We start from the raw sequence: 57,671 nt of genomic DNA, 5'->3' as shown, positions 1-57,671 counted from the left end.
TCCGGCGGCAAGTACACCGGTGTGGCACCGAAGGCGCAGCTGCTCAGCGGAAAGGTGTGCGTCCAGGAGGGCTGCCCGTTCTCGGCGATCATGCTCGGGATGGAGTGGGCCGCCACCCAGGGGGCGGACGTGGTGAACATGAGCCTCGGCGGTGGCTTCAGCGACGGCTCCGACCCGCTCAGCCAGACGGTCAACGCCCTCACCGAGCAGCACGGCACCCTGTTCGTGATCGCCGCCGGCAACTCCGGACAATCCGGCGAGGGCTCGGTCGACGCGCCCGGCGCGGCCGACGCGGCGCTGACCGTGGGCGCGGTCGACAGGGCCGAAAAACTCGCCTACTTCTCAGGGCACGGGCCGCGGCTGGTCAACTATGGAATCAAGCCGGATCTCACCGCCCCCGGCGTCGGCATCGTCGCCGGCCGTGCCTCCGGGACCGCCATGGGCAGCCCGGTCGACGACCACTACACGGCCGCCTCGGGCACCTCCATGGCGACCCCGCACGTCGCCGGTGCGGCGGCGCTGTTCCTGCAGAAGCACCCGGGCACGTCTCCCGCCGCTGCCAAGGCGGCGTTGGCGAGCACGGCGGTGCCGAACGGCGACCTCGCGGTCTACCAGCAGGGCGGCGGGCGACTGGACGTGCGCAACGCCCTCAACTCGCCGGTGCTGCCCGACCGGTCACCGCTGGATCTCGGCTTCTTCACCTACCCGCAGGACAAGACCGCCCCGGTGAGCACCACGGTCAGCTACACCAACCGCAGCACGAAGACCGTCACCGTCGACCTGGCGCTCGACGTCGAGAACCGGGCCGGAACCGCCGCGGGCGCCGACATGCTCGCCGTCTCGCCGGCCTCGCTGACGATCGAGCCCGGTGCCACCGCCAAGGCCACGGTCACCGTGGACGTCCGGGTCGGCGAGCCCGGGATCTACGGCGGCTACCTGACGGCCAGCCAGAACGGCACGGCGGTCAACCGCATCCCGGTCGGGTACTACAAGGAGGAGATCCGTTACGAACTGCGGGTGAAGGGCATCGACCGCGCCGGCCGGCCCGCCAGCGCGCTCGGCATGATCGACGTACTGGACGTGGTAGACCCCGGCCGGTTCATGGAGATCAGCAACCGGTTCGACGACGGTGTGGTCACCCTGCGGGTGCCGGCGGGCGTCTACTCGGTGGCCGGCCTCATCTACACCCAGAGCGAGCAGCAGGGCTCGCGGCCGGAACAAACCTGGGTCGGCGACCCCGAGATCGAGATCAACGGCGACACGACGCTGGTGTTCGACGCGCGGCGGGCCGCGCCGGTCAGGATCGTGACCCCGGAGCCGGCCACACCGACCGGCATCGCGACCCTGGGGTGGTGGCGTCAGAGCACATCGGGCTGGCCGTTCGCCCACAACTTCCACGGATCCCCCTCGCCGCTGTCCGCGGTGCCGACCGAGTCGGTCACCCGCGGCGAGTTCGAGCTGTACACCCGGCAGCGGCTCGTGGCCGGGCCGCAGAACTCGATCCTGTACGACCTGGTCGTGCCGTTCCACGAGCGGGTGCCCGCCGACCCCACCTTCGTGGCCGATCCGGCCCGGCTGGCCAGGGTGAACAGCCGCTACCACAGTGACGTCGCCGCGCACACGATGCTCGAGCTGCGGCACTTCTACCGGCCGTGGTCGCTCTCGTCGAGCCAGGTGGTGGCACTGCATGCGGCGCCTCGGGAGCGCGTCGAATACCTGGTGGCCGAGGAGAACTGCTACGCGCAGTGGATGTACGGAGCGGTCGCGTACGTCGGGCAGTTGAGGGAGCCGACCACCTGTTACAAGCCGGGTGAGCGGCGCGACCAGAGCTGGTTCCGGCAGGTGGCCCGGCCCGGGTTCAATGGCGGCAACCAGCTCGATCCGGGCGTGCCGACGACCCGCGACGGCGACCTGGTCTCGCTGTCGATGGTCGAGTGGCTGGACTCCGACGGGCACCACGGCACGGCGGACACCACAGTCGACACCGCCGCCGTCCGCATCTACGAGAACGGCAGGCTGATCGGCGAAGGCCCGCGCCCCCGGGGCTCCATCACGGTCAGCCCGAAGGCGGCCGAGCACCGGATCGAGTTGGACGTGGCCCGCAAGGCGGCCTGGTGGACCACCTCCACCGAGACCCGCACCGCCTGGACCCTCCGGTCGAAGGGTTCCACCTCGGGCCCGGTGGTGCTGCCCCTGCTACAGGTCGACTACGACGTCCCGGTGGACCTGCTCAACACCACCGCACCGCCGAATGGTCGGCAGGGTCCGTCGACCGTCGGGCTCACCGTCGGCCACCAGGCCGGTGCCGACGGTCCGGCGATCGGCGGAGCCAAGGTGTCGATTTCGTACGACGACGGCGTGACCTGGCAGCAGCGCCCGGTCCGGGGCCAAGGCGACGGCCGGTTCGAGGTGGTCCTCGACAACCGCGACCCGGCGGAGACCAACGGCTTCGTGGCACTGCGGGTCGAGGCGTGGGACGCCGACGACAACCGGATCGAGCAGACGATCACCCGGGCCTGGCAGCTGCCACCCGCCCGCTGAGCCCATGAGGCTCCGGTAGGCGGGCCGAGCACAACCACCGAGGTTGGCCGGTTGACGACGGCGGTCGTCGACCGGCCAACCGCTCTGGAAGCGCCCGCCGGGCCGGCCCAGCCGTTTCGGCTCGGCGCGGTCAGCCGGCCGGCGGGATCTTCCAGACCTCGTTGAAGGCGATGCTGTCGAAAAACGCCGTCCCGTCGACCACCTTGCCGTCGCGGAAGGTCAGGAACCAGGCGACGGTGCTGTCGTGGGTGGTGCCGGTGACGGTGACGCCGGTGCCGTCGAACACCGCGATGACGGTGTCCGCGTCCGGGTCCTCGTAGATCGCCCGCACGCGCACCGGCCGGTACGGCTGTCCGGCCTGAATCGCGCGTTGAACGGCCGCAGCGCCCTGGTGACGAAGTCGTCGGCGCCGTGGTACGTACCCGCCACCACCGAGTTGCCGACGATCTCCCACCGCATGTCGGGTGCGAAGATGTCGGAGATGGCGCCGGTGCCGGCGGACCAGTTCGTGAGGGCGCGGGAGACGATGTCCCGGTTCGTCGCCATGAGCCGGACCGCCCTTCGCTGTCGTGCGGGCGCCGCGGCCGGACCGCACGGCGGCGCGATCGATCATGTCGTCAGGTGTTCAGGCCCACTCTATCGACGGTCGGGTCGACCGAGGTCAAGTCGGCGGATCGCGGAAGTCGTACAGCGGGTCGCGCGGGTCATTCCGGTCGGCGGACCGGGCGACCTGTCGCTCCGCTGCGCCGACTCGGGCCAACCCGCCGGGAGGGGCCACCGCCGTGGGTTGTCGGGCGGCTGCGGCGGCGAGATCCAGGTGACCAGCACGACCGAGATGATCATGAGGAGGAACCACGACGCGAGCTTCTCCGGCGAAACCGGGTGCCAACCGCTCACCTGGCTCGGGTAGAGCCAAGCCTGCGACCAGGTGGCGATGTTCTCCGCGAGCCAGATGAAGAGGGCGACGAGGAGGAAGGCCAGCAGGAGCGGCATGCGCAGGCGGAACCGGAACACGCGGAACTGCATGACGCAGCGCCCGAACACCAGCGCGACGACGGCGACGAGCACCCATCGCACGTCCCGGACGTAGTGGTTGCTGAAGAAGTTGCCATAGATCGCGGCGGCCACGAGAGCCGTCACCCAGCGTCTCGGGTAGCGCGCGAAACGCAGGTCGAACAGCCGGTTGACCCGGACCATGTAGGAGCCGACGGCGGCGTACATGAAGCCGCTGAAGAGGGGCACCCCGGCGAGTCGCAGGACCCCGTCCGGCGCGTAGGACCACGAGCCGATGTGGGTCTTGAACAGTTCCATGGCCGTGCCGACGAGGTGGAACAGGACCACCACCCGCAGTTCGCGCGGGGTTTCCAGGCGTCCGGCCACCATCGCGATCTGGATGGCGACCGCGGCGAGAGTCAGGAAGTCGTTGCGGGCGAGTGCCGCGTCCGTCGGATACCAGAGGTGCGCCGCGAGGATGACCGCCAGCATCGCCGCACCGAACACGCACGCCCAGGCCTGTTTGAGCCCGAAGACCGCGAACTCGGCCAGCCAGCAGATCGGCCCACGCTCGGGCAGCCGGGCCAGGACCGCGCGGAAGCGGGCATCGATCGCGCGTTCGGCCGTGGTCAGGGCGGCTGGTCCGGACGGGGTACGCATCACCGCGACGCTATCGGCCGGCGTCGGTGGATCGGACGAGGGTCCAGAGGTGTCCGTTGCCGTACGGCCCCGGCAGCCCCGGCCAGCAGCCGCCGGAGCCGCACCCAGTCGCTCAGCGGAATCCACCGCAGGTCACCCGTCTGCTCAGCCGGCCGGAAATCGGGCACCACCTCGTTCAGACCGACGAGGTGCCGGACTGGCCGCCCTCGGCCGGTCGGCGTGGCGGAGATCCGTCGACCGGGCTCGAACCGGCGTCCTGCCGGTCCCTAGCCGGCTGCTCTACCACTGAGCTACAACGGATCCCGCGCGTCCCGATCGGCTGGGCTCGAACCAGCGTCCACCCGGTTAAGAGCCGGGCGCTCTACCGCTGAGCTACGACGGGCCGCCGACGATGTTCTCCGATCACTGCGGGCCCTGTCCACCGCGTTCCGGCAACGTGCTGGTCACGACGGCGGCGGGTACCTGGCGCTGTGCCCGGCCGGCCTTGGCCGGCTTGCCGGAGAACGCGCCGTCGGAGCGCAGCACGGATGCCCAGACCGGGTCGGCGATCGACACGCCGTGCACCAGTTCCGGCGTCGGCCGGAACACGCCGATGTCGCCCACCGACCGTGGCCACACCCAGCCTGATCTGGCGGGGTCGACACCGGCGTCCGCGCATGCCGCTTCCACGTCCCGGCGGGTGCAGGGTGCCGCCCCGTCGAGGACGTCCCAGGGCAGCGGCAGCCGCGTCCACACGCCCACGTCGGGGTGCGGGCCGCCGCCGGTGGAGCGGTGCCACGCGGCGAGGTCGGCGGCGATCAGCATCATCGCCTTGCCGGGGCAGGACACCTCCAGCAAGCCGATGCTGTCCGACGCCGCCAGGGTGTTGATCCAGGCCGCTCGGGCGGTGTTGTAGGCGCCGCACAGCAGATTCCACGTGGACGAGTCGTTACCCCGCCGGACGATCATGGTGGCGCGGTCGAACTCGCTGGCCGCCCACACCCGCTTGAGCAGACCCGCGACCTGCCGCATCGTCGCCCACCACCGGCCCAGCAGCTCACCCCGCCGTGCCTCGGACAGCCGCGCGAGCACCTCCGGGCTCGGCCAGACCTGCGCGACCATCCACCAGTCGGTGCCCGGGTTGTCGACGCAGCGGCGGAACAGCAGGTCAGCGATCTCGTCGTAGGGGTTCTCCCGGCCGGACAGGGTGAACTCCCGCCGCAGCTTGCGCTTCGCCGCGAGATAGGCGACGAAGCATCCCGCCCACGGGTCGGCGACGAACGCGTCCCGGTCGATGTCCGCCGCGAACCCGGCCCGCGCGATCATCGTCAGCTGCCGCTTGCTCCGCTCCGTCTCCAGCCGCCCCGCCTTCGCCGCCACCCGCTGGGCCACCCGGAAACGCCGGTTGTACTGCCGCTTCGAGATCTCGATCCCCGCCGAGGCCCGCGCCTCCCGGTTCAACCGGTCCCGCAGGAAGTCCAACCGCCGCGCATCGACGGCGCCGAGGGACTCGCTGAGCTGGACGCTGAAGTCCAGCAGCGAGGCCGGATCGTGCGCGTCGACATCAGCACCAGGCAGCTCGAACAGCCGCAGCGCCGCGTCGACCTGTCGTCCGCCGCCGACGGGACGGGCGAAGTCGGCCGACATCGAACTCCAGCCGTTCCACCGGGACGCGGCCCGGGCCACCCGGCCCAACACCATCCGCTCGCGCAGTCCCAGCCGGCCGCCGACAGCCCGCCACACCAGGAGCGCGACCTCCTCCGGTCGGCGCCGCTCGTCCAGCGACGCGTGCAGCGCGGCCAGCGCTTCGGCAGCGGACACCTCGGCAACAGACATGACCGCGATCCTGACAGCGGCCGACACGTGCGGCAATCGCATTCGTACGACCGCCGAACCTGGCGGAATCGGGGTGTCCCCGAACCGGCCGGCCCGCTACGCTGCCGTGCATGACCAGCGCGACCGCTCAGTGCACCGGAACGTCGTATGACGTCCAGGTCGGTGCGGAGCGACGCCGGCGATCCGTCGCCCGCCCGCGCTGACCTGTTCCCGGCGACCGGCGGATCGAGCCGCCGGCCAGCGCCGATCGTCCTCGGTCTGCCCGCATCTCCCCGTCCAACGGCCCGCGTGACAGCGCGGGTCCGAGCGAGATCGGCGTACCCATGGATCTTGAAAGGCTGCTCTCCGACCGGCTGGCACCGGCGTTCGCGACCGTGGCCGGCACCCCGGTCGATCCGACGGTGCGGCGTTCGCCGCGCGCGGACTTCCAGTCCGACGCGGCGCTGGCGCTGGCCCGGCGGCTCGGCCGCTCGCCCCGCGACCTCGCCGCCGAGGTGCTGGAGCACGCGGCGCTCGACGACGTCTGCGCGTCGGCGGAGGTCTCCGGGCCGGGCTTCCTCAACCTGACCGTGGCCGACCGGACGCTGGCCGACCTGGTTTCCCGGCTGGCCGGCGACGACCGGCTCGGCGTGCCGCCGGCGGCGGCGCCGGAGACCGTGGTGGTCGACTACTCGGCGCCGAACGTGGCCAAGGAGATGCACGTCGGGCACCTGCGCTCCACCGTCATCGGCGACGCGGCGGTACGGCTGCTGGACTGGCTCGGGCACCGTGTGGTGCGGGTCAACCACCTGGGCGACTGGGGCACGCCGTTCGGGATGCTGATCGAGCACCTGACCGACCTCGGCGAGGCCGAGGCGGCGCACGGGTTGTCGGTGGGTGACCTGGACTCGTTCTACAAGGCGGCCCGGGCGAAGTTCGACGCCGACGAGGTGTTCCGCGAACGGTCCCGGCGGCGGGTGGTCGCGTTGCAGGGCGGTGACGAGTCGACCCGGCGCCTGTGGCGACTGCTGGTGGAGCAGTCGGAGCGGTACTTCCTGTCCGTGTACGACCTGCTCGACGTGACGCTGACCGGAGGCGACTTCCGGGGCGAGAGCGCGTACAACGATCTGCTCGCCGACGTCGTCGACGACCTGGACCGGCTGGGGCTGCTGGTGCCCAGTGGCGGGGCGGACTGCGCCTTCCCGGCCGGGTTCACCGGCCGGAGCGGTGAGCCACTGCCACTGATCGTGCGCAAGGGCGACGGCGGCTACGGCTACCCGGCCACCGACCTGGCCGCGCTGCGGCAGCGCACCGGGGAGCTGGCGGCGACCCGGTTGCTGTACGTGGTCGGGCTGCCCCAGCAGCAGCACTTCGCGATGGTCTTCGCCGTCGCCGGGGCGGCCGGTTGGCTGCGCCCGCCGGCCCGGGCCGAGCATCTCGGCTTCGGCTCGATCCTCGGCGCCGACGGGCGGATGCTGCGCAGCCGGACGGGCGGGTCGGTGAAGTTGGTCGGCCTGCTCGAAGAGGCGGTGGCCCGCGCCACCGACCTGGCCCGGGCCAAGAACCCCGACCTGGACGCCGCAACCGCCGCCGAGATCGGCCGGGCCGTCGGCATCGGCGCGATCAAGTACGCCGACCTGTCCACCGACCGCAGGCGGGACTACGTCCTGGACTGGGAGCGGATGCTGTCGCTCGACGGCAACACCGCGCCCTACCTCCAGTACGCGTACTCCCGCATCCGGTCGGTGTTCCGGCGGGCCGGGACGGCCCCACGGCCCGGCGCGCCGGTCGTGCTCGCCGAGCCGTCGGAGCGGGCGTTGGCGATCGAGCTGCTCGGCTTCGCCGGGGTCGTCGGCAAGGTGGAGCGGAGCCTGGAGTTCCACCATCTCGCCAGCCACCTGCACCGGCTCGCGACCACGTTCAGCGCGTTCTACGAACGCTGCCCGGTGTTGCGCGCCCCCGACGAGCTGCGGCAGAGCCGGCTGCTGTTGGCCGACCTGACCGCCCGGACACTGCGGCAGGGGCTGCACCTGCTCGGCATCCGAACCCTCGAACGGATGTGACCCCACGGCGTGGTCACGGACCAGCGGGGAGGTAGCGGGGGAGCGGGTGGCCACCGTAGGTTATGGGCTTCGGACAGTGAGGGGTGTGGATGCGGACCATCGACTGGCGGGACGGTCTGATCATCGCGATCGACCAGACCCGGCTGCCGCACGAGGTCAAGTTCCTGGAGATCGGGACCGTCGAGGAGCTGGTCGCGGCGATCCGGTCGTTGGCGATCCGGGGCGCACCCGCGATCGGTGTCGCCGGGGCGCTCGGCGTGGCCCTCGCCGCCCGGCTGTATCCGGACGACCCGGCGGAGCTGCGACGGGCCGTCGACGCGATCCGGGCCGCCCGCCCCACTGCCGTGAACCTCGCCTGGGGCGTCGACCGCGTACGCGTCCGGCTCGAGGCCGAGGGCGCGGAGGCCGCCCTCGCCGAGGCCCTGACGGTGCTGGAGGAGGACGTCCGCTGCTGTCGTGCGCTCAGCGAGCGGGGTGCCCGCTGGCTGGTCGAGACGGTGGGGCCGCAGGTGGCGGTGCAGACCCACTGCAACGCCGGGGCCCTGGCCACCGTCGAGTGGGGCACCGCGCTGGGCGTGGTCCGTTCCCTCCAGCAGCACGGGGCGCTGGCCCACGTGTACGCCTCGGAGACCCGCCCGCTGCTGCAGGGCGCGCGGCTGACCGTGTGGGAGCTGGCCCAGATCGGCGCGCCGCACACCCTGGTGGTGGACTCGGCCGCCGCGTCGGTGCTGGCCCAGGGCCTGGTCGACGCGGTCGTGGTCGGCGCGGACCGGATCACCGCCAACGGTGACGTGATCAACAAGGTGGGCACCTACCCGCTGGCCCTGGCGGCGGCCCGCGCCGGGGTGCCGATGGTGGTCGCCGCCCCGGAGTCGACCGTCGACCTGGCCACCCCGACCGGCCGGGACGTCCACATCGAGGTACGCGCCCCCGAAGAGATCACCGCTCTCGGTGCAGCGGACCTGGCCCCGAAGGGCACCGGTACCCTCAACTACGCCTTCGACGTGACCCCGGCGGACCTGGTCACCGCCATCGTCACCGAGCGTCGGGTCATCCTGCCGACCGCCGGCGGCCGCCCCGACGACCCCACCGACCGGGCCTGACCGACCCCGACCCCTCCCGCGAGGAGCCGCCCCCATGCTCGACCGCTGGTCCGCCGCCGACGCCCCGGACGCCTCCGACCCGATCGCGCGACTCGTGTACGCGTCCCGGCTGCTCGGCGCCGACACCGACCTGGTGCTGCACGGCGGGGGGAACACCTCGGTCAAGACGACGGTCACCGACCTCACCGGGGAGCCGGTGGAGGTGCTCCACGTCAAGGGCAGCGGCTCCGACCTGGCGACCATGGACGCGTCCGGCTTCACCGCGCTGCGGCTGGACCGGCTGCGGGCGCTGCTGCGGCTGGAGCGGCTCGCCGACAGCGACATGATGAACGAGCTGCGCTGCGCCCGCCTCGACGCCACCGCGCCGGACCCGAGCGTCGAGACGCTGCTGCACGCGCTGCTGCCGTACCCGGCCGTGCTGCACAGCCACGCCGACGCGCTGCTCGCCCTGACCAACCAGCCGAAGGGCGACCGGCTGGTCGAGGAGGTCTACGGCGACCGTGTCGTCGTGGTCCCGTACGTCATGCCCGGTTTCGACCTGGCCCGGCTCTGCGCGGAGCTGTACCCGGCGCGCGCCCACGCCGGCACGGTCGGCGTGGTCCTGCTCAACCACGGGCTGTTCACCTTCGGCGCGGACGCCGAGGAGGCGTACCGCCGGCACATCGAGTTGGTCACCCTGGCGGAGGAGAGGATGGCCCTGCCGCGCCCCCGGGTGGCGCCGGCCACGCCCCGTCCGGTCGACCGGCTGCGCCTGGCCCGGCTGCGTCACGAGGTCTCCGCCGCGGCGGGCGCCCCGATGCTGCTCAGCCGCTACGAGGACCCGGCCGTGCAGGCGTTCCTCGACCGGCCCGACCTGGCGGCGGTCGCCACCCGCGGCCCGGTCACCCCGGACCACGTGCTGCGCACCAAGCGGATCCCGCTGGTCGGCACCGACGTGGCCGGGTACGCCGACGACTACCGCCGGTACGTCGAGCAGAACCGCTCCCGGGCCCGGACGGCGCTGACCACGCTCGACCCCGCGCCCCGGGTGATCCTCGATCCGGAGCTGGGGATGCTCACCGCCGGCCGCCGGGCGGCCGAGGCCATGATGGCCCGGGACATCTACCGGCACACCGTCGACGTGATCGAGGCGGCCGAGTCGGTCGGCGGCTATCAGGCCCTGTCGGCGCAGGACATCTTCGACATCGAGTACTGGGAGCTGGAGCAGGCGAAGCTGCGGCGGGGCGGCCCGGTGCCGGAGTTCGCCGGCGAGGTGGCCGTGGTGACCGGGGCCGCCTCGGGCATCGGCCGGGCCTGCGCCGAGGCGCTCCAGGCCCGGGGGGCCTGCGTGGTGGCCCTGGACCGGGACCCGTCGGTCGCCGCGTCGGACGGCCCGGCCCGGCTCGGCCTGACCGTCGACGTCACCGACTCCGCGGCCGTCGACGCCGCCCTCGACACGGCGGTGGACCGGTTCGGCGGGGTCGACATCGTCGTCGCGGCCGCCGGGATCTTCCCGGCCAGCCGGGAGATCGCCGGGCTGGACCCGGCCGACTGGCAGCGCACGATGGCGGTGAACGCGGAGTCGGTCGCGTACCTGTTCTCCCGGACCCACCCGCTGCTGGCGCTCGCGCCCCGGGGCGGGCGGGTCGTCGTGGTCGCCTCGCGCAACGCCCTGGCCCCCGGGCCCGGCGCCGTCGCCTACTCCGCGTCGAAGGCGGCGGTGACGCAGGTGGCCCGGGTGGCGGCGCTGGAGTGGGCGACCGACGGCATCCGGGTGAACGTGCTGCACCCCGACGCGGTCTTCGACACCGGGCTGTGGAACGCGGAGTTGCTGGAGGCTCGGGCCCGGCGCTACGGGCTGACCGTGGCGGAGTACACGCGCCGGAACCTGCTCCGTACGGAGATCACCAGCGCCCGGGTCGGCGACCTGGCCGCCACGCTCTGCGGGGAGACGTTCGCGGCCACCACGGGCGCGCAGATCACCGTGGACGGGGGGAACGAGCGGGTGATCTGAGGGCGCCGGCGCCTGGGCTCGCGGCGGCATCAGGTCCGCCCGGTCGGGCCTCGACGTCGAGCTAGCCGGCGACCCCGATGTGTGATGGCCGTGGTTGCGGTGGGCGCGGCGGGTGCCCGCGATGTGCCTTGTCGCGGTGTCCGCGGCCACGGTGCGGGCGTTGGCGACCCGGGTGTCCAACGAGGTTCGACATCATCCGTTCGGATTACCGGGGATCAACTGTTCGGTGGCGGCGGGGCCATCCTTATGGCAGACTCCTGGCGGGTTGTTTGACACGTATGTGTCACGCGGCGAGGGGATTGAGAGGCGCGGGCGCCAGCCGGTGTAGGACGGCCGGAGCCCGCGCCTCTCTTCACCGGTTGGGCGTAGTCGGAGGGGTCGGGGCCCTGTTCGGGCTTGCCGTACCGCTGGTGGGCTTCGACGCCCGCAGTGGATTCGTCAACGCGGGCAGGCCCGCCTCGACCGGGCCGGGGATGTCGCCGTAGCCGGCGGGTGCCGTCCGTCCGCGTGTCGGAGCGTGTCGATGCGTTCACTCTTGGCACAATCTGCGTCGTCGGGAAGAGCAGTCCCCGGAGGTGCGTGTGGTGCGGGTTCGCGGCCGATTCGCCCGGACGATGCTGCGTGGGGCGCTGGTGGTCGGTGGCGTCCTCGGAGCCTGGAGCGTGGCCGAGGCGGCAGCGGAAGAGCCTGCCCACGCTGCCGGACCGCCTCGCCTGTGTACGTTGGGCGACCTGCTGGACAGCGCCGGGGCCGTCGTGGACGGCTCGCTGTCCTGCGCTGCTTCGTCGTCCGCCGACCGTGGATCCCCGGCCATCGCCGGTGTGGGCGTCGGCCCGGCGGTGCCGGGGAAGCCGCGATGGGCGAGCTGGATGCCGGGCACGACGTCGCAGACCGGCAGGATCGCGCCGCCGGCACACCCGGAGGTGGGGATCTCCGTACGGGCGCCCAGTGGTGTGCACCTCGCGAAGGTGCGGGCACCAATGCGCCGGGCGGTGGACGCGATCCCGTCCGACGGAGTGGACCCAGTCGCCGAGGTGGCCGAACCGGTGACGCGTCGGGTCGTGGGCGATGCCCCGCCCGTCGTGCGGGAGGCCGCCGAGGCCGGCCTGCTGGAGCCGGTCGGCGCGGTCGTTCGTCCGGTGGTCGAGCCGGTCGTCGAGGCCCTGGCACCCGCCCTGGCGCCGGTGCTCGAGCTGACCCGGCCGATCATCGGCCCACCCGCCGCGCCCCCGCCTCCGGCCGGCGATCCGGCGGACGTGGTGCCTGCGCCGGCCGAAGACGTGCCGGCCGCCACGGCGCCCACCACTGACGAGGCGGGCCCGATGCCCGTGCCGCCGATGAATCGCGGCGTCCTGCCACACACCCCGAGCAGCGTGGCAACCACGTCACCCGCGACGACGCGGGAGTCGACGTCCGCCGGTGCGCCGGGCGCCGGCGCAACCGAGGCGAACCACCCGGTGCGGCAGTCCTCGCCGGCCCACATTCCCGGTGTCACGCCGGCCGCGTCCGGCAACTCGGCCGGCACCAACTCCGCCGGCGGGTGGACCGGCGCCGCCGTCGACCCCTCGCTGGGTTCGTGGACCCCGGACCTGGAGTCCCAGGGCTGGTGCGCGACCCGCTGCGAGGAACTCGCGGACCGGCCGCGTCAGCCCGACACCCGACCCGCCTGAGCCCTCCCGCCCGGTTCCGGACGCATCGTCGCCGTCACCATCGGAAGTCATCGGAGGCGCAACAGACCCCAAGGGACGGCGTACGGGTAGCGGCTCGCCATGTCGGCAACCCCGCTTCGCGCAGTGGTGGTCGCTGCCGCGCTGACGATCCGTACCGCTGGCGGCGCCGGCATCACCACGATCGCCTGGACGGTCCGCTGACGGGTCGCCGCTGTGGCCACCGGACCCGGGGCGGGCGAACGACCAGATGCGTGCCCGCACGACGAGGGCCCTGGGCTCGCGTACGGGCCGCTGGCGCTGCCCTGCCTCGACGCGGCGCCTCCCGTCGTACTGATCGAGCCGCCTGGACTCCCGGCGCCGTTGTCGGCCTGATCGACCAAGTCCATCTGCCCCGCGGCTACTCCGTCTGTCGAGCAGCCGTACCTGCGAAGAGGAGAAGCTGTGACGGAAACCCTGCCGCTCGGACGTGCCCGGTGGTGCGACATCGGCGAGGTCGTCCACCTCGTCGCCGATGCCCTCGCCACCAGCGCCGTCGGGGCATGGCTCGTACCCGACGAGCGCCGTCGACACGACGTGCTCCGCGCCGTCACCCGGATCTGGACCGAGCACGCGCTCCTCTTCGGCGAGGCCTACCTCCTCGCCGACCACTCCGCCGCCGCGGTCTGGTTCCACCGGTACGGCCGGATCCCGCCACCGACCGGATACGGCGAACGGCTCGCCGTCGCGTGCGGCGATCACCTCGACCGTTTCCTCTGCCTCGACGGCGTCCTGGCCGCCCATCGGCCCACCGGCCCCCACAACCACCTGGCGTTCTTCGCTGCCACGCCGGACCGGCGAGGCGCCAACCGCGCCGGCGCCCTGCTCACCACGAGCCACGCCCGGATGGACCACGCCTCGCTGCCTGCCTACACCGAGGCGACCACCCTCAATGAGCGTGACCTCTACACCCGGCACGGCTATGTCGCCCATGAGCCATTCACGCTCCCCGACGGGAGCACCGCCTACCCGATGTGGCGCAGCCCAGGAGCGGACAGTATGCCGTCACCGCTCACCCGACGCGGATCTGTCGGCCGCTGACCCCTCCCCACGCACCGCCGTGCCTGTCCGCCTTCCGCTCGCCTGCCCCCCGGGAGGGATCAATCCGGTGTCGACACCAGCTACGACAGGATCGCTTGGAGCGGGGCGCTGAGGTGCCGGCAGACCGAATTTCTCGTACGCGCCGTCTGAACGGCCTCCCGATCCGGGTGATCCTCGACTCCTCGGCGATCCTCGCGTTCGCCGAGGAGTCGATCGACGTGGGCGAGGTGATCGCCGAGGTGGCCGACGAGGGGTGCATGTTCGGGCTGCCGGTGGCGTGCCTTGCCGAGGCGTTTCGGCTGGCCGACGCGGACCGTCTCGACATGGTCGTCAACCACCCGGCCGCCGCGGTGCTGACGGTCGACCCACTCAACTGGCGGGCGTGCGCCATCACCCACCTCATGCTGGGGCGCTTCGACGCCGCGAGCGCTCTGCTCGCCGCCGTCGACAACGAGTGCCACCTGCTCACCGGACAGCCCGGCCTGTACGCGGCTCTCGCCGACGGGGGGCCGATCATCCCGCTCCAGGTCGGAAGACGGCCAACTGGCTGGCAGCACGGCTCGCCCGACTGGAGCGAGTGCCAGGTGCCGTTTCTCGAAGGATCGTGACGCCCGACGACGTAGCCGAAGGCGCCCGTGCAACCAGCCCGCTGCTCAGCGCCGAGCCCATGGTCGACACCGTCGACGCCCGCGCGACGGGGTCGGTCGGACGCGGCACCCGGCTCGCGGCCTGCCACCCTCGCGTCGGCAGCGAACGGCTGACTGTCGCGGTGGTCACCGAAGCTCGCGGGCGTAGCAGACCGACAGCGGCTCACCCTCGTACGGGCCGAAGTTGTCGACGCGGTGGCACCCCGACCTCATCGGTCGGCGCCGGTCCGGCCCCGTGGCGCATCCAGGTGGCTCGAGCCACTGCTGCCAGGACGTGCGGGCCCGGGGCGGCGAGCTCGCCGCCCCGGGAATGGACGTGCCTGGGCACGATCTCGCCTCATCGGTCGCCGGCCAGCCGACGAGAGAACCGACCGGCCGGAGCCAGGCTCCAGCCGGTCGGTCCGGTCCACCGTCGTCACTGGACGATGGACGCCTCCAGGTGGAACGGGTTGCTGCCCAGTGGGCTGGTGCGCCGGGACTCGACCACGAACTCCCACACCCCGGGCTCGGGGTTGACGTAGGTGCGGCGCAGCGGGTCGCAGCCGTTGCCGTCGAGGTAGTTGGCGTAGCAGTAGATCGTGCCGGCGGCCGACTTCTCGCCGTTGACTCCCTGCGGGCTGAACGCCCACCAGCGGGTCTGGCTGCCCTCGGCGAGGCGGGACAGGTCGACCGTCATGGACTTGGTGCCGGCGGGAACCGCCACCGAGTAGTGGACGGTGCCGTTACGGGACACCGTTCCGTCGGCCGACCAGGTCGTACCGACCGTGAGCGGCGCGGCGGCCTCGATCACGAGCATGGCGTGCTGCTCGACGGCCTTGGTCCGGGCGCTGTCGACGACCAGCATGGCGCCGTGGGTGCCCTGGGTGCGCGGAGTAGCGGTCACCTGGATCGTGGCGGGGACGTCCTTCGTCAGGGCGACGGTCTTCGGCGTGGCGAAGGTGCCGTCGTCGCCGACGAGCCGCAGCTGGTACTCCACCGGGCCGGCAGCGCCACTGGTCCGGGTCAGGGTGACCGTGTAGTCGCGGGACTCGCCGACGCGCTGGCCGCCGCTGCCCGGCGCGCAGTCGTTGAACAGGCCGCTGCCGCGGTGTGGCGTCCGCAACTTGCCGGACAGCACGGTGCAGACCGGGGCGGAGACAGTCACGTCGTCGCTGGCGACACCCCTGTCGTCCTTCCGCAGGTACCTCCAGGCCTCCTTGACGTTCATCTGGCCGCGGCCCTGGGCGATGACGTCCACGTTCCGGTGGAAGTCGGCCGAGGAGTAGATCGCGTTGCGAAGCTCGGCCGAGGTCACGTCGACCCCCGACTGCCGGGCGGCGGAGAGCAGCAGCGCGGCGGCACCGGCGGCCTGCGGGGACGCCATCGAGGTGCCGTTCATCATCGAGTAGCCCGGTGGCAGGGTGTAGCCGGTCTCGGCGACCGACGCGCTGGGGATCCAGTCCGGTGTCGGAGCGACGGCGGAGCCGGGAGCGGTGATGTCGGGCTTGAAGCCGCCGTCCTCGCGCGGACCCCGTGAGGAGAACGGCATGATGTCGTGGTCGACCGTGACCTTCGAGCCGTAGTTGACCCACCAGGTGTCCCGCGAGACCGACGCGCCGACGCTGACCACCTTGTCGGCGCCGGTCGGGTCGCCGACGGTGTTGGCGCCCGCACCCGAGTTCCCGGCCGAGATGAACATCTGCACACCGGTCTCGTCGATCAGCCGGTTGTAGAGCAGGGCCTGCGCGCTCTGGCCGTCGTTGAGGGCCGGACTGGCGCCGATGGACATGTTGATGACATCCACGCCGTGGGTCGTGGCCAGCTCGATCATGCCGTCGGTGAGGGCGGCGCTGGAGCAGCCGAGGGAGTGGCACGCCCGCATGGACACCAAGGTGGCGCCGGGAGCCTGGCCGTCCATGGCGCCGCCGAACATGCCGTTGGCGGCGGCGATGCCGGCGACGTGGGTGCCGTGGCCCTCGTTGAGCGTGTTGATGTTCACCGCGTCGCCCCCGTTGGACGAGATGTCCAGCTCGATGTCGACGGTGAAGGGAACCCGCTCGTTGACCTTGGTAGCCGGGTCGTCGGTGCCCAGGTAGCCGACCTGGCGGTCGGCCTTGAACGGCCGCATCAGCTCCTCGTCGGTGAAGTCGCGGTCCTGGTCGGTGTCGACCCACACCGCCTGGTCGGACTCCCGGTAGAGCACGCCCAGGTAGCTGCCGGACAGACTGGAGATCGAGATCTTCTTGACCGAGATGTGCAGGTCGTCGTCGGCGGGACCGGTCCACGTCTGCCTGAGCACGCGATCGGTGAACGTCGGGCCGGAGACCTTGTTCGTCGGCAGCATGCTGTACCAGGTCTGGTCGAACAGCAGGTCGATGAAGTTGGTCTGGGAGGTGGCGACGACCGTGTCGACGAGCTTGCGTTCACCGGTCGTGGTGGTCGCGAGGGCCGGATGCGTCGGATCGATCCCGGTGTCCATGATCCCGATGGTCACGCCGCGACCGTCGTACGTGGGATGCGTGGCCTTGAAGTCGACCGACTTCGTCTCGTTGGTCGGCAGGTAGGCATTGTCGGCCGGGGTCGTCGCGGACGGCGCCGGTGGCTTGGCCCCGGGGCCGGCGGCGGCGACCGTCGCGTCGGTGACCCCCAGGTCCGGGCGGGTTTCGTCCAGCTTGAGCAGCTCGTCGACGTCCACCCTGACGACGTCGTCGAGGGCGACGACCTTCTCGACGTCGTCGAACGACACGTTGGCCTTGAGGTAGCCGACCCGGGACTCCGTCCTCGTGACGTCGGCGCCGAGCGCGACCAACGCCCGCTCGGTCTGTTCGGTCCGGCCATCCCGTACGGCGATCATCAGGGTGACGAAGTCGGGGGCCGGCCGGTCGGCGCCGGCCGGGGTGCTCCGCAGGAGGCGTTGGCGGGCGTACTGCGCGATGAGGGCCCGGTCGTGGCTGCCGAGCTTGTCGCCCGTACCGGTCGACGGCTGCGCCTGGGCCGGCGCGGCAAGGATCGACAGGCCGCCGGCCGCGACGATGGCGGCGAGGGCCGCCGCGGTCCGCCGGCGCCGGTACGGGTACGCGGTTGTGTGACGTGGCATTGGCATCCTTGTGCTGTGAGGGCAGTGGATGGAGGGGATCCTGCCACCGGCACGACTTGTCGATCAGCCCTCTGAACTGGCGGTTTTATGCATTGGCGGGAATGCGACGCGGAGCGGGCCGGCGGCCTGGGACGCCGCCGTCGGCAACCGCTCCGCGTCAGATCCAGCGACGGCGGGCCGCCTGCCAGCCGAGCTGGATCCGGGTCTGTACCCCGGCGAGTACCAGTAGCCGCTGAACCCGCCGCTGGATGGTTCGCATGCTCACGCCCACCTGGGTGGCGATCGCCTGGTCCGTGTATCCGGCCAGGAGCAACGAGAGCAGCCGCCGGTCGTCGGGAGCCAGCGGGCCGTCCGCGGGCGTGGCCAGCGCGGTGGGCACCGGCACGGCGGACTCCCAGACCCTGCGGAAGACCCAGCAGAGGGCATCGACCAGTGCGGGGGTATGGACGACCACTGCCTTCGCCGCCTCGCCGGGCGGGAGGTGGCGAAGGACGACCAGCACGATCCTTCCGTCGAAGATGCTTCCCTTGAACGGCACCTCGATCGCCACCCGCATCTCCTCACCCAGCGCCGCCCACTCTTCGAGCAGCAGCGGGGTTGGTTGACCGTCCCCCTCCAGCGTCGTCCGTTCGTAGACGACCCGGTAGCGCACACCGGCACGCAGCGCGTCCTGTTCGCCGGAGTTGGCGGTGGGCGGCACTGCGATGACGGGTGCCGCCACCAGGGACTGGATCTCCCGGCGGGCGTTCCGCTGCAACTGACCGTAGCGTTCGGCGATCGCCGTCGCGCCCTCGACCACCTCGATCGGTGCGGTCCAGCCACCCGGTACGCCGCTCTGCTGATACCGCTGCGACAGCTGTGCGATGGCCAGTTGCGCCTTGTGGAGGTCGTCCAGGCGTTGCAGCGCCATCAGCTTCAGGGTGATGTCGGGCGGCGCGGCGTGCAGGCGGTGCTGCTGCTCGGGATGCACCACCACCAGACCCCTGCGCTCCAACTGGGCGAGGGCCTGTTCGACATCCGGTTCGGGCAGCCCGGTCCGGTCGGCCAACTCGCGTTCGTCCGTGGCCGGCCCGGCGACGAGTTCCGCGTAGATCTGCTCCTCGTGAGGGCCGATCCCGATGCTCTCGAGCATGTCAGCGGAGGACCCGGACGGTAGGTGCGCGCACGGCAACCCCCTGTTGTTCCCCGGTGGCGGGTCGACCGACTCCCGTCGTGAGCTGTGGTTGGAGACTCGTACAGCGGGCGGGCGGTGTCAAGCAGTTGGCTGATCTTGGTCTCGCCGGGGGCGCCACGGTCGCCGAACCCCTATGCCGGAGCGGTGGCGTCGACCCGCAGGCGGGCGACGTGGTCGACCAGGGCGGCCCGTAGGCCGTCGTGGTCCCGAAGGTCAGCCCCGAAGATCTCCCGGACGTCCAGGAAGGAGTTGACCAGGCGGTGCGGATCGGTGCCGCCGGCCACCACCGCGGCGCACAGCCGGTCGGCCAACGGGTCCGCCAACGGCACCGCCCTGTCGCAGGCGTCGGCGACGTACGCCATCCACGCGGCGATCGCCAGCGCGGCATGGTGGGGCACCACACCGGCGGCGAGGCGGTCCCGAACGGTGTCCACCAGCCGGACCGGCAGCTTCTGGGATCCGTCCATGGCCACCTGGGCGGTGCGGTGCCGCAGCGCCGGGTTGGCGAAGCGGGTGAGGACCTCGCGTCGGTACCGGTCCAGATCCAGTCCCCGCGGGACGCACAGCGTGGGCGCGACATCCTCGGTCATCAGCGCGTCGGCGGCCACGGCGAGGTCGTCGTCGGCGAGCGCCTGCGCGATCGTCTCGTGTCCGCGCAGCGCGCCCAGGTAGGCGAGCAGGGAGTGGGTGCCGTTGAGCATGCGCAGCTTGACGGCCTCCCAGGCGGCGACGTCATCGGTGACCACCGCTCCGGCCAGTTCCCAGGCCGGTCGGTCGGCCGCGAAGTCGTCCTCGATCACCCACTGCCGGAAGGGCTCGGCGACCACGAGGCCCTCGTCGCGCAGGCCCAGGATCGCCGCGGCCTCGGCACGGTCCCGGGGGGTGGTGGCCGGGACGATCCGGTCGACCACGCAGGACGGAAAACGTGCCGCCCCGGCGATCCAGTCGGCGAGCACGTCGCCCTCTGCCGACGGCAGCGCGGCCAGGAAGTCGTGCACCAGGTGGCGCAGGACCCTGCCGTTGCCGACCAGGTTGTCGCAGGACAGGATCGTGACCGGACCGGCGTCGAGTGCCCGCCGTCGTCGCAGCCCGCGGACGAGTTGACCGACGGCGGTGCGGGGCGGGCGGCCCCGCAGGTCGGCGACGACCTCCGGATCCGTCAGGTCCAACCGGCCGTCGCCGCCTCGCCGGTAGCCCTTCTCGGTGACCGTGAGGGTGATCAGCCGGACGGCGGGATCGGCGAGCCGGTCGACGACCGCCGCCGGATCATGCGGCCCGGCGAGGATCTCCCGGACACTGCCGACCACCCGCAGGGGCGCGGCTGCCGGCCCGCGCTCCAGCACGGAGTAGAGGCCGTCCTGCGTCGTCAACTGGTCGCGTACGACCGCGGAGCGTTGCGTCACCGCGGTGATTCCCCAGTCGTCGCGGCCGGCGGCGGCCGCGGCCAGTTCGGTGAAGGTTGCCTGGTGCGCCCGGTGGAAGGCACCGATGCCGAGGTGCACCATGCCGACCCGCACCGCGCGCGGATCCACGGCCGGCCCGACCCAGCCACCGCGACCCCGCGGCGCAGCGGCGAGGCCGCCCAGCGACAGCCGTGGCCCCGACCCTGCCGTGGCGCTCACGACAGCCAGCGGTGGAGGTGCTCGGCGACGAAGTCGTCGTCGCGTAGCTGCGGGTACGCCCGCCACACCCGGTCGATCTCCGCGAGCTGACCCGGGCTGAGCGATTCGCGCTCGTCCAGGCACCACAGCCCGGCGAGCAGCCCCTGCCGGCGCAGCACCTCGTGGATGCCGGAGATGCAGCCGTGGAACCTGCCGGCGACGTCGAAGATGGCGGCGTTGGCGTCGGTGAGGGCGAGTTCGGTGGCGAACGCCTCGCGCAGCGCGTCCGGGTCGCCGGCCTTCGCCAGCCGGGCGGTCCGGTGCAGGTGCACCGCGCGCTGTGTCCACACCGACCACTGACCGAGCAGCCCACCGACGAACTCGAGTTCGCGGGAGCCGTCGACGGGGTAGCGCGAGAGCAGGTCGCCGACGATGTGGTCGTCGTTGCCGGTGTAGAGCGCGACGTCGGCGCTGCGCCCGGACGCGGCCACGCCGAGGATGACGTCGAGCGACGCGTACCGGTCGAACGGGGCGACCTTGATGCCGATGACCGACGGCAGGTCCGCCATGCTGGTCCAGAACGACCGGGACAGAACCCGGCCGCCGACGGCCGGTTGCAGGTAGAACCCGATCACCGGCAGCACCTCGCCCACCGCCGCCGCCCGCCGGACCAGCTCGTCCTCGGTGAGGTCGCCGGCACCGTACGGGGCGAGCAGGATCGCGTGGTAGCCGAGTTCGGCGGCCAGCTCCGCCTCGGCGACGGCGTGCCGGGTCGGCCCGCAGGCGCCGGCGACGAGGATGGTGTCGCGGGTCGGGTACTCGGCGGCGGTGGTGGCGGCCAGTTCGAGGACGGGCCGGAGCAGGCCGTGGCGGGGCTCGTGGATGGCGAACTGGGTGGTGTGTACGGCGACGGCGACGCCGCCGGCGCCGGCCTCCAGGTAGTAGCGGGTGAGGGCGCGTTGGCGGCGCTCGTCGAGTTTGAGGTGGGCGTCCAGCGCCAGCGGGTGCGCGGGAATCACCGTGCCGGTACGGAAGAGTGTCAGCGGGTCGGTCGTCCTGGCCTGAACCGTCGTGGTCATCGGCGCCTTCCATTCCGCGTCTGGAATCGATTGGGTCTGCCCGGCACGCTGCTTTTCCTTCCTCCGTGGGTCAGGGAATCGTGAGGCGGCCGGAGCGGCTCGTGGGATCCCAGGCCCCGAAGGCGCCGAGCAGGGTGCGGGCCATGGCCCGGTGACCGTGCTGGCCGGGGTGGCACCCCATGGCGTACCAGTGCTCGGGCGCCGGCCGGTCGGTGTCGGTCCACACGGCGTAGTGGTCGACCAGGGGCGCCGCGGTGTCGGTGGCGACGGCCCGGACCGCGTCGACGTAGCGGGGGAGGTGCTCGACGACGTGCTCGGGAGCCGTCGACAGCGTGTCGTTCGGGGTCTGGACCACGACCAGGCTGTCCGCCCCGGTGCGGAGCCGCTCGACGACCGACCGGTAGGTGGACGAGAACTTGGCCAGGCCGGCCTCGCCGTGCTTCGTGTCGTTCAGCCCGATGCCCACCACCACGACGTCCGGCCGGAAGCGCAGGGCGAGCCGCTCGAGACGCTCGTCGAGGTCGGTCACGGTGTAGCCGCTCACGGCGGTGTTGACGAACGCGTCCGCGGTCCGACCCAGCTCGCGCAGGCGTTCGGTGAACAGCTCCGGGTACGACCGGGCGCCGTAGGTGTGCCAGGTCCCAGCGGTCACGCTGTCGCCGATGAACGCCCAGGTCAGCGGCGTCTGTCGGGCGATGACGGCGGTCAGTGCGGGGTGCGGGTCCACGTTTCGCTCCTTCTGTCAGTGGATGCGTACCGGTTTCCCGGCCCGACCCGACTGGTAGACCGCCTCGATGAAGGCCACGGCCGCCCGCGCCTGGGCGGCGGTGACCAGGGGCGGGCGACCGGTGCGGGCCGCGGTGACGAAATCGGTGAGCTGGGCCAGCTGCTGGTCGGTCGGTACGCCGTCCGGCCTGGGTGGTTGCCCGCCGTGCCTCGAGGTGTAGTGGGTGAGCTGTTCCGCCTCCACCACCACCGAGCCGCCGTCACCGAAGACCGTGTACCGGATCGGGACGCTGTCGTAGGCGGCGGTGGTCGCCAGGAAGGTCAGCAGCGCGCCGCTGCGCAGCCGGGCGGTGATGGTGACGGTGTCCTCGACCTCGATGCGTTCGTGGGCGAGCAGGTCGGTGTACGCGAACACCTCGTCGACCTCGCCCAGCAGCCACAGCGCCAGGTCCACCAGGTGCACACCCTGGTTCATCAGGGCGCCGCCGCCGTCGAGGGCCCAGGTGCCACGCCAGTCGCCGGCGTCGTAGTACTCCTGGCTGCGCCAGAGCGCGACCTCGAAGGTGGCGGCCGTGATCCGCCCCAGGTGACCGTCGCGGACGGCGCGGAACACGAACTGGTTCGCCTCGGCGAACCGGCGTTGGCTCACGACGCTCAGGGTCCGGCCCGACCGCTTCTCCGCGTCGAGGATCTGATCCGCGGCCTCGACCGTCACGTCGATCGGCTTCTCCAGCAGCACGTGCTTGCCGGCCTCGAGCGCGGCGACCGTGACGGCCGCGTGCAGACCGCTCGGGATCGCCACGACCACGGCGTCGACGTCCGGGCGGGCGAGTAGTTCCGGCACCGACCGGGTGGCGTCGACTCCGAACTCGGCCGCGACGGCGTCGGCGTGTCCGGTGTTCTCGTCGGCGACCGCGACCAGCGTCGCGTCGGCGGCGCCGCTGACCAGGCGCTGGACGTGGGCCCTGCCGATGACGCCGACCCCGATGACGCCGACGCGGAGCGGACTGTGGGGTGGGGGCATGTTCCGTCCCTTCCTAGGACCGGCTGGTCAGCGCGTCGGTGATCGCCGCCATGACCACGATCGGGGAGAGCAGGGTGCGCGGGTCGACCGGTGACCGCCCTTGGTCGCAGGCGTCGACGAACCGGGCGAGCGCGGGGGCGTTGTAGTCGGGGCCGATCGTCGGTGACTCGGTCAGTACGCCGCGCGTCCCGGTGGCCACCACCTGGAACGGGACGCGGTCGTCGGCGGGCGTTACGAAGGTGAAGGTCACCACGACGTCGCCGATCCGGGTGAGGGCCACCGTGGTGTCGCCTTCGCGGACCAGGTCGACCGATGCCGACTCCGGCTCGACGTGCGGGTCGCCGAGCAGTTGCAGGGCCAGTTCCACCTGATGGATGCCGTAGAAGAACAGGCCCGCCCACTCGCTGTCGGGATCGGCCGGGCCGATGACGGCGAGCTGGCGCAGCCGACCGATCCGCTCCTGTGGGTCGGTGAGCCGGGCGACCTCGGGGACGAACCGCAGGGCCGAGCAGGACACCAGCGGCGCGTGGCCGCGCGCGGCGGCCGCGAGGATCGCCTGGGCGTCGTCGACCGATGCGGCCAGGGGCTTGTCGACCAGCACCGGCAGCCCGGCGTCCAGCAGTGGCTCGGCCTGTTTCCGGTGGTGGCGTCCGTCGCGGCTGCTGACGATCGCCGCGTCGACCCGTCCGATCAGGTCGCTCGGCTCGTCGACGACGAGTTCGATGCCGCCGGTCTCGGACAACGCCGCGTTGCGGTCGGTCGGGCCACCGGCCAGGGCGACCACCCGGTTGCCGGGGTGTCGCTGCTCGGTGTTCAGGAAGCGGATGAAGTGGTCGACGTGCGAGTTCTCGGTGCCGATGATTCCGATCCGTCTCATCCGACTGCCCTCTTCGACATCGACGGCCAGCTGCCCACAGCCTTGCCTGCAATCGGTTGCACGTCAAGAGCCTTCCCGGTTGTCGAGGTGTCCTGCCTGGATGGACGTGCTGCACGTTAGCCGTGTCCGATCGGCCTGCCCCGCGCAGGACCCTCGACTTCCGTGAGCAATCGATTGCAGTCGGAGTGGGCGCGGACTTACCCTGGCCCGGTGACCCCCGAAGGTGCCGCCGACGAGCATCACGAGCCGGAGCAGGGCCGGAACTGGTGGCGGCGGTGGCTGGGCGCGGTCCGCGATCCGGACGGGTCGTGGGAGATCGGATCGGCGCGGAAGACCGCCGACGGGACGCTGCGCTGTCCCGTCGACCTGACCTCGTACGGGACGACGATGCGGGCGGAGCTGGTCCGGCCGGCGGGTGAGGATGCCCGCCCGGCCGTGGTCGTGCCGTTCTACGAGGTGGCCACCCTGTTCGGTGAGCCGTGCGTCCGCACCGCCGGCCACAGTGCCGCTCGACGGCGGTCCCAGGCCTACGCCCGGCACCTCGTCGCGCGCGGCTTCGCGGTCCTCGCCGTGCCGTGGTGGTTCGAGTACGTGCTCGATCCGGCGACGGAGACGGCCTCGCTGAGCGAACGGTACGGACCGAGCGCCGCGTCGCACGCGGACTCGTTGGCGATCACCGGTCTGGGCCGCAGCCTCGCCGACCTGTTCCTCGCGGTGGACGCCCTCGCCTGCGTACCGTGGGTCGCGCCCCGCCGGATCGGTGCCTTCGGCCACTCGCTCGGCGGGAAGCTGGCACTGCACCTGACCGCGCTGGACACGCGGATCGCCGCGGGAGTCGCGCACGAACCGGGCCTGGGCCTGGCGTACTCGAACTGGGCCGATCCCTGGTATCTCGACGGCGCGGTGCCGCCCGACCGCGACCATGACGACCTGCTCGCCCTGGTCGCGCCGCGGCCGTTCCTGCTCGCCGGCGGCGGCGCCTCGGACGGATGGCACAACCACCGTCTGGTCGAGCGGGCCGCCCGACGGTGGCCCGGACCGCCCGGCCTGGAAACGCTCTACCACAACACCGGACACGCCCATCCCGACCACGTCCTGGACGCCTGCTACGCGTGGTTGCGCGGGCGCCTGGCCGCTGTCGACACCCCCGAGGAGACCTGCCCGCCATGACCAAGCCGACCCTCTGCGTCGTCGTCGCCCCGGACGAGTACGACCTGCTGTTCGCGCCGGAGGCCCAGCAGCGCCTGCACGACCACGCGGTCGTCGAGTTCGGCGACGGCGACCGGGGGACGGTGCTGCCGCCGGCCGCCGCCGACCGGTTCGACGTCGTCGTCACGTCGTGGAGCACGACGCCGTTCGACCCGGCCCGACTGCGTGGCGAGCGGCTGCGACTCGCCCTGCACTCGGCCGGTTCGATCCGTCGGCTGTTCCCGGTCACGGTCCTCCGGTCCGGGCTGCGGGTCTGCCAGGCCGGCGCGGCGGCCATGGCGCCCGCCGTCGCCGAGATGGCGCTCACCCTGACCCTCGCCCTGCTGCGGAACCTGCACCGGCACGACCGTGCCCTGTGGACGGGGCGTGACTGGGCGTCGGCACGGCGGCCGGTGCTGGGCCGGGCGCTGGCGGCGCGCAACGTCGGAATCGTCGGTTTCGGTCGCACCGGGCGGGAGTACGCGCGGATGGTGCGGGCGTTGGGCGCGTCGGCGCTGCGCGCGTACGACCCGTACGCCGACCCGACGGTGGCCGCGGGGCACGGGGTGGAGTTGGTCGGGTTGGCGGAGCTGTTCCGGTGCAGCGACGTCGTCGCCGTGCACGCGCCGTCCACCCCGGAGACCCGGCACCTGGTCGGCCGCGGCGAACTCGCCGCGCTGCCGGACGGCGCGATCGTGGTCAACACGGCCCGCTCCTGGGTCGTCGACGAGGAGGCCCTGCTCGCGGAGCTGGTGCCGGGCCGGCTCTCGGCCGGGTTGGACGTGTTCGACACCGAGCCGCTGCCGGCGGCGAGTGCGTTCCTGGGTCTGCCGAACGTCGTCGTCACGCCGCACGTCGCGGGCGGCACGGTCGAGGCGCGGCAGACGCAGGGTCGGATCGTGGTCGACGAGCTGTGCCGGTTCGTGGCCGGCGCACCGCTCGGACACGAGGTGAGCGTGGAGTCCTACGACCTGCTGGCGTGACCGGGCCGGCGGGGCGCGTCGCGGTGAGGGCCGGGTGCCGACCCCGGCGGGGTGGTCGACCGCTCGTCGGTCGTCGACCGGCCAACCTGCACTGACGACATCGCTCGCCAGGAACAGTTCGACCTATCGATGCCCTTGACCGGTGGCGGTGCCGACGCTAGGTTCTCTGCAACCGATTGCACGATGAAAAGCAGGCGGGGGCAGGCTGTTTCAGAAAGAGGGGGCGGCATGAGCGGTAATTCCAGACTCCGATTGGGCGCCATGGTGCTGACGGTGACGCTGGCCGTCGCCGGCTGCAACGGCGGGGACAGCGCGATGCCGACGGACCCGGGTGCCGTCGAGGGCTCGGTGACCTTCTGGACCTACCCCATCGGGGACAGCGGCAAGGACAGCTACTGGGATCCGGTGGTCGAGCAGTTCAAGCAGAAGTACCCGAAGGTCGACGTCGACGTTGTGGTGCAACCGTTCACCAACCGCGAGGAAACCCTCGTCACGGCGATCGCCGGCAAGCAGGGCCCCGACGTCGTCTACTTCAACCCCGACTTCATCCCCAAGTTCGCCGTCGAGGGCGTGCTGGAGCCCGTCGAGGACGTGATCGCCGACGACCGGGACGACTTCACGCCGGCGGCGCTCGACGCGATGTCGTGGGACGGGAAGCTCTACGGTGTGCCGCTGCTGATGCAGGCGCTGATCGGCGTGTGCAACAAGCAGGTGCTCGCCGCCTCCGGGGTGGAGAAGTGCCCGGAGACCTGGGCGGACATCGAGCAGATGGCGCCGAAGGTGAAGGCGGCCGGATACGTCCCGACCGACTACGTGGCCGCCCAGACCCTCACCCTCAACCACAGCTTCTACCCCTACCTCTGGCAGGCCGGCGGTGAGGTCCTGACCGCCGACGGCAAGAAGGCGGCGTTCAACAGCCCCGAGGGGCTGCGGGCCCTGGAGTTCGTCAAGAAGCTGGTCGACAACGGGTGGACCTCGCAGCAGAGCCTGACCACGGCCGAGACGCTGGAGCAGAGCGCGCTGGGGCAGGGCAAGCAGGCCTACTCGCCCAACAACACGACCGCCAGCCTGGCGAAGCTGTTCAAGCCGGAGGAACTGGTGGTCAGCCAGCCGCTCACCGACAAGGTGCAGGTCGCCGCCGGCTCGGTGGGTGGCCTGTCGGTGCTGGCCGGCAGCGACGCCAAGGCCGCGTCGAAGGCGTGGATCGACTTCCTGACCAGCCCGGAACACATGCGGTCCTTCGACCAGAAGAACGGCTACTACGCGCCGAGGAAGTCCGTCACGGGGCTGTACTCGGACAACCCGGGGATGGCCGAGGGCGAGAAGCACCTGGACGTCATCCGGTCGGGCGTCATCCACCCGAAGGCGCGGGAGATCATGAACCTGATCAAGCCGCACCTGCAGGCCGTGCTGCTCGGCAAGACCGCACCCGGGGACGCGCTCGCCGCGGCGGAGAAGGACGTCAACGCGCTCCTCGAGCGCCGCTGATTCACATTCGACGGTCGCAGGCGTGGCCGTGCCCGGCACGCCTGCGACCACCGGCGAAGGAGGTGTGGTGAGCGAGCAGGCCGTAGGGACAGTCCAGCCAGTGCCGCAGTCGGAGGCACGACGCGCGAGAAGGCCCTGGTGGCGCTCGCGGGCCGCCTTCGCCGGCTACCTGTTCATCCTGCCGTACGTCCTCTTCTTCCTGGTGTTCCGGATCATCCCCGCGGTCATGGGCATGTTCCTCAGCCTGGGCGACTACGGGATCGCCGGCACCTTCACCTTCGTGGGGACGGAGAACTTCACCCGGCTGTTCGGCGATTCGCTGTTCTGGAACTCGCTGAAGGTCACGGCCTACTACACCCTGCTCACCATCCCGCTCAGCCTGGGGGTGTCCCTGGCGATGGCGACGCTGTGCGACCGGACCCTGCGCGGGATGAGCATCTACCGCTCCATCTTCTTCCTCCCGGTCGTCACCAGCACGGTCATGTCCGGAATCATCTGGGTGTGGATCTTCGAGGTCGACGGTCCGCTCAACTGGCTGCTCAACCTCGTCGGCATCCCGGACGTGGGCTGGTTGCAGAGCGAGGCCATGGTCATTCCCGCGCTGGCGATCGTGAGCGCGTGGAAGGGCTTCGGCTACAACATGCTCATCCTGCTCGCCGGAATGCTCGCCATCCCCAACGAGTACTACGAGGCCGCCCACGTCGACGGGGCCGGGTGGCGGCGCCGTTACTGGCACGTCACGCTGCCGCTGCTGAAGCCGGCCCTCTTCTTCGTCCTGGTCCTGGAGATCATCGGATCCTTCCAGGTGTTCGACACCATCTACGTGATGACCGGCGGCGGTCCGGTGCGGGCGAGCTACTCGCTGACGTACATGATCTACGACCAGGGCTTCGGCTACTTCGACTTCGGTTACGCGAGCGCCGCCGGCGTCGTCCTGCTGGTCATCACCCTCATCACCTCGCTGATCCAGCACCGCCTGATGAACAAGGGGAAGTCGGCATGAGCACCACGGTCGCGCACGCCCCCGCCCCACCGACGGCCAGCACACCGCAGACTCCCGTACGACGGCCCGACCGGCGGCGGCGCCGGGCCCTGTGGATGCACGTGCCGCTGGCGCTCTGCGCGGTGGTGACGTTCTTCCCCTTCTGGGCGATGCTCGTGCTGTCCCTGCAACCGAAGCAGGGTGTGGAACTGCCCGGCTCGTTGCTGCCGGACAGCATCTCCTTCGACGCGTACGCCGACGCCCTCGGCAGCAACCAGGTGTACGAGTGGGCCCTCAACTCGGCGGTCTACTCGTTGGCGTCGGTGGTCCTCGTCCTGCTCTTCGCCTCGATGGCGGGTTACGCGTTCGCCAAGAAGCGGTTTCTGGGCAGGGAGTTCGTCTTCTGGTTGTTCGTCGCGATGCTCATGGTGCCGGGGCACCTGACGCTCATCCCGCTGTTCATCATGGTGTCGGAGATGGGTGGCCTCGACACGATGTGGGGGATGGTCGTCCCCACCATCGCCAACGCCCAGGCCATGTTCCTGATGCGGCAGTTCATCCAGGAGATCCCCGACGAGCTGATCGAGGCGGCCCGCATCGACGGGGCGAGCGAGTTCCGGGTCTACTGGTCGATCATCCTGCCGCAGACCAAGCCGATCATGGCCACGCTCGGCACCTTCGTCTTCCTGTGGCACTGGAACGACTTCCTCTGGCCCCTGGTGTCCCAGCGCAGTCCCGGCAACTACGTGCTGACGGTGGGTCTGAACAGCCTCCAGGAGCAGGACACCGAACTGGCCACCACGATGGCCGCCTCCGTCATCACCTTCGTCCCCACCGTCGTGGTCTTCGTCCTCCTGCAGCGGTTCTTCGTCCGCGGCGTGATGATGAGCGGCCTCAAGTAGCGGCGTCACGCGCTCAGCGGCACGCCCTTCCACCTGTCTTTGCCATCGATTGCAGTACCACGAGGCGCAATCCGGACGAACAGAAGAGGTGCCCCCATGCGATCGCTCCTGCCCAGCGGACTCCGGCGAGGTTCGGTCGTCCTCGCCGCCTGTCTCCCGCTCCTCCTGCTGACGACCACCGCCGCTCCGGCGGCACCCCCCGCTGTCGTGGCGACCGCCGGCCAGGTCACCGACCTGGGACCGGCGCTCTACACGGTGAACGTCCGCAACGCCGAATTCGGGACCCTGCCCGACGGCACGCCGGTGACCTACGCGATCTCCAACGGCACCCCGGCCAGCTTCACCGTCGTCGACGCCCGCGACGGCAGGCGGATCACGGCCATCCCGCTCGACGGCTACACCGTCGGCGGATGGGTGGAGCTGGCACCCGACGGCACCGTCTACTTCTCCGTACGCGCCCCCACGCCGGCGGCCGTGTTCCGCTTCCACCCGGACACCATGCGGCTGGAGCATCTCGGTGGGATCGCCGGGGAGACCGCCCTCTACTCGGCCACCTTCGACGCGGACGGCGTCCTGTACTTCGGCACCTACCCGCACGCGAAGCTCGTGTCGTTCGACCCGGCGACCGGCCGGTTCCGCGACTACGGCAGCCTCACCACCGACGCCGCCTACGTCTTCTCCGTCGGGATCGTGGCAGGCAGGGTCTGGGCCGGCACCGGACCGGTGCCCCACCTGTACCAGGTCGACCCGCGATCCGGTCAGACCACCGAGATGTCGGTGCCCGCGCCCCTGCTCGAGAACACCGACTGGTTCATCGGCATCGAGCCCCGCGACGACCTGGTCTTCGTGCGGCTCTCCCCGCGCGGCACGTACGACATGGCGGTGTACGACCTGAAGCGCGAGCGGTGGCTCGACCAGGTCATCGGCAACACCTTCGGCGCGGAACCCACCGCCCAGGGGCGCGATGGCACCTTCTACCTGATGGCCGGCGGAACCCTCGCCGGCTACCAGGTGCCCGCCCGGCGTCGCGTCTCGACCGGATTCGAGGACAGCGCCCTGCCGGCCCAGCTGGCCGACGCCGTCGGCACGTACGCGATGAGCGTCATGGACCTGCGTGAACCGCTCTTCCCCGGCGAGACCGTGGTGGGCATCGACACCGATGGTCGCCTCTGGCACTACAACCTCGCCACCAGGCGGTCCCGGATCGTCCCCGCCGACGTGCTGGGCTCACCCGCCGGGGCGCACAGCATGGGCGTCGGCCCCGACGGCACCGTGTACATGGGCGCCTACCTCAGCAGCGGCGTGATGAGCCGGATCGACCAGGAGTCGCAGCAGGTCGAGCAGATCCGCGGGCCCAAGCAGGCCGACGCGATCGTCAGCCACAACGGGACGATCGCGGTGAGTTCCTACCCGGGTGCCGTCGTGCACACCGGCGACCCGGCGCAGCCCTGGGCCTGGGGCACCAATCCGCGCAAGGTGCTGGAACTCGGCCGGGGCGAGCCGCACTTCCAGGACCGGATCTTCGACATGACCTCGGCGGGGGAGCGGCTCGCGGTCGGCAGCGTCCCGGACTACGGGCAGCTCGGCGGCGCGCTGACCCTCGTCGACCCCGCCACCGGGGCCGCCGAGGTCCACCGCGACGTCGTCGACGACCAGAGCGTCGTCTCGCTCGCCTACCGGGACGGGGTCGTCTACGGCGGCACGTCGATCCACGGCGGGCTGTCCAGCGAGCCGACGCAGGACCAGGCGCGGCTGTTCGCCTGGGACGTGGCCGCCGGCCGGCTCGCGTGGAGCGACGTGGTCGTGCCGGGCGCGACGGTCATCCACGAACTCGAGTTCGGCCCCGACGGAATGCTGTGGGGGATGGCCGACGACGGCACCGTCTTCGCGTACGACCCGGGTCAGCGGAAGGTGCTCCGGTCGGTCGCGACCGGCCTGCGCAACACCAACACCTGGGGCCGGGTCTCGTCGCTGTACCACCGCCCATCCGACGGGCGCTTCTACGGCAACGCCGGTGGCCGGCTCTTCCGGTTCGACCCGACGACGCTGGCGATCGAGGTGCTCGTCGAGACCGGCGTACGGGAGTCGGCGATGGACGGGCAGGGCCGGATCTACTTCGCCGACGCCACCCACGTCTACCGCTTCGATCCCGCGACGACACACCAGTAGCGCCCACCCCGGCCCGCTCGCCCCGGCGAGCGGGCCGGCCCGTTTCGCCCATCGTCCCGTCCCGCGTCGACCGAAAGGTGACACCATGCCAGGTTCATCCAGACCCGGCCCACGCATCCGCCGCAGGGCGTCGCTCGCCCTGCTCCTGTGCGCGGCGGTACTCGCCGCCCTCACCGCGCCCGCACACGCGTCACCGACACCAGCGACGAGCGCCGCCGCCGTGGAGCACGACCCGATGGCCGAGTTCGTGGACCTCGGCTCGATGTACACCGCCAACGTGCGGCTCGCGGCGATGGACGTACGCCCCGACGGCACCCCCGTCGTCTACGGCTTCAGCGACGGCACCCCGGTGAGCTTCAACGCCATCGACGCCCGCACCGGCGAACTGCTGCACACCACGACCTTTCCGGGCTACACCGTCGCCAGTTCCATCGTGGTGGACGACTCCGGGCTGGTCTACCTCAGCGTCCGGGCACCCAACGACGGCACCCTGTGGCGGTACGACCCCGCAACCGACCAGGTGACCAAGATCGCCACGGGGGTGGTCGGTGAGGGGATGCTGCGGACGCTGCTGATCAGGGACGGCATCCTCTACGGCACCACCTACCCGGACGCCAAGGTCTACTCCTACGACCCCGCCGCCGGGGCGTTCCGCGACTACGGCGGTATGACGGCCGACGGGGACTACGCCTGGGGCTTCGACGAGGTCGGCGGCAAGCTCTGGGTCGGCACGGGCGCTGTCCCGCACCTGTTCAGCCTCGACCCGGCGACCGGCGGGAAGACCGAGATCCCGCTGCCGGAGCCGGTGGCGTCGAGGGCCAGCTTCATCAACCGGGTGACCCGCCACGGTGACCTGGTGTTCGTGCAGTACTCGCCGACCCTGGACGGCCGGAACCATCTCGTCTACGACCTCTCCGCCGGGCAGTGGTGCTGCACCGACACGGTCGGGCAGCCGATCGCCTTCGGACACATGACCCGTGGTGCGGTGGACGGCCGCTTCTTCTACGCCTCAGGAGACGAGGTCCAGGGCTACGACGTCGCCACCCGGCAGACGGCCTCCATCGGTTGGGAGGACAGCCCCCTCGCCGCGGCGCTCGGCACCACCCGTGCCTTCGAGCCGATGCGACTCGGCACCCCGCAGTTCCCGGGCACGACTCTGGTGGGCATGCGTGGAGACGGCACGATCTGGCGGTACAACCTGCAGAACCGCACCGGCGACATCCTGCCGAACGTCATCCAGAGCACCCCGGCGACGGTCCACTCGGTCGGCACCGGCCCCGACGGAAACGCGTACTTCGGCGCCTACCTGAGCGCCGGCGTCATGGCCCGGGTCAACCGGGAGACGGGCCAGCTCGAGCAGCTGTCGGGGCCGAAGCAGGCCGACAGCATCACCACCCACGGCAACCGGATCGTGGTGGGCAGCTACCCCGGCGCGGAGTACTACGCGGGCGAGGTCGGTGGTGACGTCGCCTGGGACTGGGGCCGCAACCCCCGGCACCTGTTCTCGCTCGGCCGCGCCGAGTTCGGGCAGGACCGGCCGGTGACCCTCGTGTCGGCCGGTGATCTCGTGGTCGGCGGCACCGTCCCCGACTACGGGGAGCTGGGCGGCGGTCTCGTGGTCTTCGACCCGGCCAGCGGGGCGTACCGGTTCCACCGCGACGTCGTACCGGACCAGAGCGTGACCGCGCTGACCACGGTCGGTGGGCTCGTCGTCGGCGGCACCTCGATCCACGGCGGGCTGTCGAGTACCCCGACCCGGGACCGGGCCGAACTGTTCGTCTGGGACGTCGAGGCCGGTGAGAGGCTCTGGAGTGGCCCCGTGGTGGGCGGCGGCGAGGTGGTCCAGGCGCTCACCGTCGGTCCGAACGGCATGGTGTGGGGCCTGGTCGGGGACGGCACCGTCTTCGAGTTCGACCCGCGTACCCGTACCGTCACCCGTTCCTTCGACTCCGGATTCGCCGACGGCAACCTGTGGGGCTTCCGCACCGAGCTGTTCTACCGCGCCGCGGACGCCCGCTTCTACGGCAACGCCGGAGGGAAACTGTTCTGGTTCGACCCGCAGACCCTGGAACACGGGCTGGTCCTGGGCCAGGACGTCCGCATCGCCGGCATGGACCGCGACGAGACGATCTACGTCGCGAACAACACCAACGTGTTCCGGTGGGAACCCGCCGACGACCCGCGCGACTGCGACGCGTCCGTCACGGGTACGCACGACGGCCCCCTCCGGGTCACCGCCGGCAAGACCTGCGTCACCGGCGCGGTGGTCAACGGCCCGATCCAGGTCGGCGCCGGGGCGAGCGTCCGGATCGAGGACTCCCACGTGCACGGTGGCGTGACCACGGACCAGGCCCGGGTGGTGAGCGTTGTCCGGTCCCGCGTCGACGGGGCGGTGTCGATCACGAGTACCAGCGGAAGTGTGCTGCTGTCCGGCAACACCATCGACGGCGCGCTCGGCTGCGCGGAGAACGGCTGGGCGCCGACCGACGACGGCGTCCGCAACGCGGTGACCGGACAGGTGTCAGGGCAGTGCGTCGGACTGAAGGGAGAGTCGCCGTGAGCGACAACCGACGGCGCCGGGCCTGGGCCCGGTGGATGCTGAGTGCGGTGGTGCTGGCGCCGGTCGCGCTCCTGGCGCCACCCGCGAGCGCCGGTACGACCGGCGTGACCGCGGGCACCAGCGGGAACCTGCTGGCGAACGCGAGCTTCGAGGAGGTGGGCCCGGACGGCCTGCCCGCGAGCTGGTCCCCGCTGTTCGCCGGCTCGGAGAAGTACTACTCCCTCGACGACACCGACGCCAGCGACGGTGCTCGGAGCCTGCGGGTACGCGACGCGAGCACGACCGCCGGCGCCGGCCTGCGACCCGCGCGCGTACCGGTGACCGGGGGCACGAACTACACGTTCTCGATGGACCTCAAGCTCGCCAGCGGCGTCCTGCAACCGACGGTCTACTTCTACGACTCCGCCGGCGCCCGGATAGCCCAGCCCTACCAGGTGCTGCGCCCCGCACTCGGGGTCTGGGACCGCCAGGCGGCGACGTTCCCGGCGCCGGCCGGCGCGGTCAGCGCGGAGCCGGTCATCTACTCCAGTTCGGTCGGCACCGTCGACGGCCTCGTCGACTCGGTCGCGTTCGCCGCCACCGGCCCCGCTCCACAGCCGCCCGCCGGTGTCGAGCAGGATCTGGGCGAGCCGATCGCCGGCATCACCAACGCCGGGGCGGGCTACACCACCGATTCGGCCGGACGGGACATCGGGGTGGTCATCGGCGGTGGCAGTCCCTCGACGTTCAGCGCGGTGGACATCGTGACCGGTGCGCGCCTGATGAGCCGGACGATGCCGAACGTGATCATGTCCTGGTCGTTCGTCACGACCGCCGACCGCGACATCTACATCGGCACCCAGACCAAGGGGGAGGTGTGGCGGTTCGACCCGGACGACCTCACCCTCGAGCTCGTCGCCACCGCGCCGTTCGGTCAGACGCACCTGTGGTCGGCGACCCTCGACGACCGCGGCCGGCCGGTGTGGGGCACCTATCCGGACGGCAAGGTGATCGCCTACGACCCCGCCACGGGGCAGTGGCAGGACTACGGGGTGCAGGTCGAGGGCAACATCTACGTGCGCAGCATCGACTCCGACGGCCGGTACGTGTACGCCGGCGGCGGCGCACTGCGGGCCAGCCTCACCCGCCTCGACACGCACACCGGCGAGATCCGGGAGATCCCGCTGCCACCCGGGCACGACGCCGACACCTTCCTCTACGACGTGACCGTCTCCGGCGGGCTGCTCTTCGCCCGGCCGACACCCTCGACCGACCTGCTCGTCTACTCGCTGGCCGAGCAGGCGTGGGTGGACGTCGTACCCCAGGTCGTGGGTCTGGCGGTGTCTCCCGAGGTGAGCACCGAGGACAGCGGCGTACGCCGGCGCGAGGCGCTGATCGTGCCGATCGACGGTGCGGTGATCGCCTACGACCTCGACACCCGGCAGCAGCGCCGGATCTCCATGAACCTCCAGGGATCCGCGGCCCGTGGCTGGGCCCTGATGGAGCTGGGCACCGACGGGTTCCCCGGCACGTCCGTGGTGACCGCGACCAGCAAGTCGATCTTCCACGCCTGGAACCCCGCCACCGGGCGGACGGCCGCGGTGCGCGCCGACGCGGAGCTGACGCCGTTCCTGATCCGGTCGATGGCGACCGGCCCGCGCGGCGACGTCTACGTCGGCGGGTACGGATCCCCGCCGGGGATCGCCCGGGTGGACGTGGACAGCGGCGCGACCGAGCCGCTCAACGGTGTCGGACAGACCGAGGGGCTCGTCGCCCACGGCGACCATCTCGTCTTCGGCACCTATCCGGGAGCGCGGGTCTACACCTACGACACCACCCGGCCGTGGGATCCGGCGACGAACCCGGTGACGGCCCGCGACCGGGTCGTCTCGCTGGGCAGTCACCAGGATCGACCACTCGGCTGGGCCAGCGCCGGTGACGTGGTGGCCATCGGCTCGATGCCGGACTACGGGCAGCTCGGCGGAGCGCTGTCCCTGTTCAACCCGTCGACCGGAGACCTGCGGGTGTTCCGCGACGTCGTCAAGGACCAGACCCCGCTCGCCCTGGCCTACCGGGACGGCCTCGTCTACGGCGGCACCGGCATCTGGGGCGGCATCGGCATCGAACCGACCACCAGCGAGGGCAAGCTGTTCGTCTTCGACCCGGCGACCGGGAAGGTGGTCTTCGAGACCGTGCCCGTCCCCGGGGAGGAGAACGTCTCGGCCCTCACCTTCGACGACGACGGCAACCTGTGGGGCTTCACCGCGAACGCGCTGTTCAAGTTCGACCCGGACACGCGCACCGTGGTGCTCCGCAAGACCTACTTCGGCGTGGACGACAGCAAGATCTACGCGACCGGCCGGGAGCTCTTCTGGCACCACGGGAAGCTCGTCGGCACCTCGACCGGCCGGCTCTTCGAGATCGACCCCGCGACCCTGCAGATGACGGTCCTGCAGACCGGGATGCAGAACCTGGCCATCGACCGCAACGGCTCCTACTACTACAACCGGGGCAGCACCCTGTACCGGTGGGTGCCGGAGCCCGTGGCGCCCGCCTGCGACCGGACGGTCACCGGAACGCACCACGGCGACCTCGCCGTCTCGGCCGGGACGACCTGCGTCCGGAATGCCGACGTCCGCGGCGACATCGTCGTACGCCCCGGCGCGGGCGTACTCGTGGAGGATTCACAGCTGCGGGGCGGGGTGGAAGCCGACCACGCGCGCGCCGTCTGGCTCCGCCGGGCCCAGGTCCGCGGCGCGGTGAGCGTGTCGGGCACCGGCGGCTGGGTGGTGCTGTCGGGCAACCGGATCGCGGGATCACTGACCTGCACCGGGAACGACAGCGAACCGACCGACCGGGGCGAGCCCAACAGCGTCACCGGCGACAGCCTGGGGCAGTGCGCCGGCATGTGACGGCGGCGGCACCGCCGGCGGGGTGGCAACCGGTCAGGTTGCCGCCCCGCCCGGCGGCGTCAGGTCGAAGTCGACGGTGAAGGTGTACGACCAGGGCAGCCGCGCGTTCGTCACGGTCCAGCCGGACAGCGTCCGGGTGCCGGTCGCCCACCGGTGCAGATCCCGCGTGATCCGCGCGTGCACGTCGGGCAGCTCGTCGAGCGGTGGGTCGGTCAGTCCCCGCCGCGCCGCCTCCTGTTGCAGGCGTCGCCGCACGACCGGCAGGTAGTGCCCGTCCTCGATGATCTTGCGGGCCAGGAACCGGTCGCGGGCCTCCTGCGAGCGCGGGGTGACCGACAGCGCCGGCGTGACACCGGCGGCGAGGGTGGTGCCGATGGTGTTGCCCGCGGTGTTCCAGCCGCCGTAGGACACGAGCCGGCCCAGCAGGCCCCGGTCGTCGAGTCCGGCGAGCAACTGGGGGTCGCTGCCGTTGGCGAAGCGGATGTCCGCCACGGCCACCCGGCGCCCCGCGGCGACGTGGGCCGCGACCGCGTCCGCCACGGCAGTCCAGCCGGTGTCGGCGGACGCGTCGGGTGGGTCGAGCACCCAGTCGCCGGGCTCCGGCGCGGGCGGGTGCACGACGACCACCAGGTCGGCCTCGTCGGCGTCCGTGACCTCCACGGCTCCGAGGGCACGAACCTGGTTGGCGAGGCCGAGCCGCACGGGCCGGTCCTCGTACGGCGCGATCCGGTCCAGGCCGTCCGCGTCCGGGCAGTCGACGGCGATCTTCGGGGCGATTCCCCGGACCTGAGCCGCCACGCGCGCCACGAGCACGCTGGGCACCTCGTCGGCGCCGGGGTAGGTCAGGACGTCGACACCGAGCCGATCGATCCAGCGCTGCAACTGTCGCCGCTCCGCCGCCGGCAGTCCCCGCGGCGCGGTGTCGTCGGACGAGATCACGAGGGTGTCCAGGATCCCGTCGGAGGCCATCTCCAACGCGGCGAGCAGCACGGCGTGGTTGCGCGCGCGCCGGCGCACCAGGTCGGTCACGTAGGCGTCCGGCACCTGCCCACGAGCGGCGGCGACCGCCTCGGCCGTCGCCTCGCCCAGGTCGTGCGCGTCCCAGACGGTCGACAACGCGCCGAGCCGCGCCCCGTGCGTGGCCCAGTAGGCCGGTTCCTGCCGGGAGCGGGCGGCATTGTCGTACGACGGCAGTCGGGTCACCACGCCGAAGGCGGTGACCGGCACGTCGATCTGGCGCAGGACGTCGAGGCGGGGCAGCACCTGCCCGATCCGGTCGTCGGTGTTGCGCGACGGGATCAGTCCGCCGTGGACGAGCAACTCCAGGGAGACGACGACGTGGTCGACCTCCGTGGAGATCTCCTTGAGCCACCGCGCCAGGGCTGCGGTGTCCGCCGGCTGCCGGAACGACGGCATGGCGGCGGGTGGTGGGGTGACGACCTCCAACCCGGCGCACGCCCCGATGGCGACCGCGTAGCCACGGGTGTTGGGTCTCTCGTCCGGCGGCAGCAGGGCGACGCGGGTCATTTCGTCCTCCTCGGGATCGCGGTCGATGCGGCGTCAGTAGATGCCGGCCGCTGGTTCGTCGAGGACGACCACGCCGTCGTCGACGGTGACCAGGGACGGCTGCCGAGTGGCGAGGTCGCGGTTGCCGGTCGGCGCGTACTGGCGGCTGTTGTACTCCAGATGCGGGGCGGAGAGGTCGAACACGCTCGCCAGGCGGGCCGAGTGGGCGAGGGCCGCGTCCACCGCCGTGAGGTCCTGCATCGTCACGAAGAGCCCGTGGGCGCGGGCGAAGGCGTACGTGAGCAGGGCGGGCGTCTGGCCCTTGCCGGCCTTCACCACGACTCCCGACCAGCCGTCGCTCCGCACGTGCCGAAGTTGCGCCGGGTCGTGCAGGCTCTCGTCCATCAGTACGGGCCTGCGCCGGCTCTGCTCCCGCACGGCGACCGGATCCGGGCTGCTGCCCCGGGGCCAGGGCTGCTCGACGAAGGCCACCGCCCGGAAGGCGTCGGGTGCCGTCGCCGCGAGGGCGTCCAGCATCGCCCCGAGTGCCCCCGGCCCGGGGTAGCCCTCGTTGGGGTCCACCGACAGCGCCACGTCGGCCGCCCGGGCCGATGCCACCCGATGCACGTCCGCGATCCGCCGCGCGTCGGCGTCGGGATCGCGACCCGCCACCTTGATCTTCACATGGCGTACGCCGTCGCGACGCAGCCACTCCTCGAGCGACCGCCCGCCGCCGGCGTCGCCGGGCCGCAGCGGGTCGGAGGTGCCGACCACGTGCTGGACTGGCAGCCGCCGGCGCGGTGCGGCCAGGAACTCACCCGGGTACCGGCCGACCAACGTCGGATCCACGCACGCGAGGTCGTGGGCGAGGTGGTCGCTGGTGTACATGGTGTGCGCCGGGCGGCCCGCCGCCCGTGCCCACGCGTCGTGCAGGGCGTTGTCGACCGCGCCGAGGCACAGCAGCTCCGCCAGCCGGGGTATCGGCTCCGGCGCCGGGGCGTCCTCGACGGCGGCACCGGTGTCGGCCACCGTCGCGTGCAGCCGGAGCCAGGCGCCGACGGGGTCGGCCGGCTCACCGCCCAGCGCGGCGTGCGCGAACCGCTCGGTGAGGCGGCGCAGGGCGGCGTCCCGTCCTCTGACGTCCAGCCGCGACGTCGGCCAGGACCACGGGACGGAGAGCACCGAGGCGCCCCGGCCGGTCGCGGTCTCGCCGCGACGGTTCGTGGCGACCACGTCGACCAGGGCGAGGGTGAACCAGGTGATGGCGCGACCGCTGATCATGAACGGCTGGTCCAGGTCGATCTCCCGGAAGCGGACCCGGGCGTCGCGGACGGTGATGTCGGTGTCAGCGGTGGCTGTCAACGGGCACCTCGGCACCGAGTTCGACCAGTTGCATGAGGTTCCGGGCGATGTGGAAGGGGTCCTTGACCGGCAACGCCACGACCTGGTCCAGCGGGCGTCCGCCGCGGTCGCGGATCTGGACCCACTCCTCGCCCTCGTCCCGGCCGGGGAACGTCCTGAGGGTGTAGTCCCAGATCAGCTCCGCCCACCGCCCGGCGTCGCGGTCGCCGTAGCGGCGTGCGGCCAGCGCCGTCGTGTACGCCGCCTCGGTGTGCACCCACCACAGCTTCGTGCTCCAGGTCGACCGGACCAGCCTCTCGTAGGGCGTGTCACCCCCGGTGCCGCGCGGCTCCGTGGCGCCCTCGGCGTCGACGTAGCGGAAGAGCCCACCGTGCCGGCTGTCCCAGGCCGAGGCGCAGAGGGCCTCGATGCTGGTCAGCAGCTCGGCGTCGGTGACCTCGTCACTCTCGCCGACAAGGTCACCCGCCTCCAGGGCGACCCAGACGCCTTCGAGGGCGTGGCCGGGGACCCGGTGCCGGGCGACGAGGGTGGTGTCGTCGGGCAGGTCGGGAATCATCTCCCGGAAGGTGCCGTCGGGCGTGCGGTGGCGGAGCATGGCGTCGCGGTCGGCGGCGAGGTCGGCCAGCGTGTCCGAGGTCGTCCGGTCGAGGTGGAGCAGGGCCCGCGCGTGTTCCAGGCGGGTGTTGAGCAGGATCATCCGGGGGCCGAAGGCGACATGCCCGTCGGGGACGGCGTACGGCGGCGTCGCCGCGCGGTTCGCCCGGATGTCCGCGGTCGCCCGGGACAGCAGCGGCTCGGCGAGCTCCAGCCACGCCGTCGACCCGGTCGTGCGGGCCAGTTCGGCCAGTCCCATCACGACGAAGCAGTCCGCGTAGACGCTGTGCGTCTCGCCGGCCGGACCGTGGGTGGGGGCGCCGTCCGCGGTGACCACGAAGTGGCAGGTGCCGTCGGGGCGGACCACATGGTCGGCGAGGAACCGGGCGCCGCGTTCGGCCAGTGCCACCAGGCGGTCGGCGTCGACGTCCAGCAGGCCGTCCGTGGCCAGCCGGGCCGCTCGCGCGAGCAGCCACACGAACCGCCCCTGCGACCAGGTGAACTTGTCGGTGGAGACGAGATGGCGACCGCGGTTGTCGAAGCAGGTGTGGAAGCCGCCCCGCCGCTCGTCGACGCCGTGGCGCAGCCAGAAGGGCAGGATCACGTTCTCGAGTTGGACCCGGGCCTCAGACGTCATCCGACCCCTCCTGGTGCAATCGCTTGCATACCGTGTCGGTGGCTAGAGTAGCGGCACGCTTCACATTCAGCGAGCGCGGCGACACCCGAAACAGGAGGACCGAATGAAGCGGCCGACGATCTACTCGATCGCAGAGGCGTGTGGCGTGTCCGCGTCGACCGTCTCGCGTGCCTTCAGCCGGCCGCACGTGGTGAACGCCGAGCTCCGGGAACGCATCCACGCCGCGGCCCGCGAGGTGGGCTACCAGCCCAACAAGGCCGCGCGCGGCCTGGTGACCGGGCGGACGGGCCTGATCGGACTGCTCGTCCCGGACATCACCAACCCCTTCTTCCCGCCCCTGGTCCGGGCCATCCAGCAGGCGGCCGACAAGCTGGACTCCTCCGTGCTGCTCGTCGACACGGAGGAGAGGGCCGCCGCGGAGCCCCAGCTCATCCGTCACCTCGCCGGCCAGGTCGACGGCCTGCTGCTGGCGTCGCCCCGGTCCTCGTCCGGGCTCAAGGACAAGGTGAACGACCTGCCGTGCGTCGTCATCAACCGGCGGATCCGGGGATTGCCGGGCGTGACCTGCGACAACACGCGCGCCCTACAGGCCGCCGGCCGGCACCTGGAGCAGTTGGGCCACCGCAGGGTCGCCATGATGCGCGGCCCCTCCGCCTCGTGGGCGGCACGCCAGCGGGCCGACGCGATCCACGCGTGGGCGGTCCGGTCCGACGTCACGCTGGTCGACCTCGGGCCCTTCGCGGCGTCCTTCGAGGGCGGGCTGGCGGCGGCGAGGGCCCTGCTGGACACCGATTGCACCGCCACCTTCGCGTTCGACGACCTGATGGCGTGTGGCGTCCTGGCGGGACTCGCCGACGCCGGGGTGCGGGTGCCGGAGGAGCGCAGCGTGATCGGCTGCGACGACGTGCTGCTGGCGCGTACCGTCACGCCCCGCCTGACAACCGTGACGGCCCCGGTGCAGCGGCTGGGACACGTGGCCGTGGAGCTGCTGCAGCGTTGCGGCTCGGGTGAGCCGACCGAGGAGATCCGCCTCGACGGCGAGCTCACCCTCCGCGCCTCGACCGGTCCCGCCGCCTGACCGCTGCCGCAACCTGTTGACCCGCCGAAGCTTCGTCGTTAGGGTCTGTGCAACCGATTGCAGAGCCTGAGGAGACGGAATGGGCGTGCCGGCGGGGCTGAGTGCGGACGACGTGACCCTGCACGTGACAGCGGATCCGGCCGGCGCCGGCGCCGGCGCCGCACGCGTCGCCGCAGACGTCATCCGTGGCGCGATCGCGTCCCGTGGCAGCGCCCGGATCGTGCTGGCGGCGGCGCCCTCGCAGCAGGAGATGCTCGCGGCGCTGGTACGCGATGCCTCGATCGACTGGTCCCGGGTGCACGCCTTCCACATGGACGAGTACGTGGGACTTCCGCAGACGCATCCCCAGGCATTCGGGCAGTGGTTGCAGGAGCGGTTGTCGGTCGCCGGGCTCGGGTCGTTCACGCGACTGCGGCCCGAAGCGGACCCTGTCACCGAGGCCGTCCGCTACGCCACGCTGCTGGCGCAGGGCCCGATCGACCTCACCTGCATGGGCATCGGCGTGAACGGACACATCGCCTTCAACGAGCCCGACGTCGCCCGCTTCGACGACCCGGCCGCCGTGCGGGTGGTCGAACTCGACCCGGTCTCCCGTCAACAGCAGGTCGACGAGGGGTTGTTCGCCCGACTGGAGGACGTGCCGGCCCAGGCGGTCACCCTGACCGTGCCGACGCTGCTGAGCGCGAACTCGATCGTCGTCACCGTGCACGGCCGGCACAAGGCGGCCGCGCTGACGCTCGCCCTGACCGGACCCATCGGCCCGGCCTGCCCCGCGAGCGCGCTCCGGACGCACCGGTCGGTGTCGGTGCACGCCGACGCGGCAGCCGCGAGCGGCCTGGACGAGCTGACGTGACCCCAGCGGGGCAGCAGACGCGCGTCGAGGGCCGGCTCGCCGACGGTCGCCCCGTGCGGCTGCGGATCTCCGGCGACCGCATCTCGGCCATCGAGGAGACCGAGCCGACGGCGGACCAGCCCACGATCCTTCCCGGGCTGGTGGACCTGCAGGTCAACGGATTCGCCGGCGTGGACGTCAACGCCGACGACGTGTCGGTCGCCACCGTGGCCGAGTTGACCCGGTCGCTGTGTCGCCGGGGCGTCACGTCGTACTGCCCCACGATCATCACGGCCAGCCAGGAGAAGATCCTCTCCACGCTCGACGTGATAGCCGCCGCCCGCGCGAGCGACCCCCTGGTCGCCGACGTCGTCGTCGGCGTACACGTCGAAGGCCCCTACCTGGCCGACGCGGACGGTCCCCGTGGCGCGCACGACCGGCGGCACGTCCGCGACCCGGACCCGCGGGAGCTCACGCAGTGGCTCGACGTCGCCCCGGGCCTGGTACGCCTCGTCACGCTGGCGCCCGAACGGCCCGGCGCGACGCGGTACGTCCGCGCCGCCACCGAGGCCGGGATCGTCGTCGGCCTGGGACACACCGCCGCGACACCGGAGCAGGTGCGGGCGGCGGTCCACGCGGGAGCACGGCTCTCCACCCACCTCGGGAACGGGTCGCACACCGTCCTGCCGCGGCATCCCAACCACCTGTGGGCGCAGCTGGCGGAGGAGGCCCTGACGGCGAGCTTCATCGCCGACGGCCACCACCTCCCCGCTGACACGTTCACCGCCATGGTGCGGGCGAAGGGCGTCGAACGCTCGGTCCTGGTCAGCGATTCGGCGGCCCTCGCCGGCTGCCCGCCCGGCGAGTACCGCACCCCGGTCGGCGGCTCGGTCACCGTGGACGCCGACGGCCGGCTCAGCCTGACCGGCACCGAGTTGCTGGCCGGCAGCGGCCGTTCGCTGTTCGACTGCGTCCGGTGGGCGCTGCGGCAGACCAGCTTCGGTCTCGCGGAGGTGTGGTCGATGGCGTCGACCGTGCCGTCCCGGCTGCTCGGATCACCCGACCGGGGAGTCGTCGCCGTGGGGGCCCGGGCCGACCTCGTGCTCGTCCGCGGACCCGACGGCCCGCCACCGCAGGCGGAACCCCGGCTGCTCGCCACGATCGTCGGCGGCGTGGCCCGCCCTGCGAGCGACGGCTGATCCGGCGGCAGGCCGCCAGATGACGACGACGCGACCGCGGCGCCGGGTGAGTGCTACCTGGCCTCCTGGTCGGCTCTGCCCAGGTCCCGGCTCGCCGGATCCGAGTCGTCGTCGAGGCCGCCGACGAGCGGTCCCGGGGCACGCATGCGCCACGCGTCGGTGACGAGTTCCGCCAGGCGATCGACGGTCACCTGCGCCAGCCGCAGCATGACCAGGGGCAGCCCGTCGTACGCGGGCGTGGTGAAGAAGACCTCGGGCTCGCCGAGGAGCAACGCCTGCTTCTCCGCTTCGTCGCCGACGTACAGCACCGCGACGTCGGTGCGGATGAGGCGCGGCGCACCGGGTCTGCGCTCCGGGTAGGACCAGACGAACCCCTTGTCGGCCACCCGGAAGTCGAAGCCGTCACTGTCGACCTCGACCACGTGAGGCAGTGCCAGTGCCAGGCGACGGACGTCGTCGGCGTCAGCCATCGAGGTTGCTCCAGGACATCGCCTCCCGCACAAGCGCAGACTAACCGCTGCGTCGAACGCGGTCGCCGCCGGCCCGCCGGATCCCACCTTCGGTCAGCTTGCCGAGGTGGCCAACAGGTTCCGGATGGCGGCTGCGAGCTGCGGGTCGCTGTGCACGGCTCCAACGGTCTCCGGTGGTGGAAGCCCCCGTCAGTGGTCCTGCCATCGCGCCAGGGCCCGGAGTGGGTCACCCGACAGAAACGGTGGGCAGTACGTGTGGCACCGGCGGGAACCGGCATGATGAGCCGGTGAAGATCCTGTCCATCCAGTCTTCGGTCGCCTACGGCTACGTCGGCAACTCGGCGGCGGCCTTTCCCCTTCAGCGGCTCGGGCACGAGGTCTGGCCGGTACTGACGGTCCATTTCTCCAACCACACCGGGTACGGCGCGTGGCGGGGGCCGCTGCTGGCGCCGGCCGACGTGGCCGAGGTGATCGCGGGCATCGCGGACCGCGGGGTCCTCGGCAGCGCCGACGCGGTGTTGTCGGGCTACCAGGGTGACCCGGCGATGGGCGCGGTGATCCTCGACGCGGTGGAGAAGGCCAAGGCGGCCAACGCGGACGCCGTGTACTGCTGCGACCCGGTGATGGGCGACGCCGGCCGCGGGATGTTCGTCCGGCCCGGCATCCCGGAGTTCATGCGGGACGTCGTCGTCCCGCGTGCGGACATCATCACCCCGAATCACTTCGAGCTGGACTTCCTCGCCGGCCGTACGACGAACTCGCTGACGGAGTTGCTGGAGGCGGTCGACGTGGTGCGCGAGACGGGGCCGCGGCACGTCCTGGTCACCAGCGTGCTCCACGGCGACGTGCCGGAGGGGTCGCTGGAGGTGGTGGCCGTCTCGGACGAGGGCGCCTGGGCCGTGACGACGCCGCTGCTGCCGATCAGCCCGAACGGCGGCGGTGACGTCACCGCGGCGCTGTACCTCGCGCATCTGCGGACGACGGGCTCGCCCGCGACGGCACTGGAACGCACCATCGCCTCCGTCTTCGCCGTACTCGAGGCCACCCTCGCGGCGGGCACCCGGGAGATCCAGCTGATCGCGGCCCAGGACGCGATCGCCGAGCCGCCGACCAGGTTCACCGCCCGGCGGCTGCGCTGACGGTGAGCACGGCGTCGGTACGTCTGACGCCTCGCCGGCGGGTCGTGGCCCGGCCACCGGAGAACAGCCGGGAGGACGGGCCGGAGCCTGTCCGGCCGGGATCGGACCCGGCCCGGTCATCGAGCAGCGCTGACGACCGGCCGCGCAGGCCCGGTGGCCGGCGACTGCGTGCCGGAGCGGCGCGGGAGCAGGAACGGAGTGGCCAGGAGCAGCACGCCGGCGACACCGATCGCGAGGCGTACGTCGGTGGCCCCGGCCAGAACGCCCCACAGCGCGGTGAGCACCGCGATCGCCCCGGTGCCCGTGATGTTCCACGCGACCAGCACGCGGCCGACCCGGTCAGCCGGCACCCGATCGAGTCGCTCGGTGGCGAACAGCGGGTTGAACAGGCCCATGCAGGTGATCAGCCCCAGTTCGACCGCGATCACCAGGACCACGCCGGCCGCGCCGGGCATCACGAAGAACAGGCCGATCGGCCACAACGCGCGCAGCGCCCCCGAGACGAGCAGGATCCGGCGGCGCCCGTAGCGGGCTTGCAGACGCGGGGCGAGCTGGGCGCCGACGAATCCGCCGACGCACGGAAGCCCGAACGCCAGGCCGTACTGCCAGGCCGCCCAGCTCAGGTCGCCGAGGAGCAGCACGGCCAGCAGCGGTTCGGTTGCCATGATCAGCGCGTTGACGGTCACGGTGTTCAGGAAGAGCGCGCGCAGTTCACGGTCGGCGAGGATGAACCGCCACCCCTCCGACAGGTCCGCACCGCGTAGCCGGGTGGCCGTCCCGCGCGCCGGGCGCGCCTCCCGCTCCCGGATCATGCCGATTCCGAGCGCGGACAACAGGAACCCGACCGCGTTGGCGATCAGGGTGACAACCGGCCCGATGAGACTGATGGCCGCCCCGCCCAGGGTCGGCCCCACGGCGGTGGCCGTCCAGGTGGTCGACTCGAAACGCCCGTTGGCGGCCAGCAGCTGGTCGGGACCCACGAGCGACTTCAGATAGGCACCGCTCGCGGAGACGAACGCGATGTTCCCGGCCGCCCCGATCACGGAGACCATCAGCAGCTGGGTGTAGGTCAACAGCCCGAACGCGAAGGCGATCGGGATGCTCAGCAGGGCCGCGAAGCGGACGACGTCCGCGGCGATCATGACCGGCTTCTTGCGCTGCCGCTCGACCCAGGGGCCGAGGGGAAGCGCCAGCACCGCACCCACCGCCAGCCCCGCCGCGGCCAACGCGGAGACCGCGGCCGGACCGATGCCGAGCACCTGGATCGCGATCAGCGGGAACGCCCCGAACCCCAACCAGGTACCCATGGTGCTGGCCGCAAACGCCGACCACAACCACCCGAACGAACGCCCCAGACGTTGCCCCACGCTGCCCCTCCAGTCACAACCAATCGTTGACGGCGACGATTCGACCAGCTCGGGTTACCAGGAATCCAACAACGAACGCGCTGGCGAGCCACAACCAGAGTTTGTGCAGCCGTACGATCTGGGCGTGGACATCGAGGCCGTGCGCACCTTCGTCGCCGTCGCCGACGCAGGACAGTTCCAGGAAGCGGCCATCGACCTGGAGATCACGCAGCAGGCTGTCTCCAAGCGCGTGGCCAACCTCGAACGCCGCCTCGGAGTCACCCTCTTCACCCGCACCGCCCGTGGCGCCCAGCTCACCCTCGACGGGCAGGCATTCCTCCCGCACTCCCGCGAACTGCTCCGAGCTGCCGAACGGGCCGCCGCCTCGGTCCGGCCGGGCGAACGCGCGCTGCGCGTCGACGTCCTCAACCGACGCATCGCCCCGGCCGTGACGATGCAGCGCTTCTACAGGGCGCACCCGGGGACCGAGCTCGACGTCGTCACGCTTTCGAACGCCAACGTCGAGACGGCCATCGAGGCCGTCCGCGCCAGGGAGATCGACGCGACCTTCCGGGCCGTACCGATACCGGTCCGCGAGCTACCCGACGGCATCCTGGTCGAGCGGGCCCTGGACGACCCGCTGCAACTGCTCGTCGGCCCCGCCCACCCGCTTGCCGCCGCTCGTTCCCTGCCCCCGGCTGACCTGGCCGGGCACCGCATCTGGATTCCGGGCATCAAGCGGGGCACCGAGTGGGCCGCCTACTACGACGAGCTCACCGACGCGTTCGACCTTCGGATCGACGCGATCGGCCCGAACTTCGGCACCGAGGCGCTGCTCGACGCGATCGCCGACTCCGCCGACCTGGCCACCCTCGTGGGCAGCGGCGACCGGTACATCTGGCCAACCACCCACGACCTGCGTCGCATCCCGCTGCACGGCCCCACGCCGGTCTACCCGCACTCGTTCGTGTGCCTCGCGGGCAACCCGCACCCCACCCTCACCGCGCTCCGCCAGCACCTGACGGCCGCGCGGCCGGCCACTCCGGCCGAGGTCTGGGCACCGAGCTGGGCCAGCCGCCGCGCCTGACGCCGGACGGCACGCGCTCCGGCGTCACCCCTGTCCCCGACGAGGCGGTACGCGTCGCTGTTCGCGGAGCCGGAGGGTCGTTGCCCGCCGGCAACGCACGTTGTGCGGACCCGTGCCGACCGGTCCAGCCCACATGACGTCGAGCTGTCGGGCGCGCGGCCCGCGAGGCACGCCGGGTACGTGGCCGGCCGGACCCGTTCCATGATGATTCGTTCCGTGGTCGGTGCGGCAGGGGCCGGGCCGGGGTTGACCCTCTCCCAGGGGGAGGGTCGAGGCTGTTGGAGGCGTCGGTGACAGGGTTGCTGCCGATCGGGGTGTTCGCGCGAGCGACCCGGTTGTCCGTTCGAGTGCTGCGTAACTATGACCGGCTGGGTCTGCTCGTCCCGGCGTCGGTCGATCCGGATACCGGCTACCGCCGGTACAGCGTCGACCAGTTCCCCAGAGCGGGGCTGGTCCGGCGGCTGCGGGAGCTGGAGGTGCCGTTGCCCGAGATCGCCGAGATCCTGGCGGCCGAAACCCCGGACCAGACCCGCGCCGTTGTCGAGCGGCACCGGGAACGCGTGGCCGCGCGGGCGGCCCGGCTCGACGAAATCGCCGGGCGGTTGGGGGCCGTGCTGGCCGAGCCGGGACGCATGCCGGGCTGGCTACACGTGTACGAACGGTGGCGCGATGCCCAGCCCACCGCCCGCACGCTGGTGCGTACCCCGCTGAGCGGGTTGGCCGAGGCGCTGGCGCCCGGGTTCGCGCGGCTCTTCGCCGGCCTCGCCGCGCAGGGGATCGCCCCGGCGGGGCCGGTCGGGACCCGACACCTCAGCGACGACCTCGACGCGGCGGAGTTGGAGGTGGAACTGTTCGCGCCGGTGGCGCGCCCGCCCCGGCCGACCGCGACGATTGCGCCCGGGGAACTGCCGGGCTGCCTGCTCGCCGCGACCGTCCACGAGGGTGGCTACGACGCCATCGATACCGCCTACCGGTCGCTGGGACGCTGGATCGCCGAGCACGACCGGGCGCTGGCGGGCCCAGCCGAGGAGCGCTACCTCGTATCGCCCGCACCCGGCACACCCACGGCCGCGCTCCGCACGGAGATCGCCTGGCCGGTCCGACCCCCGTCCGGCCCGTCCCGACCAGCAGATCAGGAGACCGAATGATCATCGAGAACGTGGCGTTCCCCGCCGGTCAGCACTGCGAGACCACCACGCTCGGTGCCCTGCTGCGCCACGAGGGCGTCGACCTGTCCGAGCCCATGCTGTTCGGCCTCGGCGAGGGTCTGGGCTTCGTCTACTGGGATGCCAAGAGCATGGACTTTCCGTTCCTCGGCGGACGCACCAAGCCGACCACGATCACCCGAACCGTGGCCGACCGGCTGGGCCTGACGCTGCACATCCAGGAGACCGCCTCGCCCCGTAAGGCCTGGCAGAACGTGGTCGCCGCCCTCACCGCCGGACGCCCGGTCGGCCTGCAACTCGACTCCTACCACCTGGACTACTTCAGCACGAAAGTCCACTTCGGGGCCCACTTCGCCGCGATGTACGGCTACGACGACACACACGCCTACCTGATCGACACCACCCAGCAGGGCGGCAGCGTGACGACCACGCTGACGAGCTTGGAACGGGCCCGCAACGAACGCGGACCGATGACCGCCCGCAACCTCTCCTACACGATCGCCAGCCCCACCGGCCGGCCCGATCTGGGCCACGCCATCCGGGCGGCCATCCGCAACAACGCGCACGCCTTCCTCAACCCACCCATCGCCAACCTCGGCCATCGCGGCATCGACAAGGCGGCCCGACAGGTGGCGCGGTGGCTCGACCGCTCCCGCGACCCGTCCCGCGACCTCCCGCTGGCCGCAGCGCTGATGGAACGCGGCGGGACCGGCGGCGCCCTGTTTCGCGCCATGTACCGCGACTTCCTCGCCGAATGCGCCACGATCGTCGACGACGACACCGTCCGCCTCGGTCACCGGCGGTACGCCGAGATCGCCCCGTCATGGACCGAGGTCTCCCACCACATCACGGCCGCCGGAGAGACCGGCGACCCGGACCACCTGACCCGAGCCTCGGCACTCCTCACCGAACTCGCGGCCAGGGAGCGCCACGCCATGCAGATCCTGACCGGCATTCGCCCCGACTGACCGCCTCGACGAGCACGGCTTCCGTACCCGCTCGAACACCGCCCACCTCGGCACGTCCGGACGTTTCTCGCACTTGCGGGCCTCCTGACACGCGGATTGCGGCGCGGTGCGCCGGGTGGGCACGTCGGCCTGGCTGCACAGGCCCTGCCCGCCGGCGCGCGCCTGACCGTGGGACCGCTCGGGGTGGGTGGCGGTACGAGGACCGGCACGGGCCGTCGACCACCGGGTCCGGCGGGGATTTCAGCGCACCGCGAGGAAGCCGTAGCCGGCGCGACGGTCGGTCATGTCCCGGTTGCCGGCACGACTCCCGCCACCAACGCCCGCAACGCGGCCAGCGACTGCTCGATGTCGACCCGGTCGAGCGCCACCAGCCACTGCTGGTGGATGCTTCGCAGGCGTCGTCTCGGGCGCACTCGTCATCCTGGCGAAGCGGAGAGAAGACCGGTCGCGGAGAGACCACCACCGAGGAGACAACCAGGCGTGATGTCGCGGCGACAGCGGAGCGGGGTGCCCGGCGCTCTCGAGGTCCCAGTCATCCGTACCGGGCGAAGATCCTCCGTACGGCGGCCAGTTCATCGCCCTCGTCGGCGTCGTTCCAGGCGAACGGTTCCGCGCCGTCGACCGCACCCGCGACGACGCCACCCCGATGCGGGCGGTGCACCCGGAGTGGAGCCGCCCCTACCCCGATCCCGACCAGGCGACCTCCCAGCCGGGCACGCGTACGATCGCCCTGCCCGGCTCCGGCACCGACGCGACGCAATGGAGGCCCGTGATGACAGAAGAGATCCCACCCGGCGGACGGGTGCTGTTCATCGGCGACAGCATCACCGACGCGGGACGCAACCGCGAGCGGTCCGACGACCTCGGTGGCGGATACGCCATGATGGCCTCGGCCTGGTTCACCGCCCGGCACCCGCAGCACGCCGTCACCTTCCTCAACCGGGGCGTCAGCGGCGATCGCGTCCGCGACCTGCGCGCCAGGTGGGACGACGACTGCCTGCGGCTCGCGCCGCAGGTGGTGTCGGTGCTGATCGGCATCAACGACACCTGGCGCCGGTACAGTGCCGACGATCCCACCACCGCCGAGGAGTTCGAACGCGACTACCGGCACATCCTCGACCTGACCCGACGGCAGCTCGACGCCGCCGTCATCCTGATCGAGCCCTTCCTCATCCCGCTCGACGACGGACAGCGGGCCTGGCGCGAAGACCTCGGGCCGAAGGCCGACGTGGTGCGCAAACTGGCCGTCGACTTCGACGCGACGTTGGTGACGGTGGACCACCTGTTCGGTGCCGGAACAGCCGACGAGCAGGTCTGGACGGCGGACGGCGTGCACCTGACACAACCGGGTCACGCCCTGCTGGCACAACAGTGGCTGCGGGCGGTCGCCGCCCGGGACCTGGCAACCGCCCCGACAGCCGTCCCGTGACGATCCGCGAGAGGAGACGGCGGGACCACGGATGTTCGCCGACGACCTCTCCACCGGGCTCGTCGGCTGGCGGGCGCTGACGGGATCGTCGGGCGAATGGACGACGCCAGCGCGGAGTTCACCACGTCTCGGTCGACAGCCGCGCGTAACCGTCGGGCCGTTACCCGTCGCCGGCGGGGCGCTCGCGCACGACCAGTTCGTCGATCTCCAACCGGCCGATGCGCAACTCCCGCACGACGGCCCGGCGGATCGCCAGCCGACCGATGGCCAGCGCCCCGACGGCGAGGGCCCCGACGGCCAGCGCGCCCACGGCAAGCGCTCCGAGCGACGCCGCGCCCGCCGCCGTGCCGACGGGCGTCCCGCCCGCCCGCGCGCCCCGTACCGCTCGTGTCATCCGCTCATTGTCCGCGCGGCGCCGGCCCGGCGCGCCCGAATCCGCGCACCGACGGGCGTCCGTGTCCGCCCTGGGCGTGATCGGGGGCGCGGCCGGGCCCGGCGAACCCGGCGGAGCGGGCGTGACGCGAGGTCCGCGATGTCACCGCCCGGCTCTATCCTCGGGCCCGTGACCGCCGACCTGCGCCTGCGCCCCGTACGCGACGACGACCTGCCCCGCTTCTTCGACCACGAGCAGGACGTCGAGGCCAACTGGATGGCCGCCTTCGGCCCGGAGGACCCGACCGACCGGGCGCGGTTCGACGCGCACTGGCGCCGGGTCCGCGCCGACGAGCGGATCGTCGCCCGCACGGTCGTCGTCGACGACGAGGTGGTCGGCCATGTGACCGCCTTCCCGGTCGACGACAAGACCGAGGTCAGCTACTGGATCGACCCGCGCCGCTGGGGCCGGGGCTACGCCACCGCCGCGGTCGCCGCCCTGCTGCGCGAGCTGCCCCAGCGGCCCGTGCACGCCCGCGCCGCCAAGGACAACCGGGCCTCGCTCGCCGTGCTGCGCAAGTGCGGCTTCGTCGTCACGGGCGAGGACAAGGGGTACGCCAACGGCCGCGGCGCCGAGGTGGAGGAGTGGGTGCTGGAGCTCGCCGACCGCTGAACCGGCCCCGCGCCCGCCGCGCGGGCTGACCCGGGTGACCACTACTCTCGCGGGGTGGACTGGCTGGAACTCATCGGCTGGACCGGCTCGGCGCTGCTGGTCTGGTCGCTGCTGCAGACGCGCATCCTCCGGCTGCGTGCCCTGAACCTGCTCGGGTGTCTGATCCTGATCGGCTACAACGCCGCGGTGCAGGTCTGGCCGATGGTCGGGCTGAACGTCGTGCTGGCCGTGATCAACGTCTGGTACCTGCGCGCCATGCTCGCCACCCGCCACGACGAGGCGACCTACCAGGTGGTCGAGGTCGGCGTGGACGACCAGTTCCTCGCCCACACGCTGCGCGTCCACGGCTCGGACATCGCCCGCTTCAACCCCGGCTTCCGCTGGCCGCCCGGCACCTCCGCCGAGCGCTCCGCCTTCCTGGTGCTGCGGGCCGACGAGGTGGTCGGCGTGGTGCTGTCGCACGCCGAGCCAGACGGCGTGGCGCAGGTCGACCTCGACTACGTCACCCGGCGGTTCCGGGACTTCACCCCGGGCGAGTTCGTCTACCGGCGCAGCCGCCTCTTCACCGACCGGGGGTTCCGCCGGGTGGTCACCCCGCCCGGCATGGTCGCCCCCTACTACCACCGGCTCGGCTTCCGCCCCGAGGGCCGCTCCTACGTGCTCGACCTGACGGCCCCGCCGGTCGCCGAGCGAGCCTGACCGCCTCCCAGGCCGGGCGAGGATTCACCGGCCGGCCCGGTGGGCACAGACTGGCCTACGCCGGCCGGGTCCTTCGGCCGGCGGTGCCGGTCGTGCGACGGGCACCGGTGGCGCGTGAGGAGAGCCGGGCGTGCAGAGCATCTGGAGCCAACTGGCCCTGGTCGGTGTCCTGGTCGTCCTCAACGCGGTCTTCGCGGGCAGCGAGATGGCGCTGGTCTCGCTGCGGGACAGCCAGGTCCAGCGGCTGGAACGCGCCAGCCGCGCCGGCCGGGTGCTGGCCCGCCTCGCCAAGGACCCGAACCGCTTCCTGGCCACCATCCAGATCGGCATCACCCTCGCAGGCTTCCTGGCCTCGGCCGCGGCGGCGGTGTCGCTGGCCAGGCCTCTGGTGCCGCTGCTCGGCGCGCTGGGCGGCGCCGCGGAGACCGTCGCCATCGTGGTGGTCACCCTCGCGCTGACCTTCGTCACCCTGGTCTTCGGCGAGCTGGCCCCCAAGCGGATCGCCATGCAGGCCGCCGAGCGGTGGGCGCTGCTGGTGGCCCGCCCGCTGGACCTGCTGGCGGCCCTCACCCGGCCGGCCGTCTGGGCCCTCGGCGCCACCAGCGACCTGGTCGTACGCCTGGTCGGGCTCAACCCCGAGCACGAGCCCGACGAGATCGGCCCCGACGAGCTGCGGGAGATCGTCTCCGGCAACCACGGCTTCACCAAGGAGCAGCGGACGATCATCGCCGGGGCGGTGGAGATCGCCGACCGCCAACTGAAGGCGGTGCTCGTACCACGGTTGCAGGTCTTCACGCTCGACAGCGGAACCACCGCGGAGGCCGCGCGGCTGCTGCTGGCCGCCACGGGCCACTCCCGGGCGCCGGTGGTCCGGCACGGCGGCCTGGACGATGCGGTCGGAGTGATCCACCTGCGCGACCTCGTCGGCGTCCGCGACGACCGGCCGGTCGACGAGTGCGCCCGCCCGCCGATGCTGCTGCCGGACTCGCTGCCGGTGGTCGACGCGCTGCGCCAGTTCAAGGCCGAGCGTCAGCACATCGCCCTGGTGGTCGACGAGCGGGGCGCGGTCGACGGGATCGTCACCCCCGAGGACATCCTGGAGGAGATCGTCGGGGAGATCTACGACGAGACCGACCGGGACGTGCGCGCCGTGCGCACCGAGCCGGACGGTGTCATGCTGCTCCCCGGCACCTTCCCGGTGCACGACCTCACCGACGTCGGGGTCGAGCTGCCCGGCCGCCCCGGCGGCGACTACACCACCATCGCGGGCCTGGTGCTCACCTGCCTCGGCCACATCCCCACCGTCGCGGGGGAGAGCGTCACCGTGGACGGCTGGGAGCTGGAGGTGGCCCGCATCGACCACCGCGCGATCACCGGCGTCCGGGTGCGCCGGCCGGTCGGGCCGCCGCGCGACGACGACGCCGGGGAGCCGGTGCTGGACGAGGCCCGCGGCTGAGCGTCGCCGCCGCGCCCCTGGCCGGGTGCGGGTCAGGCGGGGGAGAGGTTCTGCAGTCGCACCTGGCCGCGGGCGACGAGCTGGGCGTCGGCGTCGGTGATCTCCACCTGCCAGAGCTGCTGGCTGCGCCCCCGGTGTACGGGGGTGCCCACAGCGGTCAGCTCGCCGTCGCGGACCGCGCGCAGGAAGTCGGTCTGGTTCGACACGCCGACGACCCGCCCCCGGTCGCCCAGCCACACCGACCCGCCGACGCTGGCCGCGGTCTCGACCACCGAGCAGTACACGCCGCCGTGCTGGATCCCGAACGGCTGGTGCAGCTCGGGGCGGACCTGCCAGCGGATCACCACGCGGTCCCCGCTGACCTCGTCGAACTTGAGGCCGAGCAGGGCGACGAAGCCGCCCGTCAGATCCGGCATGTCCACGGCGTTCCCCTTCCCGATCATGGCGTCGCCAGCCTACGCCGCCGCCCGCTGCGCAAACCCGCTACGGCAGGCGCCCGGTCATGGGGGAGAATGGGTGACCGTGACCGACAGCAGCCTTCCGCCGCCCGGGCGGGACTCCCTGACCGATGACCTGCGGTGGCGCGGCCTGATCCAGGACTCCACCAACCTCGACGAGCTGCGTACGCTGCTCGACGGCAGTGCCGCCACCTACTACGTGGGTTTCGACCCGACCGCGCCGAGCCTGCACGTCGGCCACCTCATGCAGGTCACCACGGCCCGTCGGCTCCAGCTCGCCGGGCACCGGCCGCTGCTGCTCGTCGGCGGCGCGACCGGCCAGATCGGCGACCCGAAGGAGAGCGCCGAGCGGACCCTCAACCCGCCCGAGGTGGTCGCCGGCTGGGTGGCCCGGATCCGCGACCAGCTCGCCCCCTTCGTCTCGTACGAGGGCGAGAACGCCGCGCAACTGGTCAACAACCTCGACTGGACCGCCGAGATGTCGGTGGTCGAGTTCCTCCGCGACGTCGGCAAGCACTTCCCGGTCAACAGGATGCTGGCCCGGGAGGTGGTCAAGGCGCGGCTGGAGAGCGGGATCAGCTTCACCGAGTTCAGCTACCAGCTGCTCCAGGCCAACGACTTCTTCGAGCTGCACCGCCGGCACGGCTGCCAGCTCCAGTTCGGCGGCTCCGACCAGTGGGGCAACATCGCCGCCGGGGTGGACTACATCCGCCGGCGCGGCGCCGGCCCGGTGCAGGCGTTCACCACCCCGCTGGTCACGAAGTCGGACGGGACGAAGTTCGGCAAGACCGAGGGCGGCGCCATCTGGCTCGACCCCGAGCTGACCAGCCCGTACGCGTTCTACCAGTTCTGGGTCAACGTCGAGGACCGGGACGTGAGCCGCTACCTGCGCTACTTCAGCTTCCGTTCGCGGGAGGAACTGGAGGCGCTGGAGAAGGAGACGGCGGAGCGGCCGGCGGCCCGGGCGGCCCAGCGCGCGCTCGCCGAGGAGCTGACCACGCTCGTGCACGGCGAGCGGGAGATGGCGCAGGTGGTCGCCGCCAGCCAGGCGCTCTTCGGCCGGGGCTCGCTGGAGGAGCTCACGCCGGCGACGCTGCGCGCCGCGCTGACCGAGGCCGGCCTCGTCCACCTCGACGAGCTGCCCGACGTCGCCGGGCTCCTGCGTGATTCCGGGCTGGTCCCGAGCCTGAAGGAGGCCCGCCGGGTGATCGCCGAGGGCGGCGCCTACGTCAACAACAACCGGGTCACCGAGGCCGACGCCACCGTGAGCCCCGAGGACCTGCTGCACGGCCGGTACCTGGTGCTGCGCCGCGGCAAGCGGTCGTTCGCCGGGGTCGAGCTGCGCAACTAGCCGTACGCCCGCGCGAGTGTGACGGGCGACGCCCCCGGCGGATTTGACGATCAATCCGCCGGGGGCGTAACTTTCTCTCTGCCAGCGCGGAACGGACGAAACGGGGCGAAAGTCCTGGAGGCCGGAGCGTGGGAATGAGCTTCCGGATCGGGGGGTTGTGCTCCTCGGGTCCGGGCCGGGTGGTGCCCCGGGTTCGCCGTGAGGCGGATTTGGTGGGGTGGAGCTGACCGGGTATGGTTCGACGCCGGCAGGGAACCGGGCGTGTTCGTGGGAGACCGCGGCGGCTGGTCTGTCGGAAGCCGTGATCGGAATCGGTGGGAGCCGGTTTGGTTGTGGTGCCCGGAAATTGGGTTGAAGTGGTGTGGATCGCGGTAGAGCGGTTTGACACGGCGGAAACCGGCGGGTAACGTAGTAAAAGTGCCCGGCGCGAGAGCGGCGGGGATGTGAACGAAATGCCCCGGGTCGGGGGTCCCATGGTGTGGGGTTTCCGGGCGGTGTGTGGTTGTTCTTTGAGAACTCAACAGGGTGCTTGATAAGCCAGTGCCAAATTGTTTGATACCCCGGACTGGCAAGCCTTTATGGTTTGTT

Annotated in this window: 45 protein-coding genes and 2 tRNA genes (1 of these 47 running past the window's edge); 27 read left to right on the top strand and 20 right to left on the bottom strand. The window is 72.0% G+C overall.

Annotated elements, in window-relative coordinates:
- Window positions 1–2,541, top strand: partial view of a S8 family peptidase gene (locus ABT006_RS24425; RefSeq protein WP_350709935.1) — the 3' portion only. Its footprint begins 828 nt before the window's first position; only the last 2,541 of its 3,369 coding nucleotides appear in the window; its start codon lies off the left edge, out of view; the stop codon is at window positions 2,539–2,541.
- 130 nt (window positions 2,542–2,671) lie between these two features.
- Here ABT006_RS24425 and ABT006_RS24420 read toward each other — a convergent pair whose 3' ends face one another.
- The 5 genes from ABT006_RS24420 to ABT006_RS24400 all read right to left on the bottom strand — a co-directional run bounded on the left by ABT006_RS24420 (window position 2,672) and on the right by ABT006_RS24400 (window position 6,009).
- Window positions 2,672–2,878 carry a hypothetical protein gene (locus ABT006_RS24420; protein ID WP_350709933.1) on the bottom strand — a complete coding sequence of 69 codons (207 nt, stop codon included), beginning with the start codon at window positions 2,876–2,878 and terminating at the stop codon, window positions 2,672–2,674.
- Window positions 2,879–3,177: 299 nt separating this feature from the next.
- Window positions 3,178–4,194, bottom strand: coding sequence for a DUF817 domain-containing protein (locus ABT006_RS24415; RefSeq protein WP_350709931.1), 1,017 nt, complete (start codon window positions 4,192–4,194; stop codon window positions 3,178–3,180).
- A gap of 228 nt (window positions 4,195–4,422) precedes the next feature.
- Window positions 4,423–4,494 (bottom strand) — tRNA-Pro (locus ABT006_RS24410).
- Between the two features lie 9 nt (window positions 4,495–4,503).
- Window positions 4,504–4,576 (bottom strand) — tRNA-Lys (locus ABT006_RS24405).
- A gap of 20 nt (window positions 4,577–4,596) precedes the next feature.
- The gene (locus ABT006_RS24400; RefSeq protein WP_350709929.1) at window positions 4,597–6,009 is read right to left on the bottom strand and encodes a hypothetical protein; all 1,413 of its coding nucleotides are present in this window, start codon (window positions 6,007–6,009) and stop codon (window positions 4,597–4,599) included.
- Between the two features lie 323 nt (window positions 6,010–6,332).
- Between ABT006_RS24400 and argS the strand changes: the two genes are divergently transcribed.
- From argS to ABT006_RS24370, 6 genes are all read left to right on the top strand, one after another.
- Complete coding sequence (argS, locus tag ABT006_RS24395) at window positions 6,333–8,051, top strand: arginine--tRNA ligase (protein ID WP_350709927.1); 1,719 nt, start codon at window positions 6,333–6,335, stop codon at window positions 8,049–8,051.
- 89 nt (window positions 8,052–8,140) lie between these two features.
- Window positions 8,141–9,154, top strand: coding sequence for an S-methyl-5-thioribose-1-phosphate isomerase (gene mtnA / locus ABT006_RS24390; RefSeq protein WP_350709925.1), 1,014 nt, complete (start codon window positions 8,141–8,143; stop codon window positions 9,152–9,154).
- Window positions 9,155–9,188: 34 nt separating this feature from the next.
- Entirely contained in the window at window positions 9,189–11,147 is a 1,959-nt protein-coding gene (locus ABT006_RS24385; RefSeq protein WP_350709923.1) for a bifunctional aldolase/short-chain dehydrogenase, read from the top strand.
- Window positions 11,148–11,869: 722 nt separating this feature from the next.
- Window positions 11,870–12,817, top strand: coding sequence for a hypothetical protein (locus ABT006_RS24380; protein ID WP_350709921.1), 948 nt, complete (start codon window positions 11,870–11,872; stop codon window positions 12,815–12,817).
- Between the two features lie 441 nt (window positions 12,818–13,258).
- Window positions 13,259–13,894 carry a GNAT family N-acetyltransferase gene (locus ABT006_RS24375; protein ID WP_350709919.1) on the top strand — a complete coding sequence of 212 codons (636 nt, stop codon included), beginning with the start codon at window positions 13,259–13,261 and terminating at the stop codon, window positions 13,892–13,894.
- A gap of 167 nt (window positions 13,895–14,061) precedes the next feature.
- On the top strand, window positions 14,062–14,502 hold the full coding sequence (locus ABT006_RS24370; protein ID WP_350709917.1) for a hypothetical protein: 441 nt from the start codon (window positions 14,062–14,064) through the stop codon (window positions 14,500–14,502).
- Window positions 14,503–14,956: 454 nt separating this feature from the next.
- Here ABT006_RS24370 and ABT006_RS24365 read toward each other — a convergent pair whose 3' ends face one another.
- The 7 genes from ABT006_RS24365 to ABT006_RS24335 all read right to left on the bottom strand — a co-directional run bounded on the left by ABT006_RS24365 (window position 14,957) and on the right by ABT006_RS24335 (window position 24,098).
- The gene (locus tag ABT006_RS24365; RefSeq protein WP_350709915.1) at window positions 14,957–17,617 is read right to left on the bottom strand and encodes a S8 family serine peptidase; all 2,661 of its coding nucleotides are present in this window, start codon (window positions 17,615–17,617) and stop codon (window positions 14,957–14,959) included.
- Window positions 17,618–17,774: 157 nt separating this feature from the next.
- On the bottom strand, window positions 17,775–18,749 hold the full coding sequence (locus tag ABT006_RS24360) for a helix-turn-helix domain-containing protein (protein WP_350709913.1): 975 nt from the start codon (window positions 18,747–18,749) through the stop codon (window positions 17,775–17,777).
- 173 nt (window positions 18,750–18,922) lie between these two features.
- On the bottom strand, window positions 18,923–20,413 hold the full coding sequence (locus ABT006_RS24355; protein WP_350709911.1) for a mannitol dehydrogenase family protein: 1,491 nt from the start codon (window positions 20,411–20,413) through the stop codon (window positions 18,923–18,925).
- Window positions 20,410–21,471 carry a dihydrodipicolinate synthase family protein gene (locus tag ABT006_RS24350; protein WP_350709909.1) on the bottom strand — a complete coding sequence of 354 codons (1,062 nt, stop codon included), beginning with the start codon at window positions 21,469–21,471 and terminating at the stop codon, window positions 20,410–20,412. The genes ABT006_RS24355 and ABT006_RS24350 overlap by 4 nt, the downstream gene beginning before the upstream one ends.
- 70 nt (window positions 21,472–21,541) lie before the next feature.
- On the bottom strand, window positions 21,542–22,198 hold the full coding sequence (locus tag ABT006_RS24345; RefSeq protein ID WP_350709907.1) for an SGNH/GDSL hydrolase family protein: 657 nt from the start codon (window positions 22,196–22,198) through the stop codon (window positions 21,542–21,544).
- Window positions 22,199–22,213: 15 nt separating this feature from the next.
- Window positions 22,214–23,221, bottom strand: coding sequence for a Gfo/Idh/MocA family protein (locus ABT006_RS24340; RefSeq protein ID WP_350709905.1), 1,008 nt, complete (start codon window positions 23,219–23,221; stop codon window positions 22,214–22,216).
- A gap of 13 nt (window positions 23,222–23,234) precedes the next feature.
- Entirely contained in the window at window positions 23,235–24,098 is an 864-nt protein-coding gene (locus ABT006_RS24335) for a Gfo/Idh/MocA family protein (RefSeq protein WP_350709903.1), read from the bottom strand.
- 210 nt (window positions 24,099–24,308) lie between these two features.
- On the opposite strand from ABT006_RS24335, the gene ABT006_RS24330 reads away from it, so the two are divergent.
- From ABT006_RS24330 to ABT006_RS24295, 8 genes are all read left to right on the top strand, one after another.
- A complete protein-coding gene (locus ABT006_RS24330; RefSeq protein WP_350709901.1) occupies window positions 24,309–25,268 on the top strand; it encodes a dienelactone hydrolase family protein in 960 nt (319 codons plus the stop codon).
- Window positions 25,265–26,269 (top strand): hydroxyacid dehydrogenase, encoded by a 1,005-nt coding sequence (locus ABT006_RS24325; RefSeq protein WP_350709900.1) that lies wholly within the window; start codon window positions 25,265–25,267, stop codon window positions 26,267–26,269. Before ABT006_RS24330 ends, ABT006_RS24325 begins: the two co-directional genes overlap by 4 nt.
- Before the next feature lie 228 nt (window positions 26,270–26,497).
- Window positions 26,498–27,757, top strand: a complete 1,260-nt coding sequence (locus tag ABT006_RS24320) for an ABC transporter substrate-binding protein (protein WP_350709898.1) — start codon at window positions 26,498–26,500, stop codon at window positions 27,755–27,757.
- 67 nt (window positions 27,758–27,824) lie between these two features.
- Window positions 27,825–28,760: a carbohydrate ABC transporter permease gene (locus tag ABT006_RS24315; RefSeq protein WP_350709896.1), complete on the top strand. Its 936-nt coding sequence runs from the start codon at window positions 27,825–27,827 to the stop codon at window positions 28,758–28,760.
- Window positions 28,757–29,641 (top strand): carbohydrate ABC transporter permease, encoded by an 885-nt coding sequence (locus tag ABT006_RS24310; protein ID WP_350709894.1) that lies wholly within the window; start codon window positions 28,757–28,759, stop codon window positions 29,639–29,641. The genes ABT006_RS24315 and ABT006_RS24310 overlap by 4 nt, the downstream gene beginning before the upstream one ends.
- A 96-nt stretch (window positions 29,642–29,737) precedes the next feature.
- The gene (locus tag ABT006_RS24305) at window positions 29,738–31,810 is read left to right on the top strand and encodes a hypothetical protein (protein ID WP_350709892.1); all 2,073 of its coding nucleotides are present in this window, start codon (window positions 29,738–29,740) and stop codon (window positions 31,808–31,810) included.
- 85 nt (window positions 31,811–31,895) lie between these two features.
- Window positions 31,896–34,370 (top strand): NHL repeat-containing protein, encoded by a 2,475-nt coding sequence (locus ABT006_RS24300; RefSeq protein WP_350709890.1) that lies wholly within the window; start codon window positions 31,896–31,898, stop codon window positions 34,368–34,370.
- Entirely contained in the window at window positions 34,367–37,261 is a 2,895-nt protein-coding gene (locus ABT006_RS24295; protein WP_350709888.1) for a hypothetical protein, read from the top strand. The genes ABT006_RS24300 and ABT006_RS24295 overlap by 4 nt, the downstream gene beginning before the upstream one ends.
- A gap of 33 nt (window positions 37,262–37,294) precedes the next feature.
- Here the strand turns inward: ABT006_RS24295 and ABT006_RS24290 are convergent, their stop codons facing one another.
- From ABT006_RS24290 to ABT006_RS24280, 3 genes are read right to left on the bottom strand one after another with little or no spacing between them, the layout of a single operon-like run.
- Window positions 37,295–38,788, bottom strand: a complete 1,494-nt coding sequence (locus tag ABT006_RS24290; RefSeq protein ID WP_350709886.1) for a DUF4127 family protein — start codon at window positions 38,786–38,788, stop codon at window positions 37,295–37,297.
- A 33-nt stretch (window positions 38,789–38,821) separates the two neighbouring features.
- Window positions 38,822–40,129, bottom strand: coding sequence for an enolase C-terminal domain-like protein (locus ABT006_RS24285; RefSeq protein ID WP_350709884.1), 1,308 nt, complete (start codon window positions 40,127–40,129; stop codon window positions 38,822–38,824).
- Window positions 40,113–41,360 (bottom strand): AGE family epimerase/isomerase, encoded by a 1,248-nt coding sequence (locus ABT006_RS24280; RefSeq protein ID WP_350709882.1) that lies wholly within the window; start codon window positions 41,358–41,360, stop codon window positions 40,113–40,115. Before ABT006_RS24280 ends, ABT006_RS24285 begins: the two co-directional genes overlap by 17 nt.
- 103 nt (window positions 41,361–41,463) lie before the next feature.
- Between ABT006_RS24280 and ABT006_RS24275 the strand changes: the two genes are divergently transcribed.
- From ABT006_RS24275 to ABT006_RS24265, 3 genes are all read left to right on the top strand, one after another.
- Window positions 41,464–42,438 (top strand): LacI family DNA-binding transcriptional regulator, encoded by a 975-nt coding sequence (locus ABT006_RS24275; protein ID WP_350709880.1) that lies wholly within the window; start codon window positions 41,464–41,466, stop codon window positions 42,436–42,438.
- A 79-nt stretch (window positions 42,439–42,517) separates the two neighbouring features.
- Window positions 42,518–43,291, top strand: a complete 774-nt coding sequence (locus tag ABT006_RS24270; RefSeq protein ID WP_350709878.1) for a 6-phosphogluconolactonase — start codon at window positions 42,518–42,520, stop codon at window positions 43,289–43,291.
- Entirely contained in the window at window positions 43,288–44,469 is a 1,182-nt protein-coding gene (locus ABT006_RS24265) for an N-acetylglucosamine-6-phosphate deacetylase (protein ID WP_350709876.1), read from the top strand. The genes ABT006_RS24270 and ABT006_RS24265 overlap by 4 nt, the downstream gene beginning before the upstream one ends.
- A gap of 53 nt (window positions 44,470–44,522) precedes the next feature.
- Here the strand turns inward: ABT006_RS24265 and ABT006_RS24260 are convergent, their stop codons facing one another.
- Complete coding sequence (locus ABT006_RS24260) at window positions 44,523–44,939, bottom strand: MmcQ/YjbR family DNA-binding protein (RefSeq protein WP_350709874.1); 417 nt, start codon at window positions 44,937–44,939, stop codon at window positions 44,523–44,525.
- Window positions 44,940–45,226: 287 nt separating this feature from the next.
- Here ABT006_RS24260 and pdxY point away from each other — a divergent pair, with 287 nt between their 5' ends.
- Window positions 45,227–46,078 (top strand): pyridoxal kinase PdxY, encoded by an 852-nt coding sequence (gene pdxY, locus ABT006_RS24255; protein WP_350709872.1) that lies wholly within the window; start codon window positions 45,227–45,229, stop codon window positions 46,076–46,078.
- Between the two features lie 116 nt (window positions 46,079–46,194).
- Here pdxY and ABT006_RS24250 read toward each other — a convergent pair whose 3' ends face one another.
- The gene (locus ABT006_RS24250) at window positions 46,195–47,445 is read right to left on the bottom strand and encodes an MFS transporter (RefSeq protein ID WP_350709870.1); all 1,251 of its coding nucleotides are present in this window, start codon (window positions 47,443–47,445) and stop codon (window positions 46,195–46,197) included.
- 124 nt (window positions 47,446–47,569) lie between these two features.
- Between ABT006_RS24250 and ABT006_RS24245 the strand changes: the two genes are divergently transcribed.
- The 3 genes from ABT006_RS24245 to ABT006_RS24235 all read left to right on the top strand — a co-directional run bounded on the left by ABT006_RS24245 (window position 47,570) and on the right by ABT006_RS24235 (window position 50,645).
- Window positions 47,570–48,511, top strand: coding sequence for a LysR family transcriptional regulator (locus ABT006_RS24245; protein ID WP_350709868.1), 942 nt, complete (start codon window positions 47,570–47,572; stop codon window positions 48,509–48,511).
- A 290-nt stretch (window positions 48,512–48,801) separates the two neighbouring features.
- On the top strand, window positions 48,802–49,659 hold the full coding sequence (locus ABT006_RS24240; protein ID WP_350709866.1) for a MerR family transcriptional regulator: 858 nt from the start codon (window positions 48,802–48,804) through the stop codon (window positions 49,657–49,659).
- A complete protein-coding gene (locus ABT006_RS24235; RefSeq protein ID WP_350709864.1) occupies window positions 49,656–50,645 on the top strand; it encodes a BtrH N-terminal domain-containing protein in 990 nt (329 codons plus the stop codon). Before ABT006_RS24240 ends, ABT006_RS24235 begins: the two co-directional genes overlap by 4 nt.
- 281 nt (window positions 50,646–50,926) lie before the next feature.
- Here ABT006_RS24235 and ABT006_RS24230 read toward each other — a convergent pair whose 3' ends face one another.
- A complete protein-coding gene (locus tag ABT006_RS24230; protein ID WP_350709862.1) occupies window positions 50,927–51,058 on the bottom strand; it encodes a hypothetical protein in 132 nt (43 codons plus the stop codon).
- Between the two features lie 359 nt (window positions 51,059–51,417).
- Between ABT006_RS24230 and ABT006_RS24225 the strand changes: the two genes are divergently transcribed.
- Window positions 51,418–52,074 carry an SGNH/GDSL hydrolase family protein gene (locus ABT006_RS24225; protein WP_350709860.1) on the top strand — a complete coding sequence of 219 codons (657 nt, stop codon included), beginning with the start codon at window positions 51,418–51,420 and terminating at the stop codon, window positions 52,072–52,074.
- 160 nt (window positions 52,075–52,234) lie between these two features.
- Here ABT006_RS24225 and ABT006_RS24220 read toward each other — a convergent pair whose 3' ends face one another.
- Complete coding sequence (locus ABT006_RS24220) at window positions 52,235–52,468, bottom strand: hypothetical protein (RefSeq protein WP_350709859.1); 234 nt, start codon at window positions 52,466–52,468, stop codon at window positions 52,235–52,237.
- 168 nt (window positions 52,469–52,636) lie between these two features.
- Here ABT006_RS24220 and ABT006_RS24215 point away from each other — a divergent pair, with 168 nt between their 5' ends.
- The 3 genes from ABT006_RS24215 to ABT006_RS24205 all read left to right on the top strand — a co-directional run bounded on the left by ABT006_RS24215 (window position 52,637) and on the right by ABT006_RS24205 (window position 55,274).
- Window positions 52,637–53,119 carry a GNAT family N-acetyltransferase gene (locus ABT006_RS24215; protein WP_350709857.1) on the top strand — a complete coding sequence of 161 codons (483 nt, stop codon included), beginning with the start codon at window positions 52,637–52,639 and terminating at the stop codon, window positions 53,117–53,119.
- Window positions 53,120–53,173: 54 nt separating this feature from the next.
- A complete protein-coding gene (locus ABT006_RS24210; RefSeq protein WP_350709856.1) occupies window positions 53,174–53,818 on the top strand; it encodes a hypothetical protein in 645 nt (214 codons plus the stop codon).
- Window positions 53,819–53,948: 130 nt separating this feature from the next.
- A complete protein-coding gene (locus ABT006_RS24205; RefSeq protein WP_350709854.1) occupies window positions 53,949–55,274 on the top strand; it encodes a hemolysin family protein in 1,326 nt (441 codons plus the stop codon).
- Window positions 55,275–55,306: 32 nt separating this feature from the next.
- Here ABT006_RS24205 and ABT006_RS24200 read toward each other — a convergent pair whose 3' ends face one another.
- Window positions 55,307–55,717: a PaaI family thioesterase gene (locus ABT006_RS24200; RefSeq protein WP_350709852.1), complete on the bottom strand. Its 411-nt coding sequence runs from the start codon at window positions 55,715–55,717 to the stop codon at window positions 55,307–55,309.
- 79 nt (window positions 55,718–55,796) lie between these two features.
- On the opposite strand from ABT006_RS24200, the gene tyrS reads away from it, so the two are divergent.
- Window positions 55,797–57,083, top strand: a complete 1,287-nt coding sequence (gene tyrS, locus ABT006_RS24195) for a tyrosine--tRNA ligase (RefSeq protein WP_350710018.1) — start codon at window positions 55,797–55,799, stop codon at window positions 57,081–57,083.
- Window positions 57,084–57,671 lie beyond the last annotated feature (588 nt).

Source organism: Micromonospora sp. NPDC002717 (assembly GCF_040295705.1).
Lineage (GTDB): Bacteria > Actinomycetota > Actinomycetes > Mycobacteriales > Micromonosporaceae > Micromonospora.
The sequence above is the reverse complement of the archived record's forward strand: the minus strand, read 5'-3'. Positions and strand labels throughout refer to the sequence as shown.

Excerpts from the sequence above, each read along its gene's own strand:
- ABT006_RS24400 (WP_350709929.1), bottom strand. The coding sequence starts at position 6,009 with ATGTCTGTTGCCGAGGTGTCCGCTGCCGAAGCGCTGGCCGCGCTGCAC.
- ABT006_RS24335 (WP_350709903.1), bottom strand. The coding sequence starts at position 24,098 with ATGAGACGGATCGGAATCATCGGCACCGAGAACTCGCACGTCGACCAC.
- ABT006_RS24280 (WP_350709882.1), bottom strand. The coding sequence starts at position 41,360 with ATGACGTCTGAGGCCCGGGTCCAACTCGAGAACGTGATCCTGCCCTTC.
- ABT006_RS24325 (WP_350709900.1), top strand. The coding sequence starts at position 25,265 with ATGACCAAGCCGACCCTCTGCGTCGTCGTCGCCCCGGACGAGTACGAC.
- ABT006_RS24305 (WP_350709892.1), top strand. The coding sequence starts at position 29,738 with ATGCGATCGCTCCTGCCCAGCGGACTCCGGCGAGGTTCGGTCGTCCTC.
- ABT006_RS24275 (WP_350709880.1), top strand. The coding sequence starts at position 41,464 with ATGAAGCGGCCGACGATCTACTCGATCGCAGAGGCGTGTGGCGTGTCC.
- ABT006_RS24290 (WP_350709886.1), bottom strand. The coding sequence starts at position 38,788 with ATGACCCGCGTCGCCCTGCTGCCGCCGGACGAGAGACCCAACACCCGT.
- ABT006_RS24340 (WP_350709905.1), bottom strand. The coding sequence starts at position 23,221 with ATGCCCCCACCCCACAGTCCGCTCCGCGTCGGCGTCATCGGGGTCGGC.
- ABT006_RS24415 (WP_350709931.1), bottom strand. The coding sequence starts at position 4,194 with ATGCGTACCCCGTCCGGACCAGCCGCCCTGACCACGGCCGAACGCGCG.
- ABT006_RS24350 (WP_350709909.1), bottom strand. The coding sequence starts at position 21,471 with ATGACCACGACGGTTCAGGCCAGGACGACCGACCCGCTGACACTCTTC.
- ABT006_RS24235 (WP_350709864.1), top strand. The coding sequence starts at position 49,656 with ATGATCATCGAGAACGTGGCGTTCCCCGCCGGTCAGCACTGCGAGACC.
- ABT006_RS24300 (WP_350709890.1), top strand. The coding sequence starts at position 31,896 with ATGCCAGGTTCATCCAGACCCGGCCCACGCATCCGCCGCAGGGCGTCG.
- mtnA (WP_350709925.1), top strand. The coding sequence starts at position 8,141 with ATGCGGACCATCGACTGGCGGGACGGTCTGATCATCGCGATCGACCAG.
- ABT006_RS24225 (WP_350709860.1), top strand. The coding sequence starts at position 51,418 with ATGACAGAAGAGATCCCACCCGGCGGACGGGTGCTGTTCATCGGCGAC.
- ABT006_RS24365 (WP_350709915.1), bottom strand. The coding sequence starts at position 17,617 with ATGCCACGTCACACAACCGCGTACCCGTACCGGCGCCGGCGGACCGCG.
- ABT006_RS24360 (WP_350709913.1), bottom strand. The coding sequence starts at position 18,749 with ATGCTCGAGAGCATCGGGATCGGCCCTCACGAGGAGCAGATCTACGCG.
- argS (WP_350709927.1), top strand. The coding sequence starts at position 6,333 with ATGGATCTTGAAAGGCTGCTCTCCGACCGGCTGGCACCGGCGTTCGCG.
- ABT006_RS24320 (WP_350709898.1), top strand. The coding sequence starts at position 26,498 with ATGAGCGGTAATTCCAGACTCCGATTGGGCGCCATGGTGCTGACGGTG.
- ABT006_RS24270 (WP_350709878.1), top strand. The coding sequence starts at position 42,518 with ATGGGCGTGCCGGCGGGGCTGAGTGCGGACGACGTGACCCTGCACGTG.
- ABT006_RS24200 (WP_350709852.1), bottom strand. The coding sequence starts at position 55,717 with ATGATCGGGAAGGGGAACGCCGTGGACATGCCGGATCTGACGGGCGGC.
- ABT006_RS24220 (WP_350709859.1), bottom strand. The coding sequence starts at position 52,468 with ATGACACGAGCGGTACGGGGCGCGCGGGCGGGCGGGACGCCCGTCGGC.
- ABT006_RS24385 (WP_350709923.1), top strand. The coding sequence starts at position 9,189 with ATGCTCGACCGCTGGTCCGCCGCCGACGCCCCGGACGCCTCCGACCCG.
- ABT006_RS24310 (WP_350709894.1), top strand. The coding sequence starts at position 28,757 with ATGAGCACCACGGTCGCGCACGCCCCCGCCCCACCGACGGCCAGCACA.
- ABT006_RS24260 (WP_350709874.1), bottom strand. The coding sequence starts at position 44,939 with ATGGCTGACGCCGACGACGTCCGTCGCCTGGCACTGGCACTGCCTCAC.